The sequence below is a fragment of the Paludisphaera mucosa genome, from assembly GCF_029589435.1.
Classification (GTDB): Bacteria; Planctomycetota; Planctomycetia; order Isosphaerales; family Isosphaeraceae; genus Paludisphaera; species Paludisphaera mucosa.
This window is the reverse complement of the sequence record NZ_JARRAG010000002.1, coordinates 4198159-4253662: the sequence shown is the minus strand read 5'-3', so window position 1 is coordinate 4253662 and position 55504 is coordinate 4198159. Positions and strand designations below refer to the sequence as shown.

The window sequence follows — 55504 nt, the reverse complement described above, 5'->3', positions numbered from 1 at the left end:
TGCCGGGCTCGGTCCACTGGTCGAGGTCGATCTTCGAGACCTCGGTCCCGTTGATCGCGACGGCGATCTTGGGGCCCTTGGCGGTGACCGTCATGTGGTTCCACTCGCCGGCCGGCTTCTGGGCGTTGGACTTCGGCTTGACCAGGTCGTAGAACGCGCCCGGGTCGTGGTAGCCCTGGCCGGTGGTGTCGTCGAGCGCGATCTCGATGCCCGTGTAGACCGGGTCCTTCAGGTCGTTGACGCGGATGAAGACGCCCGAGTTGCAGCCCTTGCTGAGCTTGTAGTCGAAGTCCGCGACGAAGTCGCCGAGCTTCTTCTCGTACACGACGATGTAGCTGCCGGTGCCGTGCGGGTTGAGGCCGTCCTTCTGGACGAAGTCGCGCGGCAGGGGCTTGCCGTCGGTCAGGATCCAGCCCTTGGGCGAGGAGCCGTCGAAGATCGGCTTCGCCTGGTCGTCGCCGGCGCGGGCGAGGGGGCCGAGGGCCAGCGTCGCGAGGGCCGCGGCGGCCAGGAGCGTCGACTTGCGGGTGGTCATCATGGGGACTCGTGGTGCGGGAGGGAAGGCCGGCGAGCGGTCCGCCACCCCTTTGCGGCGGCGCCGGTTCCGGCTAACGTAACATGCGACGACCCCGGATCCATCCCGCCGGTCCCCCCGCGTCGATTTGGCCGATCCCCCCGACTTCCCCCGTTGCTGGACCCCCGGAGCCCCCCATGGATCGGATCTTGCGCCGTCGCGAAGCGCTGCGGGCCGAGCTGGCCGCCAAGGACCTCGCCGCCCTGCTCGTGGTCGACCCGACCAACGTCGCCTACCTGACGGGCTTCACCGGCGACTCCTCCTCCCTGCTGGTGGGCCGCGACCGCGACCTGATCCTCTCCGACGGCCGGTTCACGACCCAGCTCGAACAGGAGTGCCCGGGGCTCGAGGCCTACATCCGGCCCAGCGTCCAGACCATGAACCAGGCCGTCGCCCACGTCGTCGCCGGCCTGGGCCTGAGTTCTCTGGGCTTCGAGGCGGCCCACCTGAGCGTCGCCGACTGGGAGTCGCTCAAGGGCGAGCTGAAGACGACGAGCCTCGCCGCGACCGAGGGCCTCGTCGAGAAGCTCCGGAGCATCAAGGACGCCGACGAGGTCGCCCTGATCCGCGAGGCGGTCGCCATCGCCCAGGACGCGTTCTTGAAGCTGAAGGGCGAGCTGAAGGCCGGCGAGACCGAGAAGGACGCGGCCGACCGGCTCGAATCGCACATGCGGGCGCTGGGGGCGACGGGGACGAGCTTCCCGACGATCGTGGCGGTGGGGAAGCGGGCGGCCCTGCCCCATGCGCGGCCCACGGCCGGGACGCGGATCGGCGACGACGATTTCGTCCTGATCGACTGGGGGGCGTCCGGCCGATCATCTTACAAGAGCGACTTGACGCGGGTGGTGGTTACCGGTAACGTCACACCGAAATTCGAAGAGGTCTATCGCGTCGTCCTGACGGCCCAGGAACGGGCCGTCGCGGCGATCCGCCCCGGCGCCAAAGCCCAAGACGTCGACGCCGAAGCCCGCTCGTTCATCGAGCAAGCGGGGTTCGGCCGTTTTTTTGACCACGGGCTCGGGCACGGGATCGGCATGGACGTCCACGAAGGGCCTCGGCTGCGCCGGGAATCGCCGACGATCCTGGAGCCGGGCATGGTGGTGACCGTCGAACCCGGGATCTACCTCCCCGACTGGGGCGGCGTCCGGATCGAGGACGACGTTCTGGTCACGCCGGACGGCCGCGAGGTCCTGTCGAGCCTGCCGAAGGGGCTCGACTCGGTGAAGCCTTGAGCCGACGCGTGCGATGCGGAGCGAGGCGGGGCGTCCGGCCGGTCCCGTAGTCCGGTGCGAGAGCCTCGCGAAGCGCCCCCGCCGGGAGCGGAGGCCGTCGCGTCACGAGACATGCAAGTGGAGCGGAGCGAAGGCATGGGCGAACAGGGTCTCGAGGGCAAGGGCGGCGAGCCGCTGGACGTCAAGAAGGTCCACTACCTGGTCCGGCTGATGAAGCATTACGACCTCAGCGACCTGGAGGTGACCGACGGCCCGTACCGCGTCCACCTCCAGCGCCGGGGGCCGGAGGTCGCGGCGCCGTCCGGGCCGCCGGCCGCCTACCCGGCCGCGTACGCCCCGGCCCCCGCGCCGTCGGCCGCCCCGCGGCCCGAGCCCGCGGCGGCCGAGACGTCGCCGGGCCCCAAGACGATCGTCATCGAGAGCCCGATGGTCGGGACGTACTACTCGTCGGGCTCGCCCGAGGCCCCGCCGTTCGTGTCGATCGGGACCGCCGTGCAGCCTTCGACGACGCTCTGCATCATCGAGGCCATGAAGGTCTTCACCGACATCCCCGCCGGCGTGTCGGGCACGATCGCCGAGATCCTGGTCAAGAACGGCCAATCGGTCGAGTTCGGCCAGCCCATGTTCCGGGTCGTCCCCGCCTGAACCGTCCGTCTCGCCCCCGTCGTCCCCGAGCTATACGGCGGCCGCGCCCGTCGAGGTGGTGAAGTTCGATGTTCCAGAGGATACTGGTCGCCAATCGCGGCGAGATCGCCCTGCGGGTCATCCGGGCGTGCAAGGAGCTGGGGGTCGAGGTCGTCGCCGTCTACTCGCAGGCCGACCGCGACGCCCCCTACCTGGAGCTGGCCGACCGGGCCATCTGCATCGGCAAGGCGGCGTCCGCCGACAGCTACCTGAACATCCCCCGGCTGATCGCCGCCGCCGAGGTCGCCGACGTCCAGGCGATCCACCCCGGCTACGGGTTCCTCAGCGAGAACCCCCAGTTCGCCGAGATCTGCCGGAGCTGCAACTTCGAGTTCATCGGCCCGCCGCATGAGGCCATCCGCAAGATGGGCCTCAAAACGGAGGCCAAGCTGATCGCCGCCGAGGCCAAGGTCGCCAGCGTCCCCGGCTCCGACGGCGCCGTCACGTCCGAGGCCGAGGCCCTCCGCCTGGCCAAGGCGATCGGCTTCCCCGTCCTCATCAAGGCGGCGGCCGGCGGCGGCGGCAAGGGGATGCGCGTGGTCCGCGACGAGGCGACGCTCCCCGCGTCCGTCCAGTCCGCCCGCAACGAGGCCGAGGCCGCGTTCAAGAACCCGGCGATCTACCTCGAAAAGTACATCGACCGGCCGCGGCACGTCGAGGTGCAGATCCTCGCCGACCTCCACGGCAACGTCGTCCACTGCTGGGACCGCGACTGCTCCCTCCAGCGCCGGCACCAGAAGCTCGTCGAGGAGGCCGCCGCCCAGCTGCCGATCGACGTCCGCCGCAAGCTCGGCGAGGCCGCGGTCCGGCTGGCGAAGGCCGTCGGCTACACCAACGCCGGCACCTGCGAGTTCCTCGTCGACGCCGAGAACAACTTCTACTTCATCGAGGTCAACGCCCGGATCCAGGTCGAGCACCCCGTCACCGAGGAGATCACCGGCATCGACCTCGTCCAGCAGCAGATCCGCATCGCCGCCGGCGAGCCCCTGCCGTTCGGCCAGGACGACGTCCGCTCCGAGGGCCACGCGATCGAGGTCCGGATCAACTCCGAGGACCCCGACCACGACTTCCGCCCCTCCGCCGGCCGGATCACCGACCTGCGCGTCCCCGGCGGCCCCGGCGTCCGCTGGGACTCCCACGTCCGCGCCGGCTACTCCGTGCCGCCCAATTACGACTCGCTCGTCGGCAAGCTCATCGTCCACGCCCCCAGCCGCCCCCAGGCCCTCGCCCGGATGCGGCGGGCCCTCGACGAGCTGGTCATCGAGGGGATCAAGACCACCATCCCCCTGCACCGCCGCATCTTCCGCCACAAGGACTTCCTCGAAGGCAACGTCGACACCACCTGGGTCGAACGCGTGCTGATGCCGCCGAAGGCGAAGTAACGCCCAGCCCGCGTTCGGGTTCCTGCCTCGCAAATCGTTCCTGACGGGGCCAGAGCGATGACCGACGACCCGACGCCCCAGGTCGACCCGTTCGCCGCGGCCGCCGAGCGGAGACGCGTGGCCGACGCCCAGCTCTCGGAACGACCCGTCGAGGACGTCCTCGGCCTCGTGGACGCCCGCGGCGCAGTCGGGTGGTCCTCTAAGGACGGGCGATGGACGCTGTCATTCGACTTCGATCGCTGGAAGATCCCGCCGGGCCCGATGAAGACGCGAGGCCTCTCGATCAGGTTCAGGACCTCGCAAGAGGAGTTCGACACGCTGCAGCGGCGTATCGAGCCCGACTCCGTCGTCCGCATCCGCGCCAGGGTGGTCGAGGAGTCGGCGTTCGGGACCGCGGAGGCCGAACTCGTGGAACTGCTCGGGCCTGATCGCTCGGACCCCGAGCTGAATCAGGCCGCGGCCGACCTCCAGACGCCCGTGTTGCTCGAGGACCGCCGGTTCGGGACGCTGACGCTGGATCGGAGCCTCAACTGGTACACGGGCGGGGCGAAATGGAACGGCGAGGCCGTCGGGCTGAATCTGGACGCCGAAGGCGCAGGCGGCATCGACGGGGCCCTGGCGGTCGCCCGCTCGCTCTGGGAGGATCAACAGCGATGGACGCAGCGGATCGAGGACTACGCGGTGCAGGAACTCCTGCCGCTCAAGAATGAGAACTGGCTGGACGAAGGCGAGGCCGAGCTGACTGCACGGCAGTTCCAGTCCAGGATGACGCTCAAGTCGATCACCGTGAACTCGGACGGCTCGTTCGACTTCTTGCACGACGACGGCGACCTGTTCGGGGGACACTCGATCCAGGTCGGCGGCGACCTGTCCCGGGGCCCGACCTATGCGGATATCCCCGGCTAAGAGGCATCGAGTGTTACGGGAACTGGTCGTGGCGTTCGGCCCGACTCGGTAGCCTGTCGTGCTCAAGGTCGGCCTGCGGCTGCGTCTCGACGAGGTCGGGTGCAGGCTTTGGGCTGTTCCGCGGAGCGGCTACCCGCGACCCCGCGGCCAAAGTACGGGCTTTCCTGCCAAAGAAAACACTACTTCGCGTTTTCATCTGCGATTCAGGCGCATGCTATCCGTAAGCGGCGGTGCGCGCGACGGAGTCCGATGGAAGGCTTGATCTCTTGACGATCGACGGATTTAAAAGAAAAATTTGGACGAACCAAGCCAATTTCGGGACCCGATTTTCCGACGTAAACGCTTTGTGGTCAGGTCGTAAAGTCGATCGGCTTCGTTGTTGGCCCGGGGCGAACGGACCCAACCCCGGAGCGGGTCGCCGGCCGCTGGATCTAAGAGGCGGGGCGCGTTAGCTTTCGGGGGGGCCGCGTGCCTTGCGACGGGGTCGCGGGGCGTCGCCGGCTCGACCTCGTGGGAGCCGGCCATGCGAGTCGCCCTGTCGTCCTGGACTGTCGCCGCGTTGCTCGTCCTCTCGGCGACCGCCGTCCCGGCCGCCGAACCTCCCAACGACGAGCCCTGGCTGAAGCCGTACGAGGGTCCGACGCGGACGGACGTCGACGCGACGACGCTCGACGGCAAGGTGCTCTGCGGCTACCAGGGGTGGTTCAACACGCCCTGCGACGGCTCGGGGTTCGGTTTCGTCCACTGGGGCGAGCGGCTGGAGCAGCCGGGGCGCGGGCGGTTCACCATCGACCTCTGGCCCGACGTCTCCGAGTACGCGCCCGAGGACCTGTGCGACGTCCCCGGCCTGAAGATGCCCGACGGCTCGCCCGCGCGGCTCTACAGCGCCTTCCGCAAGGGGCCCGTCCTGGTCCACACGCGCTGGATGCGGGAGTACGGGATCGACGGCGTGTTCGTCAGCCGGTTCATCGGCGAGGCGGCCGACCGTCGCCGCTCGCGGCACGTCAACCGGGTGCTGGCGAACGTCCGCGAAGGCTGCCACCGCGAGGGCCGGGTCTGGGCGATGATGCTCGACCTCTCCACCGGCCCCCGGGCCACGACGAAGATGGTCATGGACGACTGGAAGTTCCTCTGCGACCAGGTCAAGGTCCGCGAGGACTCGCGCTACCTCCACCACCAGGGGAAGCCGGTCGTCCTGCTCTGGGGCCTGGGGTTCACCGACCGGCCCTGGTCGATCGAGCAGGCGAAGGAGCTGGTCGCGTTCTTCAAGGACGACCCGACGTACGGCGGCGTCTACCTCATCGGCGGCGTCGACGCCCGCTGGCGGACCCTCAAGGGGGCGTCGCGGAAGGAGCCGGAGTGGGCCGACGTCTACCGCTCGTTCGACGCCATCAGCCCCTGGGACGCCGGCCGCTACGTCGACGACGCCTCGATGGACCGCACGCGGAAGCAGGTCTGGGAGGGGGACGCGACCGAGCTGAAGGCCGCCGGAAAGGGGTACATGCCCACCGCCTTCCCCGGCTTCTCGTGGGACAACCTCCAGCGCCTGCAGCCCGGCCGCTCGCTGATCCCGCGTCGGAAGGGCGAGTTCTTCTGGCGGCAGCTCGCCACGTTCCGGGACCTCGGGATCCGGACCGTCTTCGTCGGCATGTTCGACGAGGTCGATGAGGGGACCGCCGTCTACAAGCTGGCCGACAAGACCCCCGTCGGCCCCCGCTTCGTGGTCGAGGAGGGCGTCCCCGGCGACTGGTACCTGCGGCTCACCGGCGCGGCCTCGCGGATGATCCGGGGCGAGGCGCCGCTCTCGTGGACCATCCCGGCCGACCTGCCGGCCCCGAAGGCGGGCGACTGACCCCGCGCGGTTTCCCGCCCGGCCCGCTGGCCCCGCCGGGTGGACCGTGATAGCCTCGACGGAGGACCTGGACCGCGACGACGCACGGAGATGGGTGTCGCGACCGCGTCCCGATGGGGCCAGTCATGAAAGTCGGCTTGCTGACGGGGGGCGGGGACTGTCCCGGATTGAACGCCGTGATCCGGGCCGTGACGCGTCGGGTGACGGACGCGGGGGGCGCGTGCGTCGGCGTGCAGGAAGGCTGGCGAGGCCTGGTGCGGGGGATGTTCCAGCCCCTGGAGCCGGCGACCGTCGAGGCCTCCCTCGGCCGCGGCGGCACGATCCTGGGCTCCTCGCGCACGAACCCCTACAAGAGCCCCGACGCCGACATCCCCAGGCTCCGCCGCAACTTCGCCGCGGCCGGCCTGGACGCCCTGGTCGTGGTCGGCGGCGACGACACCCTGGGGGTCGCCGCGCGGCTGATCAACGACTTCGAGCTGCCGATCGTCGGCGTCCCCAAGACGATCGACAACGACCTGATGCTCGCCGACTTCTCGTTCGGGTTCGACACGGCGGTCAACGTCGTGGTCGAGGCCGTCGAGCGGCTCCGCACCACGGCCGAGAGCCACCGCCGGATCATGGTCGTCGAGACCATGGGCCGCTCGACGGGCTGGCTCGCCTGCTTCGCCGGCATGGCCGTCGGGGCCGACTACATCCTCGTCCCCGAGATCCCGATCGACGTCCCCCACCTGGTCGCGGCCTTGAAGCGGCAGCAGGGGTCGGCCAAGAACCACGCCATCCTGGTCGTCGCCGAGGGCGCCCGGTACTCCGACGCCAGCCCCGCCGTCCTCGAATCGGAGGACTTCGGCCACCCCCGGCTGGGAGGCGTCGGCGCCCTGATCGCCAACGTGATCAACCGGCAGCTCCGGGTCGAGACCCGCACGGTCGTCCTGGGGCACCTCCAGCGCGGGGGGGCGCCCACGGCCCACGACCGCGTCCTGGCCACCCGCCTGGGCCTGGCCGCCGCGGAACTCGTCCTCCGCCGCCGATTCGGGACCGTCCTCACCCTCCGCGGCGCCCAGATCGCCGACGTGCCGCTCGACTCCTCCGCCCTGGCCAACCGCTCGCTCGACCTGGCCTTCTACCAGGACGCCGCCGCCTTCTTCTATTGAGCCGGGACCGCCAGGCCTTCCGAGCCGGCCGCCGGCCGGACGCGCGGGCCGTTGAGCAGGCGCCCGATCCACGTATAACGCACCAGGGTCTGGTAGCTCAGCAGCAGCAGGGCGGTCGAGGCCGCGACGACGAGCAGGAACTTGGCCGCGGCCGGCAGCGGCCAGTCCCTCACCACGTACTGGGCCCCGATGATCAGCGGCAGGTGCGCGAGGTAGAGCCAGTAGGCCGAGTCCGACAGGTAGCGCATCGTCGGGCTCTCGACCGGGCAGATCCTCCGGAACAGCCCCATGAGGCCGAAGGTGATCAGCCAGGGGTAGGCCGCCTGCAGGAAGACCGAGAGGAGCCGTCGCGCCGAGGGATCGAGAGCGAAGCCCGGCGGCCCGGCCCATCCCGCGTTCAGGGCCGTGCCCAGCGGGAAGACGACGAGGAGCCCGATCGCCAGCGGGAGCCACCATCGCTCGTCCACGCGGCCGGTCCGGTCGTCGACCCCGAAATCGAGGGCTCCGAATCCGAAGAAGACCGCGTAGTAGGCCAGGACGTGCGGGATCGGCAGCAGGCCCGACGAGGTGTCCGGCCCGAAGAACGGGGGGTCGCCTCCGTCTCCCATGAACCACTGGGGGATCATCGTCAGGGGGATGAGCCAGAGATAGCGGCCCGGCGATCGGGCCATCCAGGCCGGCGGTTGGATGGTCGGCAGTCGCGACCCGAGGGCGGAGACGGCCGCCAGCCCGAGCACCAACCACCAGAGGAACCACAGGAACCAGAGGTGGTTGAAGAGGGGCATCTGCATGAGGATGTCCGCGAGGCCGGACTTCCTCCCTGCGGTCGCTCCGTGGTGTCGCAAGGTCTCGGCGATCGCAGCCTTCCGGCGGCCGAGGTCGTTCTCGTCGAGGTCGAGCTGGAGCACGGATGCGAAGTAGCGCGTCGTCCCCTCGTCGAGGACCGCCGTATCGAGGGGCGTGCTGCCGTCCTTGTTCGCCACGTTGAGATCCGCGCCGTTGCGGATGAGCACATCGACCGTCCTCTCGTGACCCAGGAAGGCCGCTCCGTGCAAGGCCGTCCCGCCGTCACGTCCGGCGGCGTTCACGTCCGCGCCCCGATCGATCAGTCGCTGGACGGCCTCCGCGCGACCGGCGACCGCGGCCCACATCATGGGCGTGCCGCCGCGATCGGGGTCGAAGGCGTCCACCGCCGCACCGTTCTTCAGGTGCAGCTCCACGGCGTCCAGATCACCGGATCGCGCGGCCGTCCAGATCGTCGACGCGCCCGCCGCCGGGGCCGTGCCGCCGGCCTTCCGCGGGGCGGAGGTCATCGCGAGGGTGGAGATCCCCATCGTGAGCGGGACGATCGTGACCATCCCCGCGAGGAGGGGGAGGAACACCCGGCGGAACCGGTGTTCCACCAGCGCCGCCCGGCCCCGCCGGTGCAGCAGCATCGCGCTGAAGTAGCCGCTCATCACGAAGAAGAGCGGCATCCGGAAGCCGTGGACGGCCGAGAAGAGCAGCCCGAAAGCGGGCTCCTGGCTGCGATCCGAGACCACCCAGTACGCCGGGAAGAACGACAGGCTGGCGTGCAGGGCGATCCCCAGCAGCATGGCGCCGGCCCGAAGGGCGTCCAGGTCGGATCGTCGGTCGATCATGGTGTTATGTGTGCTCATGGAGAGCGTTCGACGGACCACGGCCGATATTTTTCCGACGATTCCCGAAGTCCGACGCGGGGCCTCCCCCTGCGGCCCGGAAATCGGTCAGCCCCTCCCCTTCTCGATCGCCTCGACCCGGGCGACGTAGCCGGCGGAGTCGAACTTCTTGCGGGTGCTCTCGTAGCTCATGAACCGGACGGTGCCGAAGATGGGGCGCTCGGGCCAGGGGCGGTCGTGCTTGCCGCCGACGGCCCAGGCGACGCCGGTGTAGCCGTTGGGGTCGCGGCCGTCCATCTCGTAGCGGTCGTTCAGGTCCAGGGCGACCGCGAAGGCCTGCTCGGCGGTCGGCGACCACTCCAGGAGCTTCTTGGCCCAGTACATCCGCAGGTAGTTGTGCATGCGTCCGGTGAGCGTCATCTCCTTCTGCGCGGCGTTCCAGAGCGGGTCGTGGGTCTCGGCCGATTCGAGCTGCGCCGGGGTGTAGAGCACCGGCCGGGGGTCGTCGGCGTGCCTGGCGAGCGTCTTCCGCGCCCAGTCGGGGCAGCCGGCGAGCGAGTCGTAGTTCGGGTTACGGGCCACGAAGTTGATCGACAGCTCGCGGCGGACGATCAGCTCCTCCAGCAGCGTGTCGACGGCCTCGCGCGGGCCGTCGCCGCGGATCGCGGCCAGGGCGATCGTCATGGGGCTGATGTGCCCGTAATGGAGGTGGGCGGAAAGCTCGGTGGTCATGTATGGCGTGGGCTCGTTGCGGTCCTCGGCGTAGCGCCCCAGCCGCTCGTCGAGGAACCGCCCCAGGCGTCGCATCGCCTCGCGAGTGCCGCCCAGGTAGCCCGGGACCTCGGCGACGCCGCCGACGCGGAGCGACTCCATCAGGCGGTCGGGATCGATCTCGGCCCCCTCCGGGAGCTTGCCGGGCCAGGCCTGTTTCGCCCGGATCTCGGGGATCGGCTTCAGGAAGTCGTCCCAGACGCGGCGGATCTTGGGCCGCAGGGTCCTCGCCGCGTACTCCTCGTTGGGGAAGAGGGACGTGGGGACGACGACGTCGGCGTCGACCAGGTGGAACGGGACCGTCAGCTCGCGGGCGACGGCCTCGCGCCAGCGGCGGCCGACGTGCACGGGGTTCTCATCCCCCACGACGAACGCCGCGCCGACCTCGCGGGCGAATCGCGGGACGACCTCGTCGGGCTTTCCCAGGCGGACGATCAGGGGGACGCCCCGTCGCGCCATGTCCTCGGCGGCGTCGACCAGGCCCTCGACGAGGAAGCGGTAATGCCGGCGCTGGGCGCCCGGGTAATCGGCCGTGAGCCCGAAGACCGCGACCACCGGCCGGGCGAGGGCGTTGCCGACGGCGATGGCCATGTTGAGCGCGGGATTGTCGACCCCGCGCTGGGCGCGCTGCATCCAGTAGACGACGCTGGAACCCTGGGGATCGGGCGCGCCGGGTCGGATCGCACGCACGCGGGGATGCGGGGCGAGCAGGCGTTCGAGGCTCGGCTCGGGCATGGGGCGACTCGGACGAGGGTCGGGGGGGTGATCGGTCGGGGCGGGGCCATTATAGCGATCGCGGGACCGGGTCGACGTCCCGAGCCGGGTTGAACGCGGGGGGGCCGGGGGCGATAATAAGGCCATGGACCGCCCCGCACGCGCCGTCGCGTCGCGCGCGGCGGTCGCCCTCCTCCCGCCCACCCCCCCACTGCCCTGCAAACGAATAAGGTGAAGCGATCATGGCGAGTCGGCGTGTTGGACTCTGGCTCGTGGGAGCCTTCGGCGGCGTCGGGACGACGATCACGGTCGGCCTCGCGGCGATGGCGAAGGGCCTGGTGGATCAGACGGGGCTGACGACCGACCTGCCGGCCTTCCGGGACCTCCCCCTGCCCGCCCCCGGCGACTTCGTCGTCGGCGGCCACGAGATCCGCGAGACGACCTTCGCGGCCTCGGCCGAGGAGTTCCGAGGCGCATCCGGCGTGTTCGACGCCGACTGGCTGAGCGCCTGCCGCGACGACCTCGCCGCGGCTTCCGCCCGCGTCCGGCCCGCCCCCCGCTACGGCCTGAGCCCCACCGTGGCGAAGCTCGGCGACTGGGACGCGGACGCGGCCCCCGGCACGGCCCGCCAGGCGATCGACCGCATCGAGGCCGACCTCGCCGCCTTCGTCGAGGCCGAGAAGGTCGACCACCTCATCGTCCTGAACGTCTCCAGCACCGAGCCCCCCTTCCGCACCGCCGCGGCCCACGAGTCGCCCGACGCCCTCGAGGCCGTCCTGGACCGGCCGGGCGACGCGGTCCTCCCCTCCAGCAGCCTGTACGCCCTGGCCGCCTTCCGGGGCGGCCACACCTACCTGAACTTCACGCCCAGCCTGGGGGGGTCGTTCCCCGCCGCGTGGGCGCTGGCCGAGAAGACCGGGGCGCTCTTCGCCGGCAAGGACGGCAAGACCGGCGAGACCCTGATGAAGACCGTGCTGGCGCCCATGTTCGCCGCGCGGAACTTCAAGGTCATGAGCTGGGTCGGCCACAACATCTTCGGCAACCGCGACGGCGTGGTGCTCGACGACCCCTCCAACAAGTCGTCGAAGGTCGAGACCAAGGACAAGGTCATCACCGAGATCCTCGGCTACAAGCCCGCCTCGGTCGTCTCGATCGAGTACGTCCCCGACATGGGCGACTGGAAGACGGCGTGGGACCACATCCACTTCAAGGGCTTCCTGGGCACGAAGATGGCCCTGCAATTCACCTGGCAGGGCTGCGACAGCCTGCTCGCCGCCCCCCTCGGCGTCGACCTCGCCCGTCTGGCCGACCTGGAGAAGCGCCGCGGCGGCAAGGGCCTCATGAGGCACCTCTCCTGCTTCTTCAAGGGCCCCGAGGGCGACCCGGAGAACGACTTCTTCAAGCAGTTCGCCCGCCTCGAGGCCTACGTCGCGGCCGTGAAGGCGGAGCCGCGCTGAGGCGGTTCGACGACATCCCCCGGACGAACTCCCGACCCCCGACGGACGCCCCTCGTGAAACTCGCCTTCAGCTCCAACGCGTACTTGAAGCACCCGTTCGACGAGACCGCCGCCCGGATCGCGGCGGTCGGGTACGACGGGCTCGAACTGCTGGCCGACGTCCCCCACGCCTGGCCGGCGGGCCTGCTCGAAGGGCCCAAGCGGGCGATCCGCGAGGCCATGGCGAAGAACCATCTGGCGTTCTCGAATATCAACGCGTTCATGATGAACGCGGTGGCCGACCATCGCCAGCCGTACTGGCACCCGTCGTTCCTGGAGCCCGACCCGAGCTACCGGCGCGTGCGGATCGACCACACGCGCCGCGCGCTCGACCTCTGCGCCGAGCTGGGCGCGCCCCACATCACCACCGAGCCGGCCGGGCCGATCCCGCCGGGGATGTCGCGCGCCCAGGCCGTCGACCTCTTCGTCGAGATCCTGAAGCCCCTCGCCGAGCACGCCGCGAAGCTGGGGATCCTGCTCCTGATCGAGCCCGAGCCCGAGCTGCTGCTGGAGCGGACCGATCAGTACGTCGAGATCCACGAGCGCGTGGACTCGCCCGCGCTGGGGCTGAACTTCGACGTCGGCCACGCCTTCTGCATGAGCGAGGACCTGCCGAAGGCCGTCGCCGCGCTCGCGCCCCTGACGCGGCATTACCACCTGGAGGACATCGCCGCGACGCGGGTCCACCACCACATGATCCCCGGCGACGGCGTCATCGACTTCGCCGAGGTCGTCTCGGCGATCAAGGCGACCGGCTACGACGGCTGGCTGACGGTCGAGCTGTATCCGTTCCAGGACGACCCGGACGTCGCGGCGAAGCGGGCCTACGACGTCCTGAAGCCCCTGATCGGATGAGGCCCGTCAAGCCGGTCCTCCAGCTCATCCGGCTGCCGAACGTCTTCACCGCCGCGGCCGACAGCCTCGCGGGTTGGCTGCTCGTCGGCGGGGCCTTCGGCGACGTCGCCGGCTGGCTGCCGCTCGCGGCGGCGTCGATGGCCCTCTACGCGGCGGGCATGGCGCTCAACGACTGGTTCGATCTCGAAGTCGACCGCGCCGAGCGTCCCGGCCGCCCGTTGCCGTCGGGCATGGTGGCGGCCGGCGTCGCCGCGGCGATCGGCTGGGGGGGCCTGACACTGGGGCTTGCCCTGGCCGCCCTCGGCGGCGGCCCGGCCACGCCGACGTTCGCCGTCGCCGCGGCGCTGGCCGCGATGATCGTCGCCTACAACGCGGGGCTCAAGCACACGTCCCTCGGCCCCTGGGCGATGGGCTCGTGCCGGGCCCTGAACATGCTGCTGGGCATGGCTTCCGCGACCGCGCTCGGCGGGCCCGCGGCGTGGCTGGCGGCGGGGGCGTTCGGGGTGTTCGTCGCCGGCGTGACGTGGATCAGCCGGTCGGAAGCCCGCGGCGGCGGAAAGCGCAACCTGGTCGTCGGGCTGGCGATCCAGGACGTCGCACTATTGGCCCTGGCCGCCGTCGCGCTCATGCCGGGACGATTCCCGCATCCCTCGACCGACCGCCCCTTCCCCGTGCCGGGCCTGCTCGCGCTGGGCCTGGTCGCGACGGCGGTCCACCTGGCGGCCGCGCGCGCCCTGCGCGAGCCCACCCCGGCGCTGATCCAGAAGGCGGTGAAGACCGGGGTGCTGTCGCTGGTCTGGCTCGACGTGGCGCTCGTCGCCTCGGCGCGGGGGCCGTTGACGGCCCTGGCGGTCGCCGTCCTCTGGATTCCGGCGTTCCTGCTGGCCCGCCGCCTCTACGCCACCTGACGCGAGGACGCCCCCGCCATGCTCCTGGGTTACAACACCAACGGCCTGGCCCATCACCGCCTGTCCGACGCCCTCAGGTTGATGGCCGATGAGGGATACAAGAGCGCGGCGATCACCCTCGACGCCGGCGCGCTCGACCCGTATGAGGATCCGGCCGCGCTCGCCCGTCAGGCCGCGACGATCCGCGACCTGCTCGACGGCCTCGGTCTGGGGCGGGTGGTGGAGACCGGCGCGCGATTCCTGATCAACCCCCGGGCGAAGCACGACCCGACGTTGATGGATCCGGACCCGGTCCGCCGCGCCCTGCGGGTCGACTTCCTACGTCGCGCGATCGACGCGGCCGTGGCGCTCGACGCCTCCGCCGTCTCGTTCTGGTCGGGCGCGCTTCGCGACGGCTCGGCCGAGGAGCCGGCGATGGACCGCCTCGCCGCCGCGCTCCGGCCGGTGGTCGAGCACGCCGAGGCGCAGGGCGTGCGGCTGGCGTTCGAGCCCGAGCCGGGCATGTTCATCGACACGTTCGAGCGGTTCGCCCGGCTCGACGAGCGCGTGGCGCACCCTCTGTTCGACCTGACGGTCGACGTCGGCCACGTCCACTGCAACGAGGCCGGGCCGATCGGGGATCACGTCCGGAAGTGGGGGCCGCGGATCGCCAACGTCCACATCGAGGACATGGTCGAAGGCGTCCACGAGCACCTGATGTTCGGCGAGGGGACGATGGACTTCCCGCCGATCCTGCAGGCCCTCCGCGACGTCGATTATCGCGGCGGCCTGCACGTCGAGCTGAGCCGGCACAGCCACATGGGGGCCGAGGCCCTGCGCCGGGCCCACGGCTTCCTCTCCCCGTTGCTCCGGCCGTAGGCGTCGCCGGGGATCCGGCCGCCGGTCACTGCACGAGCCGGTCCATCGCGCCGCCCCCGCTGCGCGGCGCGGCGGGCATCTTGGCGAGTCCCTGGACGGCCTTGATCGCCTCTTCGGCGGCCGTCCGGACGTTGGGACGGGGGTCGTTGTCGGCGAGCCGGCTCAGGGCCGATTCGGCCGGCTTGGCGTCGGGGCCGATGTGGCCGAGCGCATAAACGCCCGCCAGGCGGTCTTCGGGTTTCGCGGAGCCGAGCAGCGTCGTCAGCGCGGCGACCGTCGGCTTCAGGACCTCCAGGAGCCGGGGGTCTTCGTCGGCGTGGGTCGCCAGGCGGGCCACAGCCCCGAGGACCGCCGCACGGGCCTCCGGATCCTTCTCCCGTTCCAGCTCCTTGACGAGGGCGCCGGCGGCCTCGCTGCGGCGGGTCGGGGCGTCCCCGAGCTGCTCGACGGCCAGCCCGCGGAGGTCGGCGTCCTCCTCGGATGCGGGCTCGGCGACGAGCCGCAGGAAGGGCTCGAGGGCCGGGCCGACGGCCTCGTGGTCCGACGGCTCGCGGGAAGTCGCGGCGAGCGCGAGGATTCGGCCCAACGTCGCGTAGACGATCGTCCGTTTCGGCCCGGCCTCGACCGTCCCGGCGGCGTCGGTCAGGAGGGGGACCGCCGCTCCCAGGACGCCGCGGAGCCTGGGCAGGTCGCCGCGCAGCGCCCGCATCTCCTGGGCGGGGGAGACGGCCTGGAACCGGCCCTCCAGGGCCGCGACGAGCGCCTCCGCCGGGCCGGCCTTCAGCGCCTGGGCCACCTCCGCGGCGACGCTCGCGTTGAGGAAGAGCATGCGGGCCAGCGCGTCGGCCGCGGCGCGGCCTTCGGGCTCGGAGTCGGCGAGGTTCTTCGCGAGGGCCTTCACGACGGCGTCGTCGGCCGGCAGGCCCGGGAAGGCCGCGGCCGCCGCCGCGCACGGCCGGGGCGGCGTCGGCGAGCGCGGCGACGTGGGCCGCGAGCACCGGGGCGTCGCCCGGGGCGATCGCCGCCAGGGCCCGGAGGATCGCCGTCCGCACGTCGGGGTCGCCCTCGGCGGCGAGGCGGTCGAGCAGCGGCTTCTCGGCCGCGCCGGCGGCCTTGCCGATGCCGCCCAACGCGTCGGCGGCCGACCTCCGCACGTGGGCGTCCGGGTCGGCGACGGACTCGACCAGGGCCGGGACGGCCGAGGCCGCCCGCCAGCCGAGCCGAGCCAGGGCCTCCGCGGCCGCCGACCGATCCTCGGGCTTCTCGGCCTTCAGGCCGTCGAGGCTGGCGATCGAGGCGGCGGCCCGCGCGGCGGCCGAGCGGACCTCGGCGTCCTCGTCGGCCGCGGCCAGGCCGCGCAGCGCCGGCAAGGAACCGGCCGCGTTCGGCCCCAGCTCGTCGAGGATCGCCACGATCAGCCTGCGGACCATGGTGTCGCCGCCTTTCAACGCGGCGACGAGCTTCGGCTCGACCTCGCGCCAGGCGTCGCCGAGGCCGGGGTCGGGATTCGGTTGCTGCAGGGTGTCCCGAAGCGTCTCCAACGCCTTGATGCGGACCTCCGGGGCGGCGCTCGCCAGGCAACGGCCCATCGACGCGACCCAGCGGGGCTGCCATCCCAGGTCGTCCCGGGACCCGGCCCCCCTGACGAGGCGATACTGGATGAAGGCGCGGGCCACGTCCCACTGGGAGATGGCGTGGAGCCTCAGCTCCAGGTCCTCCTTCTCGTCCTCGGCCCTCGCCAGGACCGCGTCCAGGGCGTGTTTCGCGGCCTCCAGGAGATGGGGTTCTCCGGTCTTCTCATAGCCGCCGGCGATCCGGCACAGCACGGCGACGGCGGCGGCTCGGCCGGCGGCCTTGGGGGCCTCCAGCACCTTTCGCAGCTCCACGACGGCGGCGTCCACCCGGTCCACCTGCTGGTCGGCCGGGGTCGCGGGCTCGGCGACGTCCACGTTCAGCAGGTTCAGATTCATGCCGATCCCCTCGCGCACGCGGTCGTCGGCCCGCAGGCAGGCGCGGACGAGCGCGGGGGCGGACCGTCCGTCGGCCAGGCCGATGCGGGCGAGCTTCACCCCCGCTTCGAGCTGGACCTGGGGGTCGGGATCCTCGATCGCGGTCACGAGGGTCGCGACCGTGGCCGGATATTCGGGCCGCAGCAGGGCCACCGCCTTCTTGCGGACGGCCGGGCTGGCGTCCTTCGTCGCCGCCTCGGCCAGGGCCGAGACGGTCCGCTCGTCGCCTCCGCAATAGGAGTCCAGCGCGTCGACCGCCGCGGACCGGAGGTCCTCGGGCCGGTCGGCGGCGGTCGACGCCCTCAGGCGGTCGACGAGGGCTTCAGTCGGGATAGGGAGCGGGGCGATCGGCCGGCCCCGCCGCGCGAAATGGCCGAGGCTCCGGACGGCCTCGGCCGCCACGGCCGGGTTCGCGGCGTCGAGGGCGGCCAGCAGCGCCGGGGTCGAGGCCGGATCGACCGTGACGCCCAGGAGCGCGGCGGCGCGACGGCCCATCCCCGGGTCGGGGTCGCGACCGAGGATCTCCACGGCCTTCGCGGCGGCCGGCCGCGCCGCCGCGCCGAACGGCAGGAGGGATTCCAGGGCGTGCGATCGGACCTCCGCATCGGCGTCGTCGAGCGCGGCGGTCAGCGCCGGGATCGCCTTGTCGGGATCGGACGTGTCGCGGCCGAGTTCCTCCGCGGCCGTCCGCCGCTTCGCCGGCCAGGCGCTCGAGAGGCGGGCCACCCGGCCGTCCACCGAGTCGTCGGGCCAGAGGACGTCGCGGAGCACGTAGCCGCCGACCCCCAACGCGACGCCCAGGATCGCCAGGACGATCACACCGCGACCCGCGCTCGACCATCTCATGTTGCGATCGCTCTCGATTGCGGCCGCAGGGAGCCCCGACGGCGCGAGGGGACGCCGGGCGGGCCGAGGGCCGCTCGGGGCGCGACGCCCCGCGACCGTCCCGTCGCCCGGCATGCTGTCTTTGGTAAAGGAGAGGATATCGAAAACTATCCGCGCCCCGGGGGCGATGGCAAGGCCCTGCCGATCGCGACCCGCCCGCCGAAGCTCATCCATGCGGTCGCGGACGCGCCCGGATGGGCTTGCTTGCGAGCTTTCGGGCTCCCCAGAACGAATTCATACGTTCAATGTATGGATATCAATTTTCAGAGGACCCTTGCCGATGCACCCCTCGGGGGGATATCTTTTCAGGAGTTCGCCGGGAAGATCTGGTGAAAAGATCCGCGTGAGGCCCCCGTCTTCCTCTCCATCTGGGGCCGCCCCGAAGCGTCGTCGCGGCGGGTGTTCACGTCTGGATTTCCGGGGGCGACTCTGGTCGATCCCCTCCCACGTCGTCCTGGCGGGCCCCTCTCCTCTCCCAAAGCAAGCGACGAACGGCAACCGAATCTTCGACCACTGACCTTCGACCGACGTTCCCGTACCGCCTTGGTCTCGCGACATCTCGCCCGCTCCCCGGTCCGCAGGCCCGGCGGCGCCACGACGCATGCCGTCGCGGCCGATCGCCGCATCCTCCGACGCGGGGCGTCTCCGGCAAGCGTCCGGTGGCTGCTGGGGCGCGATCCCGGGCGGTTCGAGTCTCCCAATCATAAATCAATCGGCATGATTTATGCTCGTTTGTTATGCCATCGACGGCCATGCCAAGCCCTCCCCGACGGATGCGGGGGGCCGGGCGTCCCGGAGGGCGAGCCGGACCGCAGGTTCCGGCGCGTCGACCGGCTTCGCGATCCAGGGATGAATCTTCTTTATCTCTTCGTACGGTCCCGAATCCTCCAAGAAAGGCCTTCCTCATCATGACGACCCCCCCATGCCAGACCGGCTCGCAGCGCCGGGGCTTCACGCTGATCGAGCTGCTGGTGGTCATCGCCATCATCGCCGTCCTGATCGCCCTGCTCCTGCCGGCCGTGCAGTCGGCGCGCGAGGCCGCCCGCCGCGCCCAGTGCGTCAACAACCTCAAGCAGATCGCCCTGGCCAGCCACAACTACGAGTCGGCCCAGGGCTGCTTCCCGATGGGCAACCGCTACATGAGCACCAAGGACGACCCGGCGTGCTCCGGTTCCGCCTGGAACGGCTGGTCGGCCTTCGCGTACATCATGCCGTTCCTCGAGGGCGGCAGCCAGTTCTCCGCCATCAACTTCTCGGGCTCGTCCTCGTCGATCCGCAATACGACCGCCATGCGCGCCAAGATCTCGGGCTTCCTGTGCCCCTCCGACCTTGACTCGCCGCTGCCCCCCGACACCTTCGGCTACGCCTCGCAGTGCTCGTACGCCATGAGCCGCGGCACCCAGGAAAACGTCTACACCAACTGGGCCGTGGCGTCCCTCCCCGACCCCGCCGCCGAAAACCCCCAGAACTGCAACGCCGCCCTCGGCAACGGCATGTTCGGGGCCGACAACGTCGTCAAGGTCTCGGGCGTCACCGACGGCACCAGCAATACGACGCTGTTCGGCGAGGCCTCGCGTGCGGACGGCGACGTCGCCTCGGGCTACCACGTCTGGGGCCACGTCTCGGTCACCAACTTCACCAGCAACTACGGTTCGAAGTGGGGCAGCGCCTCGACCCCCGACTATCGCCCTCGCGGCGGCAAGTTCACCTACCCCCGCCTGAACTCCCCCTGGGACAAGACCGGCGCCGTCATCGCGTCGATCTGGGGCGTCTGCGGCTCGGGCGCCGGCATCCCGACCGACTGGCTCCAGAACTGCCCGCAGTCGCTGACGCTGGGCCAGTGGGCGTTCACCAGCAAGCACCCGGGCGGCGCCAACTTCGCGTTCGCGGACGGCTCGGTGAAGTTCCTCAAGAACTCGGTCGGCGACGCCCCGTACCAGGCCCTGGGCACGCGGGCCGGCGGCGAGGTCATCAGCTCGGATTCCTATTGATCGAACCGCTCGTCGGGAGGTCGGCGACGTGCCGGGCGTCTCGCCCGGCACGTCGCAGCCCCGTTTCGCCCCCCTGCTTGGAGACGACATGAAGACGCTCAGGATGCTGGCCTGCATCACCCTGGCGGCCTCGATGGCCTTCGAATCCGGATGCTCCGAGACCGCCCCGCCCCCCGTCGCCCCGACGACGACCGCTCCCGCCCCCGCCCCCACGAAGGTGGGAGGCAAGACGAAGAGAAACCCCAAGGTTCTCACGAACTTGCAAGGGCCTGACACGAGCATCGCCCCCTGATCACCCCTCTCCAGGAGGGTCGCGCGGGGGAGACGCCGAAGTCTCGGATTCCGACTCCCCTCTCCTTCTCAAGTCGCCGTAGCGGTCGAGAAGCGCCGGCTCTGGGAGAAGAATTCCCGCGGGTTCTCGAGGACCACCTTCCGGATCAGGCCCTCGTCGTGGCCCCGACGCCGCATCTCGAAGATGAACTCCGGCACCGCGAGCGGGTCGCTATGCCCCCAATCGCCGGCCGAATTCACCATCACCCGGTCCGCGCCGTAGGACTCCACCATGTCCGCGGCGCGGGCCGGCGTGCATTTGGAGATCGGGTAGAGGGTCATCCCCACCCAGCAGCCGGCGTCGAGCGCCGCGCGGATCGTGTGCTCCTCGACGTGGTCGATGCAGACCCGTTCGGGGCGGATCCGGCCGTCGCCCTTGATCATGTCGAGGATCATCCGCGTCCCCTGGTATTTGTCCGCCAGGTGGGGCGTGTGGACCAGGATCAGCTCGTCCGTCCGGGCGGCCAGGTCCAGGTGGTCGAGGAAGACCGTGGCCTCGTTCTTCGTGTTCTTGTTGAGCCCGATCTCGCCGATCCCCAGCACCCTGGGATGGTCCAGGAACTCGGGGATCATGGCGACGACCTGCCGCGCCAGGGCGACGTCCTCCGCCTCCTTGGCGTTGATGCAGAGCCAGCAATAGTGCTGGATCCCGTACGCCTCGGCGCGACGGGCCTCGAACTCGATGAGCTGGCGGAAGTAGTCGCGGAAGCCCTCAACCCCCGAGCGGTCGAAACCCGCCCAGAAGGCCGGCTCGCTGACCATCACGCACCCCGCCAGCGCCATCCGCTTGTAGTCGTCCGTGGTGCGGGAGACCATATGGATGTGGGGGTCGATATAGGCGGGCATTTCGATCGGGCTCCTGGATGCGTCGTGACGTCCCCCACGCGGTCGGGGACGGGGAAGCTCGGCTCACGAGGCCGGTCCGGGCTTCCGGAAGATGAGGACGTTGTTGGAGTAGAAGTCGGCGATCTGCGCCGCCTTCCACTCGGCTCGGACTTTGAGGGTGAGCTCCTCGGCGTAATGGAAGCCGCGGGCGGCGAACTTGGCGATCCAGTACGAGTTCGGTTGCTCGTTGACGTGGTCGGTCCCCCCCTGGCCCGGCGTCGCCGCCGTGATCAGCACGTGGTCGGCGGTGCGACAGAGGTACTCCACGTAGGTGTCGGCCCACGACTCGGGCAGGTGTTCCGCCACCTCCGTGGAGACGACGACGTCGGCCCGCGTCAGGGCGAGGTCTTCGAGGGGCTGTTCGAGGTCGAGGGCATGGACCGTCGCCCCTTTCTCCCTGGCCATCTCGATCGCGACTTTCGAGTATTCATAGCCGACGGCGTCGATCCCCAGCGGCTTCAGCTCGGCCAGGAGCTGCCCGGTGCCGCATCCGACGTCGACGACCTTCGCCGGCCCGAAGACGTCTCGGATCGTCGCGGCGATGTGGGGCATCGAGCGTCGGGCCAGGGGCTCGACGGTCTCGGTGTAATAGGCTCGATCGTAGACGTCGTCGTGACTCGCGTGCTTCTGGAGGAAGTACTTGATCGGGGCGACGAGGCTGTACACCTTGGAGCGGCGATCAAACGTCAGGCGCCTGACGCGCTCGGGAAGGACGGATCGGAACGCCGACTTGAGGATCGCGTAATATCCCATCGATTCGACCTTTCCTTCATGCGGGTTAGTCGCCGCTGGGGCACGCCGGGAGGTCGTCGCCGCGGGCGTCTGGGGCGTATGCCGGACTTGGTCGTCGATCCTCAGAGCCGAGGCTCGCCGGGACCGAAGCTCGAACGGGGGCGAGGTTCGTCTGAGTCGCGCGGGATGGTCGTCCCGCGTCCGGCCTTACAAGGACTCGGCCCGACCCGGGTCGCGTCGCCTGGAGCGATCGATCCCGCTCTTCGCCCGCCAGTCGAGGTCGTACGCAATCGAGAAGATCAGCTGGATCGACTCGGCTCGATCGGGGCCGGGCTCGCGGAGGGCGTCGAGGGCCTGGCGGATCCGGCCCATGCGGGGATCCGGGGGTTCGCCGTGGCGTGCGGGCGCCCGGTCGATGCGGTCGAGGCTCGCCGCGATCTCCAGGATCTTCGCGCGGACTTCCAGGAAGTCGCGGTCGAGGACTTGCAAGGCGTCTCGGGTCTGCGTCACGTCGAGCCTCCTCGCCGGAAGAGGGAAGGACGGGCGAAGCTACGCCCAATCACACCGAGGCGACCCATCATCGCATAGAGAATCGCCGGTTGCAATTTGGGCGTGAACAGGCCGCGTCCCGTCCCTCTCGGCGCACTTCAGAAGGCGACCCGGGCGAGGGCCCGGGCGTGGTCGCGGACGTCGGCGGGCCAGCTCTCGGTCTCGGCGGCGAATTTCTCGCGATCGCCGGCGAAGAGGGCGCGGTTGGCCTCCTCGAACCCGGCGAGGTTGCCGGCCATCGCGACGAGGAACCGATAGGCGGCCTCGCGAGCCTTGCGGACGCGATCCCTGTCGACGTTGGCCTTGCGAGCCTCCTCCACAAGCTTGCGCAGGGCGACCGACGCCCCGCCGGGCTGCTCGCCCAGCCATTCCCAGTGCCGGGGCAAGAGCGTCACCTCGCGGGCCACCACCCCGAGCCGGGGCCGTCCCGGCCCCCTCGGCGGGTCGGCGGGCGGGGCCTCCTCGTCCCGGCGCCTCGACTCGTCTCCGAGTCGGGCCAGGACGTCCTCCAGCGGCCCGCGGAGGTCGAAATCGACTTGCTCGCCCGTCGCGTCGTCGAAGATCAACACCAGGTCGTGCGATCCCCGATCGAGCGCGTGCTTGGCCGCCGCCGCCACGCCCGCCGCCTCGCCGTCGGCGATCCGTCGCACGCCTTCAAAGGCTGTAAATGTCCGAACACATCCTTCGACCATCGTCATCCCCCCCTCTCCCTGCGAGTCGACCGTTCAAGGGGGATTTTATCCGGGTGAAATCAAAGGGCAATATCGCCCGGGTAAAATTTCTCGGAATCGAAGCGATTGGACCTTGCACGGCGACGGATGAGAAGCCCGCCGACGGCCAGAGTCGCTCCCAGGGCCGATGCGAGCGAAGGAGGCTCGGGCAGGACGACCAAGGGCCCAGCGACGAAGAAGCTGTAGGGCGTCGAGAACTCGGCGTATTCGTCGCCGCCTCCCGGGAGGGACCGACGGGCCGTGACGTCGAACTGAGCCGATCGAGGCGTCGGCGATCTTGCCGCCCGATCGAAGGTGCCCCAGGGGCTGTCGGGGTACAGCATGAAGGATCCCAACGCGCTGCGGACGTCGCCGCCGGGCACGGCGCGAAGGTAGGCGAGGTCCAGGTCGAAACGCCGGTTCGCCTGGAAGTCGAGCGTCTCGCCGCGGGGGTTCGCGGCCAGGTCGAACGAGAAATCCACGAGCGTCCACTCGGGGGCGAGCTGGAGATCGACCCAGACGATCATCTGCGTCGCGCCCGTATCGGGGCGGCTTGTCCCCGAGTGTTGGACGTCGACCGAAAGCTCGATCGGCCCGGCCTGCGTCAGGCCGCCCAGGCCGAGGGTCATGACCAATGCGGCGGACCACAGCGCCGCGATCCGGACCGGGGTCGGGGAAGCCAGATCGGGAAGCGCCATGAGCAGACTCCAATAGTCGTGCCGCCGTCGGGCACATCGTTGCGAGCTTGATCAGCGGCGCGGAGTCTACAGGACCGAAAACTCAATCGAAATAATGTTCCCGAGAATATACGTTGCTTTCCTTATCTAGCAGCGAGTTCGTGGAATATGGCGTGCGGGGGCGAGCCCCGTGTTGACGAAAACATGCGGACGGCCGCCGGCTCGTGAAGGAAGCCGACGCATGGGGCGATCGAGCAACATCGCCTTCGTAGGCGAAATCGTGAGGGCGACTGGGGTCGTCCCGGCCGGCGGGGTTGCGGTAGGTTGAGGACGGCCCCGAGAGCCGCCTGTCGCCGAGGACGACCCTGGGGTGGCCGCCGGCGGACTCCTCGCGGCGGGTGATGAGGTCGGCCTCCGTCGCCTTGTTCATCAGCTCACGGTTCCACGCCATGGGCTGCGGAGGACGGCCCTTCGCCTCGTCGTGCTTGGACCCCGGCGTCCGGACGTCGACGACCTCGACCCGAATTCGTCGCGGCTCCGGCCAGCAGGCGTGCGGCCCGGCGGGCAGGATCGTCGCGGACCGACCCCCCGATGTCGCCAGTCGATCGTCGACCTCATCGCGGCGACGACCAAGGCGGGGTTGAAGGTCGCCTGCGAACTGGACCAAAGTAGCTATCCCTCGGAGATCAAGGTCTCGAAGAAGGGGATCGAGGAGTTCGATCTTCGGAGGGATGCCTTCCACGGGGAGTGGATTTGCACCATCTCCCCGAGGAGTCGGGAGTGGGCGAGCATCCCGTAGTCTAGAGTGAGGTGACCTATGACGATTCGGCGGATGGACAACGTTCCCATGGTCGTCGACGACCTCGAGGCCGCCAAGACGTTCTTCGTCGAACTCGGCATGGAGCTAGAAGGCGAGACGACGGTCGAGGGGAGTTGGGCGGACCGCATCGCGGGGCTCGAGGGCGTCCGGGCCGATATCGCCATGATGCGGACCCCCGACGGCCACGGCCGGGTCGAGCTGTCGAAGTTCCACACGCCGCCGGCGATCCGGGTCGAGCCGGAAAACGCCCCGGCGAACACGCTGGGCATACGCCGCATCATGTTCGCCGTCGACGACGTCGTCGCCCGCCTGCGCAGCCACGGCGCCGAACTCGTCGGCGAGATGGCGCAGTACGAGGATATCTACCGCCTCTGCTTCCTGCTGCACTTTCCGGGATTTCCAGTATTCCCTCGGCGACGTCGTTCGGGGACTTGGGTCGGCTGAGCACGGCTGGTGTGTCGACGGCGTCGGAGTCCTATCGCGAATCAGAAGAAGTCGGCCGCACCTGTCTCGATGTCGACTCTCACGATCGTGGGCCCATCGACGACCGCTCCGTCGGTCGACCGGTCGAACACGACGCTCCACTTGATGATGTTCTTCCGCTTCTTGTACCCCGGCGACAGGGCGTCGGGCCTCGCGCCGATGCATGTCCATCCGGCGCCGCCGTTCGCGGCGACGAATCCCTTGGCGAGGCGGACGGCCTCTACTTCGGCTCGCCCCTTGCTGAAACGCATCGTCGACCTCTCTGAACTGCGCCGTTCGCTCGGGGCGTAGACGATGGCGGTTACCAAGCCTGCCAGACGTCCCGAGCGGAGCCGGCCCCGATGACATCCTCTCATCCGACGCTCGTACCCTGCCAGTGGTTCGCCCGCCTCGCCGGCCCGCTCGACAGGCGGTCGGCGCCGAGGCTCACACTGCTGTTCGTCGGCGCGGTCCTGGCGCGCGGGCGACGGCGTGATCCGGGTCGTGCTCGTCGACGAGCCGCACGGCTGGCGGGCCTACTTCTGCACCGACCCGCAGGCGACCGTCGCCGACGTCCTGACCACGATCGCCGACCGCTTCAGCCTGGAGATGGCCTTCCGCGAGTGCAAGCAGGTCGTGGGGGCCGGCCAGCAGCAGGTGCGGTTCATCCGCGCGAGCGTCGGCGCGGTCCACGTCTGCCTGTGGACCTACACCTTGACCGAGGCCTGGGCCTGGAGGCGATCCGAAGCCGAGCTGGTAGACCGGACCGACTCGCCCTGGGACGAGCCGACGCGCCGCCCCAGCCACGCCGACAAGCGCCGGGCCTGGCGCCGCGAGATCCTGGCCGGGGATATCTTCGCCCTTCTGCGAGCCGGCCCCATCGACGCCGAAATTCAAGCCGCCGCCAAGTTGCTGCGGCTCGCGGCTTGGTGCTCATGCGATCCCGGGAAGGGCAGAATAAAAAACCGACCTATTTTTACTTTTTCTCTTGGCCAACGATTTTACATCCAGCTATAGTTATTCCACAAGAACATCTCCGGACGACAATATCGAACAACCTCATGTGTTGACCGGCAATTTTCAGATGATATCAACATTAATTGATCAACCGGATCGTCAGATTTGCGTTGACGGCGAATGACACGGCTTCCGACTTCCAAGGCGTATTCTCGAAAGGACAACGCCATGAGTTGTCGCTCAACAAACAATAAGGCGTTCACCCTCATCGAAGCAGTCGTAGTGATATCCATACTGGCGATCTTAGTCGCCTTGCTCATTCCTGCTGTCTCTGCAGCCAGGGAGTCGGCACGGCGGGCCCAATGTACAAACAATCTGAGGCAAACCGGGATCGCGATCAACTCTCACCTTACCCAAAAAAATTACTATCCGCGGGAGGAGAATGCCTATTCTGCGTTTGTATTTATGCTTCCATTTCTGGAACAAACCAGCCTCTTCAACTCCATCAACGTTTCCATGCCTCGTTCGCTATACACAGGACCGGGAGACGCAAACTTCACCTCCTTCTCAACACGACTTTCGTTGTTTTGTTGTCCATCCGATTACGCGTCATCGGGGATCCTGGGAGCAGTCGCGTATGCTGGCAATCTTGGCACAGGAGTAGGTAAGTTCACCCGCCCTGAGAACGGCCCCTTCGCAAGCGCTCTGATGAGCCCTGCGATCCGCGACACGCTCGTGCGAGATGGGTTGACCAACACAGCTGCCATGTCCGAATTCTGTCGCACGCAAAACGCGTTCGGTCCAAAACTCGGTCGCGCCATTTATCAGCTCGGCACATATTCCAGAGGCCAATTTTCCTCCATGGTCTCCGATTGCATTAACTTGAATGAATCCGATGCACAACTATCAAATGATAGCCGCGGCATTTGTTGGGGATATGATGGTTTCTCTAATACATCATACGATCACAACATAACACCGAACGGCCACACCTGTGCAGCTCAGGGATCTTTCCAGGGAGCTTGGACAGCTTCAAGCTACCACAACGATGGAGTCAACTGTATCCAGTTGGACGGTCATGTCAGCTTCATTCGCGACTCTATATCTGAGGCGTCATGGCGCGCTCTTGGAACCATGAATGGAGCTGAGATCTTCACAGAAAGCCAGTGACTCAAGTCATAAGCTTACTTCCCGCTTGCGTTTAAACGCTTCGCTGACTTCCCTCTGCACTTTCCGGAATTTCATATAGCCTGACGGCTAATCGGGCGTTCGCTCGAACCGACCATAGATCGGTCGACCGTCTGCGTCCTGAGCCACACGGACCGGAGCGACCCAGTCGTGCTGGCACCCAGGTTGTGGGTCCGAGATGGGCTGCCAGTCATCGGCCCCCGCCCCGAGTCCGTCGGCCGCGCCTTGCTCGGCCTCGGCCAAGTCTCGGTACCAGTGGTCGGCCTGGCATGGGCCGTCGTCTAGCGATGTGAAGAGGAAGACGAACACGCCGCGGCCGTCCTCCGGGTCGTGGATCATCACCCGGCGGTACTTGGCGTCGGGCTTGGAGGCGATCGCTATTTTGCGCACGCGAGACCTCGGCCGCTTGAGATGCACGGAGTAGACGGGGGCCGACCCGAGCGGGACGATGGCGGTTACCAAGCCTGCCAGACGTCCCGAGCGGAGCCGGCCCCGATGATATACTCGCATCCGGCGCCCGTCCCCTGCCAGTGCTTCGCCCGCCTCGCCGGGCCGCTCGACAGGCGGTCGGCGCCGAGGCTCACACTGCTGTTCGTCGGCGCGGTCCTGGCGCGCGGGCGACGGCGTGATCCGGGTCGTGCTCGTCGACGAGCCGCACGGCTGGCGGGCCTACTTCTGCACCGACCCGCAGGCGACCGTCGCCGACGTCCTGACCACGATCGCCGACCGCTTCAGCCTGGAGATGGCCTTCCGCGAGTGCAAGCAGGTCGTGGGGGCCGGGGAAGCAGCAAGTGCGGTTCATCCGCGCGAGCGTCGGCGCGTTCCACGTCTGCCTGTGGACCTACACCTTGACCGAGGCCTGGGCCTGGAGGCGATCCGAAGCCGAGCTGGTAGACCGCCGACTCGCCCTGGGACGAGCCGACGCGCCGCCCCAGCCACGCCGACAAGCGCCGGGCCCGGCGCCGCGAGATCCTGGCCGGGGAGATTCTCGCGGCCCTGCGGGCCGGCCCATCCGAGTCAGAAATTCAGGCCGCCGCGGACCGGCTGCTGCGCCTCGCGGCCTGATGCTCATACAATCTCAGAAAGTGCAGCTTCCTGCGCGGCCCTGAGGGAATCATCATCGGACTGGCCGAGCAGCTCAACTCGAACGGTTAGGCGCCGGCCACGCTACCCCGAGGGATCGTCGCCCGGAAGTGGGACGCTCGTCTTGCGCCAGTCCCCGGGGGCCCTGGAGGTCGATCCGATGCGGAACATGACGGGACGTCCGCCCGCGGGGATGACGTCAGGGGTCGTTCATGAGAAAATATGAAAATAGTATGATATGATCGAAAGGCCGTCGCGACGCTCTCGCCCTCGGTTGCAATCCCCCGCTCGGGACGCGCGTCACCGACCGCAGAGAGCGGGGCGTGCGCGCCGCGGGGCCCACCAGGCCGACGGCTCGCTTGCGAAGAGACGCCGGTGGGAGTCGAACCCACTTCTACCGGTCTGCAACCGGTCGCCTGGCCGTCCGGCCCCGGCGTCGTGCGTGCGCGCCGCGGGGCCCACCAGGCCGACGGCTCGCTTGCGAAGAGACGCCGGTGGGAGTCGAACCCACTTCTACCGGTCTGCAACCGGTCGCCTGGCCGTCCGGCCCCGGCGTCGTGTCCTGCGGAACGCCCCGCGTCGTTCGTCTCCTCATGAGACCGGACGTCCCTCGAGGATGTTCGCGCGGACGTCGTCGACTCATGGAAAAGGGGCCGGCGGGGGGGGTAGAATGCCCGACGTGGCCGGGTCGCTTCAGGACGCCGACGATGGACCGAACCGGCTCGCGGCCGTCTGGATTCGTGGTACGGATACGACGCGAGGAAGCATGACGCGACGACTCGGAGGCGGACGGGGCGCCATGACCGTCCTGGGGCTGCTGGCCTCGACGACGGGCTGGGCCGGCGAAGAACCCGTGAGGCCGGCGCTCGTCGTGCGGGCGGTGGGGCCCGATCGGCAGGCGGAGGCGGTGCTGGGACTCTTCAAGGGCTCCCGTGCGGCGCATCCGGCGGCGGCGATGGCGGCCTGGCGGCGCGCGACGCGCGATCCCAACGGGCTGGGCAAGCCGATCCAGGCCGTCGCGGCGGCCTTCAATCCCGAGATGGTCGCCGAGTGGCGGGCCTTCCGCGACGCCGAGCTGGCGCTCGGGCTCGACCCGGCCGGCGCCCTGCAATGGTTCGCCGCCATCCCGCAGGACGACGGCGTGATGACGGCCCTTGTCACGTCGCTTCGGCTCTCCGGAGGGGCCGACGAGCCGCCGATGGGCGAGCCGCCGACGGCCGTCGAGCGACTCGGGGGGCCGGGCGCGACGCTCGCGACCGTCACCCCGCGCGGGACGGCCTTCGCGAGCCGTCGCGTCGATCTGGCCGCGGCCGTCGCGCGGCTGGGCGAACCTCGCGGCGCGGAGGCGCCCGGGTCGGCGGAATCCGGTTTCCGCATCCGCTTCGATCCCGGACTCCTCGCAGTCGACGCCGGGACGAACCTGTCCGTGCTGCGTGTCGCCCTGGGTGCGAAGGCCGCGGGCCTGGAGGCGGTCGACGGGTTCCTGAGCCTGCGCGACGACCACCTCGATCTCGACCTGGCCTCGCGGTTCGGCCCGCAGCAGCCCGCGGTCCTGATGGAGACGCCGCCGCTGGACCCGGCGTGGCTGGCGTGGCTGCCGGCCGACGCGACCCAGGCGGCGGTCGCCGTCGCGGCGGGACGCGGGCCGGCGTTCTGGGACGCCCTGTTCGCCGTGATCGACCGCGTCGATCGGGCCGACCCGGCGCGGGCGCAGCTCCAGCCGCTCCGCGTGCGCCTGAACCTGCTGGCGAGCGTCCGCGGCGTCCGGCCCGAAGTCGACCTCTGGCCCCTGCTCCGCGGCCTCAGCGCGGGGACGTTCGCGGGTCCAGGGGATCCGAGAGCGAGCCTCGGCGGCGTCCTCGCCCTGCACGCCGAGCGGCCCGAAGACGCCGAGCGGATCTTGAGCCGCGTGGTGCTCCCGCTGGCGCCGCTGCTCGGCGGCGGGAAGCCCGCGTCGGGGCCGGCGGACGCAGTCGCTGCGATCGGAAAGGTCTCCGGACGCCCCGTCGAGGCGACCGTTCGGGGGACGACGGTGCTGATCGGCTGGGGCGAGGGGGCCGTCGCCACCGCCCTGAAGTCGGCCGAGGATCCGGGACGGTCGGTCGCGACGCTCGCGACCGGCGAGGGCGGGCGGCCGATCGGCCGCGTGGGGATCTTCCGGCCGGGCTCCGTGAGGCTGCCGAGGGTCGGCGAGGATCCGGCCTCGCCCCTGGCCGCGACGCTGGCCGAGGCCGCGCCGGTCGTCTGGCGAGGGGGCTGGGAGGGCGGTCGGGCCTGGGACGTGGTACGCTGGGGCGACCTCCGGCGGTCCGTCGCCCGGTTCCTGGAACGCGTCCCCCAGGCGCCGCCGGACGCCCCCTGAACGAAGCGCGATCGGCGAGACGTCCATGCGATTGATCGACCTGCGGTGCGACTGGGCCCTCCAGTACGCCGCCGAGAGCAGCCAGTACGACCCCGCCGAGTACGCCGAGATCCCCGCCCGGCTGGCCCGCCTGGACGGCTACCTGATGGGGACGTCGCTGGCCGTGCTCGGCAGCCGCCGCAAGCCGGCCGACTGGGCCCGCCAGGCGGATCCCTGGCACGCGCTCGGCGAGATGCTCGCCGGCTACGCGGCCGAGTTCTCCGGCCGCCTCCTGCACGGGCCCGAGGACGTGGCCCGCTGGCGGGCCGAGCCCCAGTGGGGCCTCTGCTGGGGCGTGCTCGCCGTCGACGGCCTCGACGCCCTGATCCGCACGCCGGCCGATCTCGACCGCCTCGCCGGCCTCTTCGGGCGCGGCGTCCGCCTCTTCGGGCCCGTCGCCGGCGAACTCGGCCCCGCGTTCCTCGAACGGCTGCTCGAACTGGCCCCGGCCGGCCCCGGCCCTCGACCGGCCCTCGACCTGGGCGGGGCCGACGCCCGGACGGTCGCGGACGTTCTGGACTGGTTCGAGGCCGACGGCGCCCGGCCTCAGCGGCTCCCGCTCGTGCATGCGGCCGGCGACGTCGACGCCCTAGGGCCGGACCTCGTCCGCCGCCTCCGCAGCCTCGGCGCGACGATCGGCGTGAGCCCCAGGACCTCGGTCGAGGCCTTCCGGGGCGTCGTCGAGGGCCTCGCCGCCCTGCCCTTCCGCGGCCGGGCCGGCTACGAAGGCATCGGGGTCGCCACCGACTTCCTGGCCTCCGACGACGTCCCGCCCGAGCTGGACGACGTCGACAAGCTCGTCGCCTGGGCCGTCGCGACCTTCCCCGTCGCCGGGGCCCCGCTCCTCCTCGCCGAGAACGCCCGCCGGCTCGTGCTCGCGACGGCCGGCGCGGCCTGAGCCGTCGCCGAGTCGGAAAACGCCGCTCCCTGCCAAAATGACATGGGGAGCCCGCCCGATGCCGCGTCCGGCAGGGCGTAGGCTCTCGGCGGGCGACATCGTTGATTTTAGAAAAGCCATTATGTGAAAGGACTTGCGTTTCGAATTGGGCGTCGGCACGACCCTTGCTTATGCAGAGGTCATGTCATGGTGTCGCGCGGGCCGCGTCGCGGGTTCGTTGGACGGACGGGTGCGGCGGGCGCGAGGTCGAGACGGGATCGAAGCGAGACGTCGAAGAGGAGCCAAGGACCGATGAATCTGAAGCCGTTGGGAGATCGCGTGGTCGTCGAGCGCGAAGAGGCCAAGGGGACCACCGCCGGCGGGATCGTGCTGCCGGAGACCGCCAAGGACAAGCCCCAGAAGGGGACGGTGCTGTCGGTGGGAGACGGCCGCGTGACCAAGGACGGCAAGCGCCGCGAGCTCCAGGTCAAGGCGGGCGACGTCGTGATCTTCACCTCGTACGCGGGCGAGGAATTCAAGCTCGACGGCGACAAGAAGGTCCTCCTCATGCGCGAGGACGACATCCTCGCGGTCGTCGGCTGAGCCGAGCCACCGCCCCCGGGCGGACCTACCTCACGAGACACATTCCTTCTGCATTGTGGAGATGAAGGCAACATGGCTGCCAAGATGATCGCGTTCGATCAGGAAGCGCGGCAGGCGATGCAGCGCGGGGTGGCGAAGCTCGCCCGCGCCGTCAAGGTGACGCTCGGCCCCCGCGGCCGCAACGTCATCATCCAGAAGTCGTTCGGCTCGCCCACGGTCACCAAGGACGGCGTCACCGTCGCCAAGGAGATCGAGCTGGAGGACAAGTACGAGGACATGGGCGCGAAGATGGTCAAGGAGGTCGCCAGCAAGACCTCCGACGTCGCCGGCGACGGCACGACCACGGCCACCGTCATGGCCGAGGCCATCTACAACGAGGGGCTCAAGGCGGTCGTCGCCGGCGTCAACCCGCTGCAGCTCAAGCGGGGCATGGACCGCGCCGTGGCCGACGTCGTCGACCAGCTCCACAAGCTGTCGACCAAGATCTCCGACAAGAAGGAGACCCAGCAGGTCGCCACCGTCGCCTCGAACTTCGACGTCGAGGTCGGCTCGATGATCGCCGAGGCCACCGAGAAGGTCGGCAAGGACGGCGTGATCACGGTCGAGGAGGGCAAGACCCTCAAGACCGAGGTCGAGTGGGTCGAGGGCATGCAGTTCGACCGCGGCTACCTCAGCCCCTACTTCGTCACCAACCCCGCCGGCATGACGGCCGTCCTCGAAGACGCCTACGTCCTGATCCACGAGAAGAAGATCTCGTCGGTCAAGGACCTGGTCCCCGTCCTCGAGAAGGTCGCCCAGACCGGCAAGCCGCTGCTGATCATCGCCGAGGACGTCGAGGGCGAGGCCCTGGCCACCCTGGTCATCAACAAGCTCCGCGGCACCTTCCGCTGCGCGGCCGTCAAGGCCCCCGGCTACGGCGACCGCCGCAAGGCCATGCTCGAGGACATCGCCGTCCTGACCGGCGGCAAGCCGATCTTCGAGGCCCTCGGCGTCGAGCTGGAGAGCGTCGGCCTTGAGGACCTCGGCCAGGCCAAGAAGGTCGAGATCGACAAGGACAACACCACGATCATCGAGGGCTCCGGCTCGGGCGACGCCATCAAGGGCCGCATCGAGGCCATCCGCCGCGAGATCGCCGACACCAAGAGCGACTACGACCGCGAGAAGCTCGAAGAGCGCCTCGCCAAGCTCGCCGGCGGCGTCGCCAAGATCAACGTCGGCGCGGCCACCGAGAGCGAGATGAAGGAGAAGAAGGCCCGCGTCGAGGACGCCCTGCACGCCACCCGCGCGGCCCTCGAAGAAGGCATCCTCCCCGGCGGCGGCGTCGCCCTGCTGCGGGCCGCCGCGACCGTCAAGCCGACCGGCCTGACCCACGACGAAGAGGTCGGCTACAACATCATCCTCCGCGCCTGCGCCGCCCCGCTCGACCAGATCGCCGAGAACGCCGGCCAGGACGGCGGCGTGGTCGTCAGCAAGGTCCGCGAGGGCAAGGGCAACTTCGGCTACGACGCCCTGAAGGACGAGTACGTCGACATGGTCAAGGCCGGCATCATCGACCCGACCAAGGTCACCCGCTCGGCCCTCCAGCACGCCGCCAGCGTCTCCACCCTGCTGCTCACCTCCGACGCCCTCATCGCCGACGCCCCCGTCGGCGACGAGAAGAAGAGCGGCGGCCACGGCGGCTACGAAGACATGTATTGATCGATCAACCCGATCGATCGATGCATCCGACGAACGCGAACGGGGGCCGGCGACGGCCCCCGTTTTTTCATGCGCCGATCCCGCCCCGCGGCAGGCTCGAGTCGGGCGTCAGACGATCGTCTCGGTCGCCGGGTCCCAGCGGACGGTCGTGCCGCGGCGGTAGGACTCGACGGCCATGCGGCAGGCGACGGCGGTGCGGAAGCCCAGCTCGAAGGGCGAGGTCGGCTCGCTGCGGCTGCGGACGCAGTCGAAGAAGTTGCGGAGGTGCTCCTCGGTCGGGTTCTTGTACGGACCCTTGGGGACCTCGGATTCGGGCTTCGAGCCGGCGGGGACGACCTGGAAGAGGTCGGCCAGCGTGTGGACGAGGGTCCCCTTGGTGCCGAAGAGCAGGTTCCGGCCCTCGCCGTAATAGCCGTTGCCGAACATCGAGGTGAACGTGAAGAGGAGCTTCTCGGGATGCTTCATCGTCACCTGGAAGGCGTCGGGCGGGCTCATGCGGGGCGACTGGTAGTTGCCGCCGGTCGAGGTGACGGACTCGGGGATCGAGAGGTCGAGCGCAGCGAACCAGAAGGCCGCGATGTGGACCATGTTCTCGAAGACGTTGCCCCCCGAGTAGTCCCAGTAGAACCGCCAGTTGAAGTAGCGGTCGGCGTCGAACGGGACCCGCCTGGCGTCGCCCTGGAAGGCGTCCCAGTCGACCTGCTTGGGATCGAAGCCCTTGGGGGCCTCGCGCATCCAGCCGCCGTACGGGGTCTGGCGGAAGTGGTGCGTCTCCAGCAGCGAGACGGCGCCCAGCTCGCCCGACTTCACCCGCTCGCGGACCTTCTGCACGCCGCCGCTCGAATTCCACTGGAGGCCGACCTGCACGACCCGGCCCGAGCCGTCGAGCGCGTTGCGCATCCGCCGCGCATGGTCGGCGTCGAAGGCCATCGTCTTCTCCTGGTACACGTCCTTGCCGGCCGCGATCGCGTCGACGAAGTGGCGCGCGTGCAGGTGCTGGGGCGTGGCGATCAGGACGGCGTCGATCGAGGGGTCTTCGAGGAGCTTGCGGTGGTCCTGGAACGTCTTCAAGCCGGGCGCGAACTTGTCGGCCTCGGCGAACCGGCCGCTGTAGACGTCGGCGACGGCGGCCGCCTCGACGTTCGGGCTCGCCAGCGCCGCCTTGAGGATCTCCTTGCCCCGCGACCCCGCGCCGATCAGGCCGAACCGGATCCGGTCGTTGGCCCCGATCACCCGCCCCGCGCCGGCGGCCGAAGCCCGGGCCGAGGCCCCGGCGAGCGTCGCGCCCGCCATCACCGTCCCCAGGAAATCGCGACGATTGGACATGGGATTCTCCCTTGGGATGGAACGATCGGTCCGGCGACGTCGAACTCCGAAGGCCCTCCATCTTACAAGCGGCGGCGACCTCCGTCCGCCCTTCGTCCGGACTTGAGGATTTTTCCCCGGATCGGCGCAGACCGGATCGGCCGTTTCGCTAGGATGTCCCGCGATGGATTCTCGCCGACGTCGTTTTACCAGGGAGGGTGAAACCATGAAGCGACCGTTCGCCTTGGGCGATTTCGTGGCCTTTCAGTTGACCAGCGGCCGCGCCTCGCGGGGCGTCGTGATCCACAAGATCATGGAGAAGCGGCAGCCGACGATCTTCCTGATCGAGTGCGAGGACCGCCGCCGGGCCTTCCGGTTCGAGACCGAGCTGACCCTCCTCGCCGCCGTCGAGTCCGACGAGGCCGCCGCCAACCTGCCGCGGTTCGAATCGCCGATGGCCTCCCCCGTGTTCGCCTCCGTGGGCGCGGACGACTGACCGGCTCGCGCGGCGGGGGCGAAGCCCCGCCGCGAACCGAACACCCCGGCCGCGGTCCGACTCAAGGCCCACGCCATCGCGAGATGAACGACGAAGGCCCCCCGGCCTTGGGAGGGGCGCGCCCCGGAGTTTAATCGGCCCCGAGCAGCTTGAGCGAATGCCTGGCGAACCGGCGGACCTCCGCCGAAGGATCATTCAGCGCGCCTAGCAGCGCAGGGACCGCCCGCCGCTCGCCGAGGTATCCGAGGGCGGAAGCGGACGAGACGCGCACTCCCTCGTCGGGGTCGTCGAGCAAGGAGAGCATCGCTTCCAGCACCCCGGGACGCCAAGGGAAGGAGCTCAGGGCGCCGGCGGCCTCCGCGCGGACGTCCGGACTCGGGTCGTTCACCGCCTCGATCAGCGGTCCGGGATCGACCGTGTCATCGAGATAGCCGAGCAGCCAGGCGGCCTGCGCCCGGAGTTCGGGGCGATCCGACCGGAGCAGGTCCAGCAGCAGCGGGGCGGCTTCGGCCTTCTCCATCTCGACCAACTCCGTGACTTCGAACGCGAGCGTGTCGTTGTCGTGCCCCTCCTCCGAGCCGCGCCGCAACGCCTCGAGGAGCAATGGGAGCGCCCGTAAGCCTTCGAGATTGATCAGCCCGCTCGCTGCGGCCTCGCGCACGAAGTCATCGGCGTCCCGGATCAGGCGCTCCAGGTCGCGGATTCGGGAACGATCCGTCAGGGCAGCCAGGATCTCTCTCGCCCTGAGGCCCGGATCGCCGCCGGATTTGAGGTCGTCGATCAGTCGTTCCCATTCCCCCTGGTTCATTCGCCACTCTTCCTCGGCGGCCAGTCACCGGGCGTCGGATCACGCGGTGAGCTTACACCCCGATCCCCGGCAGCCAGCGGCGGGCGTTTTCGCGGAAGAGCTTCCGCACCACGGCGTCGGGGAGGGCGAGCCCGCGCGTCGGGCGGCCCTCGTAGACCATCTCGGCGTCGGTGGAGTAGAAGGCCGCGTCCTGGTCGTGGCGGGCCAGGAGGGCCTTCGCGCCGGCCTCGGGGTCGGCGTCGCGCAGGCCGTAGTCGGTCGCGTACAGGATGCGGTCCTGGTACTTCGTCAGGAAGGCGACGGCCCGGTCGCGGTCGCCGCGGGCGAAATAGCGGGTGCGGGCGGCCGTGTCGACGGCGAAGTTGGGGAACTCGTCGAGGCGGCGCGCCAGGCTGACGAGGTGGTCCTCGTCGCTCCCCAGGTGGCAGCCGACCACGCGCAGCTTCGAGAACCGGGCCAAAACGCGGTCGCGGGCCGCGAGGATCGCCTCCTTGGGGGGCGTCCCCTTGCCCTGCATGTGCCACTGGGGGTTCTTCGAGTAGTAGGGGAACTCCGGGTTCTTGTCGTCGAGCGGCAGCCAGGCCCCGTCCGGCTCGGCCAGGTGGGCGACGAGGGTCTTCCCGGCCTTCTCGATGGTCTCGTAGATCGGCGTCAGGGACGGGTCGTCGGGGAGCAGGTACGCGCCCGACTTGCCGCGGATCGACATGCCGATGTTCTTCCAGATCTTCACGCCGATCGCGCCGTCGGCGAACGTCTTGCGCAGGCGGGCGGTCGCCCGCTCGGCGAAGTCGGGCGACTCGAACCCGCGGGCGTCGATGGTCGAGGCCCAGGCCACCCGGCCGCCGCTCGCCCGGGCGCCCTTGAGCGTGGCGTCGAGCCTGGCTTCGAGGTCGAAGGGCTCGTCGCCCGCGACGGGGCAGACGACCAGGTCGAGGCCGCTCCAGCCCGAGGCCTTCAGGCTGGCGAACACCGCCGGGGCGTCGCGGTGGATGTGGAAGTGGGAATCGATCCGCTCGAAGGCGGCCGCCTCGGCCGCGCGGGCGGCCCCCAGGAGGAACGGCGCCGGGGCCAGTCGGAGCAGGTCTCTGCGGGTCGGCATCCTACACCTCGATTCCGGGGATGAGGCTCGATCGGCTCGCCACCGCGATCGAGGATAACCGAGCGGAGGGATCGAGGGCGACGCCCGCGGGGCCGGGGCGTCGACGGCCGACGATCGCCCTCCCGATTCCCCCTCGCACCACGCTCGCACGATCGGGTAAGATCGCCGCATGGGCGAGACGGGCGACGACGGTCTGACGCTCCGCGGGCTGCAGCGGACCATCCTGGAGATGTACGGGACCAAGGACGCCGCGCGCGGGGCCGAGGCGACGTTCCTCTGGCTGGCCGAGGAGTTCGGCGAGCTGGCCACGGCGCTCCGGTCCGGGACGCACGAGGAGCTGGCGCTCGAGATGGCCGACGTCCTCGCCTGGCTGGCGACCCTGGCCAACATCCGGGGCGTCGACCTCGACGACGCCGTCCGCCGCAAGTACGGCCTGGGCTGCCCCGGCTGCGGCCGATCGCCCTGCGTCTGCGACCCGGCCGAGAAACCCTGAACCGTCGGCCCCCCGCCTGCGTAGCACCGTACGTGGCGTAGGATCCGACGCGCACCACCTGTCGACGCCCTCCATGATGAACATCCGCTCGGCCCTGCGTCCTCGTCCCCGGCTCGCCTGCTGGATCGCCCTGGCGGCGGTCGTCGGGGCCTGCGGCCCGGCCTCCTCCACCGCACTCGCCGCCCTGCCGGTGGAGGTCGAGAACCTCCGCGTCGGCTTCGGCGACGGCGACGTCTTCAAGATCGGAGCGTGGACGCCCGTCTGGGTGCAGCTCAAGGGGGGCGGGACCCCGTTCCGGGGCTTCCTCGACGTCGTGGTCGGCGACGACGACGGCGTCCCCACGGCGACCCGGCAGCCGGTCGACGTGCCGGCCGGCGAGACCCGGACGTACGTCGCCTACACCCGCGCCGGCGGCCGCGAGGGCCGGTTCTCGGTAGGGCTCTACAGCGAGGAAGGCCGCTGGCTGGGCGGGCGCTCCCGCGAGCAGATCGCGCGCACCGACCCGACGGCCATCGCGCCCGACGACGCCTGGATCCTCACCGCGGGCCACCCGCAAGGGGTGGAGCAGGTGAAGGAGGTCGCCGGGTTCAAGCGTCCCGACGGCCGCGCGTCCGAGCTGTTCGTGACCGCGCTGGACGCCGCGTCCGACCGCCTCCCCGGCCGCTGGCTGGGCTACGACGGCGCGCGGGCCGTGGTGCTCGACACCGCCGACAAGGCCACCCTGGACCTGCTCGCCGGCCCCAAGGGCGAGGCGCTCGTCGAGTGGGCGAAGCGGGGCGGCCACCTCGTCGTCGGCGTCGGCGAGAACTGGCAGGCCGTGCGCGACTCGGCCCTGGGGGCGGTCCTGCCCGCCGTGCTCGCCGGGCGCGAGCGGGTGCAGTCGCTGGAGGCGCTCGACACCTTCGCCAACTCGACCAAGCCGATCACGCCCCCCGGCAGCCCCGCCCACATGGCGACGAAGCTCGACGGCGTCGAGGCGCGGGGCGGCAAGGTGCTGGCCTCGATCGCCGGCCTGCCGCTGGTCGTCCGCGGCCCGCTCGGGTTCGGCCGGGTGACGCTGATCGGGGTCGACGTCGAGGAGAAGGTCTTCGCCGACTGGGCCGACCGCGGCCTCTTCTGGGTCCAGGCGCTCGACCTCAAGCGCGACCGGTTCGAGGAGGACCCGACCGCCGGCCTGGTGGGGGGCTCGACGCGGTTCTACGCCTCGGGCGTCACCGACCTGGCGAGCCAGCTTCGCGTCGCCCTGGAGCAGTTCCCGAGGGTGAAGCTGGTGTCGTTCGGGCTGGTGGCGTTCCTGATCTTCCTCTACATCCTGGCGATCGGCCCGGGGGACTACTTCTTCCTGAAGAAGGTCCTCAAGCGGATGGAGCTGACCTGGATCACGTTCCCGCTGATCGTGACGGCCGTCAGCCTGCTGGCCTACCTGGCCGCGCACCGGCTCAAGGGCGACGACCTGCTCGTCAACAAGGTCGACATGCTGGACGTCGACCAGGTCTCGGGCCTGGCCCGGGGGCGGTCGTGGGCCACCCTGTTCAGCCCCCAGAACCGCGACTACGACCTGGCGTTCCTGCCCGTCGCGATCGATTCCGGGACCACGGACCCGCTGGCCGCGTCGCCCCCCGGCGACCCCCCCCGCCCCGCCCCGGGCGTCGAGGTGGTCACGAGCTGGTTCGGCGTCCCCGAGACCCAGTTCGGCGGCATGAGCGGTTCGAACGGCCGGTTCTCGTTCGCCGGCGGCGGCTACGCCTACGGGCCGACCGGCGGCCTGGAGCGGCTCGAACACGTCCGGGTGCCGATCTGGAGCACCCGGACCGTCTCCTCGCGATGGTTCGGCCCGGCCGCGCCGGTCGTCGAGTCCGACCTGATCCCCGTCGGCTTCGACCGCGTCGGCGGCACGATCACGAACTTGCAGTCCTACCCGCTCTCCGACGCCGTACTCGCCTTCGACCGGCGGGCCTACCTGCTCGGCGAGATCGCCCCCGGCCAGACGATCCGCGTCGACCTGAAGGGCGACCGCAGCCTCTCGGGCGAGCTGAGGGACCGCGAGAAGAACTACCTCGCCGCCGCCACCCCCGACGGCGCGGCCCTACGGAACCGCGGCGACCTGCTCATGGCCGTGATGTTCCACGAGAGCGAGTCGCGCCGGACCGGCCAGGACCAGGCGCTCGGCAACGCCGTGCTGCACGACCTCGACCTCACCGGCCAACTCGTCCTCCAGCGGCCCATGCTCGTCGCCCGGCTGTCGCGGCCCGCGGCCCAGCTGGCGATCGGCAACGCCCCCAATCAGCCCAAGATCGACCAGACGACCCTGCTGCGGGTCGTCCTGCCGCTCAAGAACCCCGGCGCCAAGGTCGCGGCCGTCGCGCCGCCGCGGCCCTGAGGCGCCGTCCCCATCCCGACGCGAACATCTCCCAGCCCGGCCGACGAGGCGAGACGACACGAGGCGGACCGCGATGATCGAGACGCACGACCTGACGAAGATGTACGGCGACATGTACGCCCTGAACCGCCTCAACCTGACGCTCGACCAGGGGGACGTCTACGGCTTCATCGGCCCCAACGGCGCCGGTAAGACCACGACCATGCGGATCCTCGCCACCCTGCTCAACCCGAGCTGGGGCGAGGCGACCGTCTGCGGCTACTCGATCTACACCGGGTCGAAGGAGATCCGCCGCGTCATCGGCTACATGCCCGACTTCTTCGGCGTGTACGACGACATGAAAGTCATCGAGTACCTCGAATTCTTCGCCTCCGCCTACCGCATCAAGGGCGCGGCCCGGCGGAAGATCTGCGAGGAGGTCCTGGAGCTGGTCGACCTGACCTACAAGCGCGACGCCCTTGTCACCAGCCTCTCGCGCGGGATGACCCAGCGCCTGGGCCTGGCCCGGACGCTGCTGCACGACCCCCAGGTGCTCCTGCTGGACGAGCCCGCCTCGGGCCTCGACCCCCGCGCCCGGATCGAGATGCGGGCGCTCCTAAAGGAGCTGCGGAGCATGGGCAAGACGATCCTGGTGTCGAGCCACATCCTCCCCGAGCTGGCCGACATCTGCAACAAGATCGGCATCATCGAGCAGGGCTGCCTGCTGGTGAACGGCGAGGTCACCGAGGTCATGAAGCGGGTCCGGACCGACATCGTCCTGAACATCAACGTCGCCGACCGCCTGACCGAGGCCGCCGACTTCCTCGAGTCCCAGCCCGAGGTCGAGACCGTCGACGAGAAGGCCGGCGTCCTGATCGTCAAGCTCCGCCCGGGCATCGTCAAGTACGGCTTCCTCGCCAGCCGAATCCTCGAAAACGGCTTCGAGCTCACCCTCTTCAAGGAAGACGAGATCAACCTCGAGACCGCCTTTATGCACCTGACCAAGGGCATCACGAGCTGAGGGGGATGGGCGGCGGAACCGATCCGGGGGGCGACGACCGAGAAGGCGCTCCACCCGAAGCCCGCGTCGTCGCCGCGCGCGCCTTGATCCAGGGTGCCGTGGCGTGCCGGGGGAGCATCGAGTTCGAGTTCGAGCACGACGCCGACGGGGCCGTCGACTTCAACGACCGGTTGGTGCGCTGGCTCGGGGACCTTGGGCTCTTCGCCGCGATAGAGCCCCTGGAAGCCGCGCTCCTCGAGACGCCCGTCGGAAGCATCCCACGATCGAAAGCGATCGAGTCCACGTGGGCGTGCGAGGGAATGGCCATCCTCGCCTGGTCCCTGGGGCGAGTCGATCTCCCGTCGCACGACCAGCTCGTCGACAAGTTCGCCGTCGCCGACGCCCTGGGTTTCCTGGGCGACGACGCCAGGAGCCTGCTCGAGAGGCCGGCGCTCCGCCCTCTCGACGAACTCGCAGCGTACCGCGAATTCTGTTACGACGTCCACGTCCGGCTTCGGGGCCGACTGAAGGGCCGCAAGCCCCTCGCCCGGCCGATCGAGACGAGATCGATCGAACGACTCCCCCTGGAGAAGTTGCGGATCGTCGTGCGGGAAGACCTGGCGATCGACGGTCGACCGATCGAGGAATGCGTGGACCGACGCGTGGCCGAGGTGGAGCGCGTGACTCACCACCGACACCGGGCCTCGATCTGGCTCGTAGGGGAGCATCCCCTCTACACCGAGACGCCGGTGGACACGTGAGGTCGAATCGCAAAGCTCCCCATGCGCGGCGGAATGAGGGGTCATTATGCGGCTGATGAGGCGCGGACGGCCTCCATGTCGGGCTCGGTTCAGGCCCTGCACGGGTCCGATCAGCACTCGGAGAGGGTGCCGGCCCCTCGCTTTCGAGCGCTCCGTCCCGCCCGCTCACCCCCAGATCGACTTCAGCAGTTCGACCGTATCGGACGCGAGCGAGAGCGGGGGCAAGGTGACGGCGCCCGCCTTAAGGGTGTCGCCGGCGGGGCTGTTTCCCAGCTGCTTGTAGAGCGTCTGGGCCATCAGGTGCGAGCTGTGCTCGACCTGTCCGAGCGCGTGGACGAACTCGTGGGCGGCGATCACTTTGAGGACGCCGGGGCCGGCTTGCCGGACGCCGTCGGGCGTGTTGATGACGACCTTGACCGGCAGGCGGACCTCGGCACGCAGCAGCCGGCCCCCGTCGCCCGTCTCGGCGGTGGTCTTGCCGTGGACGGCGGTCCCCAGGATGCCGGAGTCGGTCCTGACGGTGATGGACGGCCCTTCCGCGCCGCTGGCGGAGAGGACGACCGCGACGCCCTTGCGATGGAAGAGAGCGTTGAGGTCGGCCACCGCCTTCTTGCAGGCTTTGGTCCAGTGGGGACCGATCTCGCCGAGATTCACGTGCACCGTCGCCATGTCTGACTCCCGCATCCCGGGCCGACCGAACCGGGCCCGAGGTCGACGCCTATCTCGAAGATGATCCACCGGGCGTGGCAGCCTGTTGCCCACGGATACGGGTCGTTTCATCCTGGAGTGACGGCGTTCGTCCCCAACTTCGCCTTCGGCTTCGCGAAAGACTCGCGAGCGGCTGGGAAAGTTCGCGAACTTCGCACGCGTATCCTTGTCCGGAGCATCGGCCCTGCCACGAGAGGAGCGGGATGATGGCGGAACCGGAACATGCGGTCGACCTAAGCGTCGGCGAGGATCGGAACGGTCGGCTCGCCATGCCGGCGCCGGCGAAAGCGGCGTCGGACGGCACGGTCCCAGGGGCCCTCCCGCCGCACTCCCGGCTCGATCGGGTGGAGATCGCGGCCAGCCTGCTGGCGTTCGTGGCCTGGGTGTTCCTGGTGACGGCCGGGATCACGGTCGGGACGCAGGATTACATCGACCCGATCCGCAAGCACCTGGCCTCCAGCCTGGCCGAGGTCGTCGGCTGCCTGGTCGTGATCGCGCTCTGCCACACCGTGACGAACACCGCGATGCTCTGCTGCGTCTCGGCGTTCCTCGGGGTGCTCGGGTTCCGGGCCGTCGGCGCGGTCGATCCCGCCGCGCCGGCCGCGCCGCTCGGGCGTCGCGACGCCTACATCGCCGCCGTGACCCGGGGGTTCTTCATCTTCCTGATCATCCAGTCCGGCTCGGTGATCCTCTCGGACCAGGCCTTCACCAACCTCTCGCTGGAGAAGTACATCCGCCTGGCCGGGCTCTCGTCGCTGCTGAGCTTCACGGTCGGCTACAACCCCGCCGTCTTCGGGCAGTTGATGGATCGCGTGAATCGGAATTTCACCACCGGCTCCGCGTCCCGGTGAACGGCCCTTCCCAAAGGCCGGCTCGTCGACCGGGCCGGCTCGCCGTAGAATGGGGCGAATTCGGCGGGCCCCCGAGCCCGCCCCGAGCGCGACGTCCCGACCCTCCGCACGATCGCCGGGTCGCCCCCGAGACTTCCCCATGACCGGCGCCGGCCGCCCCGAAGCCCCCCTGGGGCGGATGGACTACCTCCAGAAGATCCTCACGGCCCGCGTGTACGACGTGGCGATCGAGACGCCGCTGGAGCGCGCGCCGAAGCTCTCCGCCCGGCTCGGCAACGACGTCTGGCTGAAACGCGAGGACGAGCAGCCGGTCTTCAGCTTCAAGCTCCGGGGGGCGTACAACAAGATGGTCCACCTGACGCCCGACCAGCGCGGCCGGGGGGTCGTCTGCGCGTCGGCGGGCAACCACGCGCAGGGCGTGGCCCTGAGCGCGAAGAAGCTGGCCTGCCGGGCGACGATCGTCATGCCGGTGACGACGCCGTCGCTCAAGGTCGACGCCGTGCGGGCCCTCGGCGGCGAGGTCGTGCTGCACGGCGAGAGCTATTCCGACGCCCATTCGCACGCCCTGGAGCTGTGCGAGGTCCACGGCTACACGTTCGTCCACCCGTTCGACGACCCGGACGTGATCGCCGGCCAGGGGACGATCGCGATGGAGATCCTCCGCCAGCGCCAGGGGCCGATCCACGCGGTCTTCGCGGCGATCGGCGGCGGCGGGCTGATCTCGGGGGTCGCGGCGTACATCAAGGCCGTGCGGCCCGAGATCCGGGTGATCGGCGTGCAGTCGACCGACTCCGACGCCATGATCCGGTCGGTCCGCGCCGGCAAGCGGGTGACGCTGGCCGACGTCGGCCTGTTTTCCGACGGCACGGCCGTCAAGCTCGTCGGCGCCGAGACGTTCCGGCTGACGCGCGAGCTGGTCGACGACTTCGTCGCGGTCGACGCCGACGCCGCCTGCGCCGCGATCAAGGACGTGTTCGAGGACACCCGCAGCATCCTGGAGCCGGCCGGGGCGCTCTCGGTGGCGGGGGCCAAGCAGTACGCGGCGAAGCACGGCCTGGAGGGCGAGACCCTGGTCGCGATCGCCTGCGGGGCCAACATGAACTTCGACCGCCTCCGGTTCGTCGCCGAGCGGGCCGAGGTCGGCGAGGAGCGCGAGGCGCTGTTCGCCGTCACGATCCCCGAGCGGCCCGGCAGCCTCAAGCGGCTCTGCGAGGCGATGGGCCCGCGCAGCGTCACCGAGTTCAACTACCGGATCTCCGCCGCCCCTTCCGCCCACGTCCTCATCGGCCTGGCCGTCTCGGGCCGGGACGAGGCCGGGGCGCTGGCCTCGCGGTTCGTCGCCGAGGGCTTCCCGGTCGTCGACCTGACCGGCGACGAGCTGGCCAAGGAGCACGTCCGCCACCTCGTCGGCGGCCGCAACCCGCTCGCGAGCGAGGAGCGGCTCTACCGCTTCGAGTTCCCCGAGCGTCCCGGCGCGCTCATGCGGTTCCTGGCGAACATGCCCCCGCACTGGAACATCAGCCTGTTCCACTACCGCAATCAGGGGGCCGACTACGCCCGCGTCCTCGTCGGCCTCCAGATGCCCGACGACGAGCGGCCCGCCTTCGACGACTTCGCCGCCGTCCTCGGCTACCCCTGCATCGACGAGACGGAGAACCCCGTCTATCGGCTGTTCCTGCGCTGACGGGGGGGCGGGCTCACGACAGGTCGTCGCGCTTCTTCGAGTCGGGAAGATCGCCCGCGGTCGGATGTGGGGCCGACGCGTAAGAGTAGAGCGCCGTGAAACTCATGATGAGCAAGGCCAGGGCTTCCATCCAGGTGCCCGGCTTGAGCAGCCTGATGGCGGGCGCGACTCCGCCGCCGATGAGGAGCGTGACGAAAAATGTGGTGATGAACCAGCTCGGGATCGCGCGGCCGGTCCAGAGCCGCAACCCGAGCCAGGTCAGGACCCACGCGATCGGTGCGGTCGCGGCGGCGATCATGAAGGGCATCCGGCCGCCGGACAGCAGGGCCGTGAGGGCGACGGCCGCAACGAGCCCGAAGACGGCGGCCAAGGCGAAGAGGATGCTCGCGAGCAGCCGCGGGAGCGCCAGGCTCTCGCGTGGCATCCTCGCTGCGCCGGGCGACGTCACCATTGCGACTACCTCCGTTTGGGGATCGATACGGCAAGGCGTCGCGAGGCGACGTCTCGACTCTATCGGCGCCCACCGTCGGCGTCCACTGGGAGGGCCGCGCCGTGGATCTCCGGCTCGTCGCCGGTGCGTTCGGGGCGGATGATCGTCATGGCGTCCTCGCCCCCGGGTCAGGCCCGCTTGTTCCGCATGGCGGGGACGACCTCGACGCCCGCGAACTCGCCGCGGGCGAAGCGGGCGTACTCCTCCGTCTCGACCCCGACGATCGCGATCCGGCCGTCCTCGTCGTGGTGCACGCCCCAGCCGTACGACTTCGGCAGCGGCGAGGCCCGCATGCAGGGGTGGGGCTTCGCGAACAGCTCGGCCCGGATCGCCGCCTCCCGCTTCGCCGCCTCGGCCTCCGGGATCCCCGCGCGGCGGACGTGGACGGCGAGGATGAGGTCCTCCAACGTGAGCGTATACGGCCGCGAGGTCAGCAGCTCGTATTGCAGGAGCGCGACGGTCGGCCCGGCCCCCTTCGCGAGCGGGGCCCTCCCCCGGGAGGCCGGGCAGTCGGCCGCGACCAGCACGAACGTCTTGTGGATCGGCTTCACGGATAGGTCTCCTCGACGCCAGGGCGTCGACAAGGTTTGCGTCGCATGATGCCCGACGCGACCGCGGACCGCAATCGCGACCGTGAGCAGCCGCCGACAGGGCCACACGTCGCACCGATCGTCGGGGCGCCGATCGCGAGGATACGCGGGCGCAATCTTGAATCAATGGACGAGGGCTTATAGCCTGGGTAGGAGCGAAGCGCCTCCCGGCCCGACGAGAGGGAGGACGCGGCGCAACCCCGGTATAGAGCCCGGCGACGACGCGGGGCAGACCCGGGGCGGACTCTTTCCGAAGAGACTGCGATGCTCTACAAGGCCCCGTTCGCCGTCGTGAAGCCGCGCCGCCGCCCGTCGCGCCCGCCCGTATTCGAGGTGCTGGAGGACCGAACCGTTCTGTCCACGGTCGCCGACTTCGAGTCGGGGTTCGCGCTCGGCGGCCAGGGCGCCGTCACCATTCGGGAGGCCGCCGGCACCGACGGGCCGTGGGTCGTGGGCTCGTTCACCGGGACCATCGACTTCGATCCGGGCGAAGGCGTGTTCGCGCTGACGAGCGCGGGGGGCGAGGACGCCTTCCTCGCCTCGTACGACCGCATGGGGAGGCTGCGCTGGGCCCGGTCTTTCGGTGGACCGGGGGACGATCGGATCAACGACGTCAAGTTGGATGACCGGCATTTCGGCCTCAATCAGCAGTACATCGTCGTCGTCGGGGCCTTCTCGGGGTCGGTGGAGTTCGGACCGGGTTACGGGACGACCCTCCTGACGAGCGAGGGGGGGACCGACGCCTTCCTGGCGCAATTCGCCGTCGCCGACGGCTCGCTCCACTGGGCCCGCGGCTTCGGGGGGCCCGGCGACGACGAAGCGACGGGGCTCGCCCTGGCGTGGGACCACCTGTTCGTCGTCGGGTCGTTCCGCGGGACCGCCAACTTCGACCCCGGCCTCCGGTTGGCCGGCTCGCCGCGAACGATGACGTCGGCGGGGGGGGCGGACGTCTTCTACGTCGACCTGGCCCGGGACGGCTCATGGTGGTACTCGTCGGCCGCCCGCGCCGGCGGTCCCGGGGACGACGGGGCCGTGGCCGCGAGCGAGTCGAGGATCCTGGGCACGTTCGAGGGGACGGCCGACCTCAGCTTCGGAGACGGTATCGACCTCAGGTGGATCTCCGAAGGGCCCATGCTGCGGACCAGCGCCGGCGGTCGCGACGGCTTCGTCGTCACCTTCTGGGGGGTCGGCGATCCCCGGACCCTCCGGACCTTCGGCGGACCCGGCGACGACCGGCCCACGGACCTGGCCGAGATCGACTACCGCTACACGACGCCGCCGCGGCCCAGTTACTACTACATTTCCGGCGCATTCGAAGGCCGGGTGGATTTCGGCGGCCCCGACGGCGCGGGGATCCGCACCTCCGCGGGGGGGGCCGACGGGTTCCTCGCGCGCTATGACGAGTCGACCGACGCTCTCGACTGGGTCGCCGCCGCGGGCGGCCAGGGCGACGACGCGGTCGAGGCGATCACGGCCCACGTCTTGAGCGTCTGGGCGACGGGAGGATTCACCGGCGACGTCGACTTCGACCCCGGGGCGGGCGTCCGCACGCTCCGCGACGCCGGCCGCGGCAGTGCGTTCCTGTGGTGCCTGGAGCCCTCGGGGAAGGTCGAGCTCGCCCGGTCCATGGGAGGGGACGGGGCTTCATGGGGCGTCGGCCTGCCGACGTTGAATTTCAAGAGCTTCGTCCTCGGCCGCTTCGAGGGGGCCGTCGACGTCGACCCGAGCCCGACGGGCTCCCGTGTCCTGACCTCGATCGGCCGGTCCGCCGCCTTCGTCGCGAAGTTCGTAGATACGCCCGACATGATCCCGATCGCCGTCGACGATATGTACCGCGTCGAGGCCGGCGGCGTGCTGACCGTCTGGCCCACGCCAGGACCCAGGATCGGCCTGCTCGCCAACGACTTCGCCCGCGTCGGGAGCGGATTCGTGACGATGGGGACGGTCTCGGATCTACGGCACGGCAGCATCTCCACGGGCTACCAGGGAGAGTTCCGTTACACGCCGAGCGCGGGGTTCGTGGGGACCGACTCGTTCACCTATCAGGTCCACGACGGCGACCTCGCCTCCAATGTCGCGACCGTCTACTTCACGGTCGTCGAACCCGGAGAAGGCCCGCCTCCCGAGTCGCCGGCGCTCTACCTCGAAGGCGAGGGGCGGGGCGTGTGGACCTGGTCGGCCGCCGGCTTCCATCAGATCAACACCGACGACCCCGAGGCCATAGCCGCCTCGGCGGACGGGACGCTGTTCCTCGATTTCGGCCCGCGCGGGCTGTGGTTCTGGTCGGAGGGCGCGTACCGCAAGCTCAACGACGCCGACCCCCAGACGATCGCCGCCGGGCCCGGCGGCTCGCTCGCAGTCGACTACGGATCGTTCGGGCTCTGGATCGGGAACGGTTGGATCCGGCCGATCAACGCCGCGGATCCGGAGGGCCTGGCGTTCGGCCCGGACGGGACCCTCTTCATCGACTACGGCCCTTACGGGCTCTGGCGGTGGCGCGAGGGCTATGGCTTCCGCCAGCTCAACGCGGCGAATCCCGAGGGCCTCGCCGGGGGCCCAGGCGGAGTCCTGTACGTCGACTATGGGGTATACGGGCTCTGGGACTGGCGCGACGGCTCGGGCTTCCGCCAGCTCAACTCCGGGAATCCGCAGGCGCTTGCGGCCTCACCCGACGGTTCGCTCTATCTCGACTTCGGGCCGTACGGACTCTGGCGGCGGGATCGGGACGCCGTCCTGACCAAGCTGGATTCGGACGATCCGCGCGAGATCATGGTCGACCTCGTCGGAGCGCTCGTCGTCGACCTCGGCCCCCGGGGCCTGTTCCGATGGGCCGACGGCGGATTCGAGCCGCTGGCCGCGGTATGGGACCTCGACGCGGGTGCGTGAGGACGACCGCCGGCCGGTTGCAGACCTGAGCTCCGCAGCTATGATAGGGGTCGCCGGGGGCGGATGCGCCGTCAATCGCGGCGGTGGACTTCGGCGCATGGGCGGTCGGACCTGGGAATCGGTCAAGCGGAACCTCTACCACGAGGCCGTGCGCGCGACGCTGCTGGGGCTGGTGGTCAACCTCGCGCTGGGCGGGGCGAAGCTGTTCGGGGGGATCGTCGGCGGGTCGCTGGCGATGGTCTCGGACGCGGTCAACTCGCTGGGGGACGTCTTCACCTCGTCCGCCATCCTGCTCGCCTTCCGGGTGGCCCAGAAGCCGGCGGACGCCGAACACCCCTACGGCCACACCCGGGCCGAGGCCATCGCGGGGTCGAACGTCGCGGTCCTGGTGATCGTCTCGGCCCTGATCGTCGGCTGGAACACGCTCCGATCCTTCCCGCCCGAGCCGACCACGGAGACCCCGCCGCTCTGGACCCTCCTGATCGCCGGCGTGAACGTGCTGATCAAGGAGGCGCTCTACCAGTTCAAGATCCGCCTCGGCCGTCGGCTGGGCTCCAGCGCCCTGACCGCCAACGCCTGGGACCACCGCTCCGACGCCCTCAGCGCCCTGGCCGTGCTCATCAGCCTGGCGCTCGTGCGGATCCTCGGGCCCCGCTACGCGTTCCTCGACGGCGTGGCGGGCATGGTCGTGGTGGCGGTGATCCTCAACTCGGCGACCCGTCTTTTGCTGTCCAGCGGCCAGGAGCTGATGGACGCCCAGGCCGATTCGGAGTTCGTCGAGGCGATCCGCGACGCCGCCGTGGGCGTGCCGCAGGTCCGCAAGGTCGACAAGCTCTGGGTCCGCAAGACGGGCCTGGAGTACCTGGTCGACATCCACGTCCAGGTCTCGGCCGCGCTGACCGTGGACGAGGGGCACCGGATCAGCCACCGGGTGAAGGACCAGCTCCTCGAACGCTTCCCGATCGTCCGCGACGTCCTCGTCCATCTTGAGCCGTTCCCGCACCCCCACGAGCACGCCGACCAGGCCTGAGCCGGCGCGGCGACCCGATCCCGGGCCGTTGCACGGCGGGCCCGCCGCCCTTATAACGGCGGAAACGGCCCCCTTCCCCGAGGTCCCACCCATGACGCGCGCCTTCGCCCGCTGGATCAGCCCGGCCTGCCTGCTCCTCTCCCTGACCCTCGCGGCGCGGGCCGGCGAGGGGCCGGCGAAGGCGCCCCACGTCGTCTTCATCTCGGGCGACGAGGAGTATCGCAGCGAGGAGTCGCTGCCGATGCTGGCGAAGATCCTCGAGAAGTCGCACGGCTTCCGCGTCTCGGTCTGCTACTCGATGGACGAGAAGGGGAAGGTCGACCCCGACGCGCTGGCGAACATCGTCGGCCTGGAAGCCCTCGACGACGCCGACCTCGTGGTCATGTTCACGCGGTTCCGCAAGCTGCCCGACGACCAGCTCGGCCGGATCAAGAAGTACGCCGAGAGCGGCCGTCCGATGATGGGCCTCCGCACCGCGACCCACGCCTTCAAGTACGACGGCGGCCCCCACGCGGCCGAGATGAACGAGGCCTGGGAGCGCAAGATCTTCGGCCAGAGGTGGATCACCCACCACGGTCACTTCGGCGACGGCAAGGAGATGCTGACGGCCGTCACGCCCAACCCGTCCGAGGCCGGCCACCCGGTCCTGCGGGGGGTGACGCCCTTCGAGACCTACTCGTGGCTCTACCACGTCGAGGGCGGCGGCGACTCGCTGGAGGGGGAATGCACGAAGCTGCTGACCGGCAAGGCGCTCAAGTCGGGCCACGCGAAGGAGTTCGCCCGGTTCCCCGAGACCAACCCCGTCGCCTGGACGAAGACCTACACCGGCGCGAGCGGCAAGCCGGCGCGGGTCTTCTTCACGACCCTCGGGCACCCGTTCGACTTCAAGGCCGAGCCCATGCGGAAGCTCGCCCTCAACGGCGTCTTCTGGGCGCTCGGCCTCGAGGAGAAGATCCCCGCCGAGGGGGTGAAGGCCGGCTTCGTCGAGCCTTACGAGCCCAACAACTCGGGCGTCGGCGGGTTCAAGAAGGACCTCGCGCCGGCCTACCTGGAGGCCGGCGCGAAGCCCTGAGGCCGGGCGGGTCGGGGCGGCCCCGCTCAGGCCGTCCTGGCGCCGAGGACGTTGACGGCGTCGGGCTGGGTGACCGTGCCGTCGGGGTTCACGACGGGCGTGATCCCGTTCGTCAGGAAGCTGAACCGACTCGTCCCGATGAAGTCACCGTTGACCTGGAGCTGATTGTCGATCGCCCGGCCGATCGCGAACTGGCTGCCGGGATTGACGATGACGTCGCCCTGGATGAATCCCGAGACGGCCGGGAACTGGGTCGTCGACTGGGTGCCGACGAGGGGCACGTTCAGGGTCAGCACGTTGGAGCCGGTCCCCGTCCCCTTGGGCGGCTGGGGGACGAGGCCCAGGTCGCGGGCCACGAAGAAGTTCGCCCCGTTCTCCAGGACCAGGTCGCCGCCGACGTTCAGCAGGTTCAGGTCGCGGCCGATGGCGATGTTGTCGCCGCTGCCGCTGATCGTGACGCCCTGGAGGACGTCGAGGGTGTTGAGGTCGCCGCCGGTGGTGATCGACGCGCCCGGCTGGATCGAGCGGAAGGCGATCCGGTCGATGGCCTGGGTGCCGCTGACCACGACGGGGCCGGTCAGGTCGGCGGTGTGGAAGCCCAGGATCGAGGCGATCGCGCCGCTGTTGATCGTGATCGAGCTGACGTCCAGGACGCGGCTCTGGTCGGCCTGGCCGTAGGCGAAGCTGTGGGCGTAGCCCTTGCGGATCGACCGCGGCAGCGGATTGATCGACAGCTCGGTGTTCGAGGTCGAGCCGTCGACGATGATCCCCACCGAACCGTCGGGCCGGGGATAGACGCGGACCGTCCCCTGGGGCTGGGGCGTCTCGGTCGGCTGGGCGATCGAGAGGGCCGTCGAGCCGGATCCCTGGGCGTAGGCGCCGGCCGAGCCCTCGGCGGCCGAGGTCTGCTGGGTGTTCGAGACGTAGCCGAGCTGGATCCGGAACCGGGAGCCGTCGTTGGTGACGACGTTGACCGACTGGCCGCCGCGGATCGTCTGGATCACCGGCGCGAGGATCGTCCGCGGGTTCTCGGAGACCCCCGGGGCGTCCTTGGTGAACGCCGGGAAGCCCACGACGCGGGCGACGCGGGGCGACGGGTTCGCCAGCAGCCGCTGCGAGAGGCTGAGGTATTGATGGAGCGAAACCGGCGACGCCGACATGACGACCCGCTCTTCGAGCCGGGCGTCGGCGGTCGCCGTCGGGCGGAACGTGTGACGCGGCGAACGGGGACGGTTCGACGAGGTCGACATGCGACGATCCTCCTTGATCGCGAGAGGCGAGGCGACGGTCGGCGGGAATCCTCCCCCGGACGGACGACCCGGCCGGGGCCCGACGCCGCGACAGGGACCCGACGAACTCCGTCGCCGGATCCCGAACTGCCCTCTCTATCGGCCCCCGGAGGACCTCGTCCGCTCCCAATCGCCCGCGCCGACGCGACGGTCGAGCGTCGGGCGAGGGTTGGTTCCGGCGCGACGATTGCGACTGTCGCGCCGGCTGGGGCGGTTGCGCCGGTTCGGGTCAGAGGCTCGGCGCGTTGAAGGTGTCGCCCTGGTTGACGTCGCCGGTCTGCAGGCCCTTGGTGAACCAGCGGACCCGCTGCTCGGACGTGCCGTGGGTGAACGAGTCGGGGACGGCGTAGCCCTGGGCCTGCTTCTGGAGCGCGTCGTCGCCGATGGCCGTCGCGGCCTTGAGGCCGGACTCGATGTCGCCGGTCTCGAGGATGTGCCGCTTCTTCTCGATGTGGTGGGCCCACACGCCCGCGAAGAAGTCGGCCTGCAGCTCCAGCATGACCGAGAGCTGGTTGGCCTCGGCCTTGCCGACCTGCTGCTGCGCCCGCGAGATCTTCTCGCTGATCCCCAGCAAGTTCTGGACGTGGTGGCCGACCTCGTGGGCGATCACGTAGGCCTGGGCGAACTCGCCGGGGGCCTTGAACCGGTCCTTCAGCTCGTCGTAGAAGGTCAGGTCGATGTAGACCTTCTGATCGCCGGGGCAGTAGAACGGCCCGACGTTCGAGCTGGCCGCGCCGCAGCCCTGGGTCGAGACCTGGCCCGAGAACAGGACGAGCGTCGGCTCCTCGTACCGCCGGCCCAGCTTGGCGAACTGCTCGGTCCAGACGTCCTCGGTCATCCCCATCAGGGTGCGGACGAACTGGCCCTGCTGCTTCTCCTCGGGCGACAGCTCGCGCGCCTGCTTCTGGGCCGCGCCGCCGCCCCCGCCGCCGGGGCCGCCGCCGAAGACCTGCAGCAGCGGCCGCGGATCGATCCCGAAGAAGGCGGCCAGGAGGATCACGATCAGCGTCCCGATCCCGCCGCCGACCATGGCCGGCGACATCCCGCGACGATCCTCGACATTTTCGCTCTCACGCCCGCCTTGCCAGCGCATGGGGTCGACTCCCGGGGTTCCGCATCGAATCTCGTATGGCCGCCCTCGATCCCGCCGCGGGACGGATCCGCGCGACCGTCATGAAGAGAGGGTATTTCCGGATCCCCGGGTAGGCAAGGGCCATGCCGCGGAGCCCGCCGAGAAACCCGGGTCCGGGAACCGCCGCACTCCGCACCCCGGCGCACGGGTCGGCGGGACGTCGCGGCGGACTGTTCTGGCTCGCACCCCGGCTTGCCGGTAGTCTATTCGGGTCGGATCGTGTGGCGGTCCGGCCGCGCTCTCCGACGACGCAACGTCGGGCCTCCGCGTCGGAGGCCCTGATTCTCGACGGCCTCATTGAGGAGTTCTGCATGAAGAGCCTGATCTGCGGTGCGAGCCTGGCCGCCCTGATCGTCGCCGCCGGCCTGTCGGCCGCGCGGGTCGACGCCGCGGCCGACGAAACGGCCAGCGTCGAGGTGGTGATGAAGAAGCTGTTCGCGGGCAAGTCCTCGCCGAACAACACCTTGAAGGCCGCGTCCAAGACCGACTCGCCCGACTGGACCAAGGTCAAGACGGCTTCCGAGGCGTTCTCCAAGTACGCCCCCGACCTGGGCAAGAACGACGCCCCGAAGGGGGACAAGTCCTCGTGGGCGAAGCTCACCAAGGCCCTCGCCGACGAGTCCAAGTCGCTGAGCACGGCCGTCGACAAGAAGGACGTCGCCGGCTTCAAGACCGCCGCCAAGAACATCGGCGGCTCGTGCAAGGCCTGCCACGACGCCCACAAGCCCGAGTGATTTTCGGATCCGACCTGGACCGCCGCCGCCGCCGCCAGCCCGCCGCGGCGGCGGTCCCGACCCGAACCCGGTACGTCGAACGATGCAGCATCCGTTGATCGCCGCGAAGGCCTCGCGGTTCACCGACAGCGTCATCCGCGGCATGTCGATCGAGGCCCGGCGTCACAACGCCGTCAACCTGGCCCAGGGGATGCCCGACTTCCCCGCCCCGCAGGCCCTCAAGGACGCCGCCTGCCGCGCCATCCAGGGCGACGTCAACCAGTACGCGATCACCTGGGGCGCGCACGACCTCCGCGAGGCCGTCGCCGAGCACGCCGCCTGGCACCTGGGGCTGGCCGTCGACCCCGAGTCCGAGATCACCGTCACCTGCGGCAGCACCGAGGCCATGCTGGTGGCCCTGCTGTCGATCATCAACCCGGGCGACGAGGTGATCCTCACCCAGCCCTTCTACGAGAACTACTGGCCCGACTGCATGATCGCCGGCGCGACGCCGCGGTTCGTCCCCGTCCGCCCGCCGGACTGGAAGTTCGACCTCGACGAGCTGGCCGCGGCCTTCAACGACCGCACCAAGGCCGTCGTGCTGTGCAACCCCAACAACCCCACCGGCGCCGTCTTCACCCGCGCCGAGCTGGAGGCCGTCGCCGCCCTCTGCCGCAAGTGGGACGTGATCGCGATCACCGACGAGATCTACGAGCACATCCTCTTCGACGGCCGCGAGCACGTGGCCATGGCCGCCCTCGACGGCATGTGGGAGCGGTCGGTGACGGTCGGCGGGATGTCGAAGACCTACTCCGTCACCGGCTGGCGGGTGGGGACGATCCTGGCCCCGCCGCACCTGAC

At 70.0% G+C, this 55504-nt stretch carries 51 protein-coding genes, 2 tRNA genes and 1 pseudogene (2 of these 54 running past the window's edge); 32 read left to right on the top strand and 22 right to left on the bottom strand.

Annotation, left to right across the window (positions count from 1 at the left end; all coding sequences use genetic code 11):
• Positions 1-538, bottom strand: partial view of a 3-keto-disaccharide hydrolase gene (locus PZE19_RS26365; protein ID WP_277863587.1) — the 5' portion only. Its footprint begins 131 nt before the window's first position; 538 of the gene's 669 nt are visible here — the first part of the coding sequence; it begins with the start codon at positions 536-538; its stop codon lies off the left edge, out of view.
• A gap of 173 nt (positions 539-711) precedes the next feature.
• Here PZE19_RS26365 and PZE19_RS26360 point away from each other — a divergent pair, with 173 nt between their 5' ends.
• The 6 genes from PZE19_RS26360 to PZE19_RS26335 all read left to right on the top strand — a co-directional run bounded on the left by PZE19_RS26360 (position 712) and on the right by PZE19_RS26335 (position 7781).
• Positions 712-1806, top strand: a complete 1095-nt coding sequence (locus tag PZE19_RS26360; RefSeq protein ID WP_277863586.1) for a M24 family metallopeptidase — start codon at positions 712-714, stop codon at positions 1804-1806.
• A 135-nt stretch (positions 1807-1941) separates the two neighbouring features.
• Positions 1942-2451: an acetyl-CoA carboxylase biotin carboxyl carrier protein gene (gene accB, locus PZE19_RS26355; RefSeq protein ID WP_277863585.1), complete on the top strand. Its 510-nt coding sequence runs from the start codon at positions 1942-1944 to the stop codon at positions 2449-2451.
• Between the two features lie 68 nt (positions 2452-2519).
• On the top strand, positions 2520-3872 hold the full coding sequence (accC, locus tag PZE19_RS26350) for an acetyl-CoA carboxylase biotin carboxylase subunit (RefSeq protein WP_277863584.1): 1353 nt from the start codon (positions 2520-2522) through the stop codon (positions 3870-3872).
• A 57-nt stretch (positions 3873-3929) separates the two neighbouring features.
• Entirely contained in the window at positions 3930-4778 is an 849-nt protein-coding gene (locus PZE19_RS26345) for a DUF2262 domain-containing protein (RefSeq protein ID WP_277863583.1), read from the top strand.
• Positions 4779-5301: 523 nt separating this feature from the next.
• Entirely contained in the window at positions 5302-6630 is a 1329-nt protein-coding gene (locus PZE19_RS26340) for a glycoside hydrolase family 99 protein (RefSeq protein WP_277863582.1), read from the top strand.
• A 125-nt stretch (positions 6631-6755) separates the two neighbouring features.
• Positions 6756-7781 (top strand): 6-phosphofructokinase, encoded by a 1026-nt coding sequence (locus PZE19_RS26335; protein WP_277863581.1) that lies wholly within the window; start codon positions 6756-6758, stop codon positions 7779-7781.
• Here the strand turns inward: PZE19_RS26335 and PZE19_RS26330 are convergent.
• On the bottom strand, positions 7775-9439 hold the full coding sequence (locus PZE19_RS26330) for an acyltransferase family protein (RefSeq protein WP_277863580.1): 1665 nt from the start codon (positions 9437-9439) through the stop codon (positions 7775-7777). The genes PZE19_RS26335 and PZE19_RS26330 overlap by 7 nt on opposite strands.
• Before the next feature lie 87 nt (positions 9440-9526).
• Positions 9527-10924 carry a deoxyribodipyrimidine photo-lyase gene (locus PZE19_RS26325; RefSeq protein ID WP_277863579.1) on the bottom strand — a complete coding sequence of 466 codons (1398 nt, stop codon included), beginning with the start codon at positions 10922-10924 and terminating at the stop codon, positions 9527-9529.
• Between the two features lie 221 nt (positions 10925-11145).
• Here PZE19_RS26325 and PZE19_RS26320 point away from each other — a divergent pair, with 221 nt between their 5' ends.
• Genes PZE19_RS26320 through PZE19_RS26305 form a run of 4 tightly spaced genes read left to right on the top strand, consistent with a single transcriptional unit; the run spans position 11146 to position 15020 of the window.
• Positions 11146-12360: an inositol-3-phosphate synthase gene (locus PZE19_RS26320; protein ID WP_277863578.1), complete on the top strand. Its 1215-nt coding sequence runs from the start codon at positions 11146-11148 to the stop codon at positions 12358-12360.
• 54 nt (positions 12361-12414) lie between these two features.
• On the top strand, positions 12415-13254 hold the full coding sequence (locus tag PZE19_RS26315) for a sugar phosphate isomerase/epimerase family protein (protein WP_277863577.1): 840 nt from the start codon (positions 12415-12417) through the stop codon (positions 13252-13254).
• On the top strand, positions 13251-14162 hold the full coding sequence (locus PZE19_RS26310) for a UbiA family prenyltransferase (protein ID WP_277863576.1): 912 nt from the start codon (positions 13251-13253) through the stop codon (positions 14160-14162). The genes PZE19_RS26315 and PZE19_RS26310 overlap by 4 nt, the downstream gene beginning before the upstream one ends.
• 18 nt (positions 14163-14180) lie before the next feature.
• The gene (locus tag PZE19_RS26305) at positions 14181-15020 is read left to right on the top strand and encodes a sugar phosphate isomerase/epimerase family protein (RefSeq protein WP_277863575.1); all 840 of its coding nucleotides are present in this window, start codon (positions 14181-14183) and stop codon (positions 15018-15020) included.
• A 25-nt stretch (positions 15021-15045) separates the two neighbouring features.
• Here the strand turns inward: PZE19_RS26305 and PZE19_RS26300 are convergent, their stop codons facing one another.
• Complete coding sequence (locus PZE19_RS26300; protein ID WP_277863574.1) at positions 15046-15921, bottom strand: HEAT repeat domain-containing protein; 876 nt, start codon at positions 15919-15921, stop codon at positions 15046-15048.
• 181 nt (positions 15922-16102) lie between these two features.
• A pseudogene (locus PZE19_RS33190) lies at positions 16103-17875 on the bottom strand (HEAT repeat domain-containing protein); the annotation flags it as partial.
• A gap of 947 nt (positions 17876-18822) precedes the next feature.
• On the opposite strand from PZE19_RS33190, the gene PZE19_RS26290 reads away from it, so the two are divergent.
• Together PZE19_RS26290 and PZE19_RS26285 are read left to right on the top strand one after the other, a co-directional pair.
• Positions 18823-19905 carry a DUF1559 family PulG-like putative transporter gene (locus PZE19_RS26290; protein WP_277863572.1) on the top strand — a complete coding sequence of 361 codons (1083 nt, stop codon included), beginning with the start codon at positions 18823-18825 and terminating at the stop codon, positions 19903-19905.
• 88 nt (positions 19906-19993) lie between these two features.
• Positions 19994-20197 (top strand): hypothetical protein, encoded by a 204-nt coding sequence (locus tag PZE19_RS26285; protein WP_277863571.1) that lies wholly within the window; start codon positions 19994-19996, stop codon positions 20195-20197.
• Positions 20198-20265: 68 nt separating this feature from the next.
• Here PZE19_RS26285 and PZE19_RS26280 read toward each other — a convergent pair whose 3' ends face one another.
• The 5 genes from PZE19_RS26280 to PZE19_RS26260 form a co-directional block, all read right to left on the bottom strand.
• On the bottom strand, positions 20266-21081 hold the full coding sequence (locus PZE19_RS26280) for a TatD family hydrolase (RefSeq protein ID WP_277863570.1): 816 nt from the start codon (positions 21079-21081) through the stop codon (positions 20266-20268).
• A 63-nt stretch (positions 21082-21144) separates the two neighbouring features.
• Positions 21145-21873 carry a class I SAM-dependent methyltransferase gene (locus PZE19_RS26275; protein ID WP_277863569.1) on the bottom strand — a complete coding sequence of 243 codons (729 nt, stop codon included), beginning with the start codon at positions 21871-21873 and terminating at the stop codon, positions 21145-21147.
• 186 nt (positions 21874-22059) lie between these two features.
• Entirely contained in the window at positions 22060-22362 is a 303-nt protein-coding gene (locus PZE19_RS26270) for a hypothetical protein (protein ID WP_277863568.1), read from the bottom strand.
• A 137-nt stretch (positions 22363-22499) separates the two neighbouring features.
• The gene (locus PZE19_RS26265) at positions 22500-23093 is read right to left on the bottom strand and encodes a DUF2239 family protein (RefSeq protein ID WP_438269999.1); all 594 of its coding nucleotides are present in this window, start codon (positions 23091-23093) and stop codon (positions 22500-22502) included.
• A 59-nt stretch (positions 23094-23152) separates the two neighbouring features.
• Positions 23153-23809: a hypothetical protein gene (locus PZE19_RS26260; RefSeq protein WP_277863566.1), complete on the bottom strand. Its 657-nt coding sequence runs from the start codon at positions 23807-23809 to the stop codon at positions 23153-23155.
• Positions 23810-24158: 349 nt separating this feature from the next.
• On the opposite strand from PZE19_RS26260, the gene PZE19_RS33185 reads away from it, so the two are divergent.
• Both PZE19_RS33185 and PZE19_RS26255 read left to right on the top strand, forming a co-directional pair.
• Positions 24159-24587 carry an ISAzo13-like element transposase-related protein gene (locus PZE19_RS33185; RefSeq protein ID WP_368411339.1) on the top strand — a complete coding sequence of 143 codons (429 nt, stop codon included), beginning with the start codon at positions 24159-24161 and terminating at the stop codon, positions 24585-24587.
• An 18-nt stretch (positions 24588-24605) separates the two neighbouring features.
• Positions 24606-25052 (top strand): VOC family protein, encoded by a 447-nt coding sequence (locus tag PZE19_RS26255; protein ID WP_368411338.1) that lies wholly within the window; start codon positions 24606-24608, stop codon positions 25050-25052.
• 41 nt (positions 25053-25093) lie between these two features.
• Here PZE19_RS26255 and PZE19_RS26250 read toward each other — a convergent pair whose 3' ends face one another.
• Positions 25094-25342, bottom strand: coding sequence for a hypothetical protein (locus PZE19_RS26250; protein ID WP_277863564.1), 249 nt, complete (start codon positions 25340-25342; stop codon positions 25094-25096).
• 220 nt (positions 25343-25562) lie between these two features.
• Here PZE19_RS26250 and PZE19_RS26245 point away from each other — a divergent pair, with 220 nt between their 5' ends.
• Positions 25563-26087, top strand: coding sequence for a hypothetical protein (locus PZE19_RS26245; RefSeq protein WP_277863563.1), 525 nt, complete (start codon positions 25563-25565; stop codon positions 26085-26087).
• A gap of 168 nt (positions 26088-26255) precedes the next feature.
• Positions 26256-27197 carry a DUF1559 family PulG-like putative transporter gene (locus tag PZE19_RS26240; RefSeq protein ID WP_277863562.1) on the top strand — a complete coding sequence of 314 codons (942 nt, stop codon included), beginning with the start codon at positions 26256-26258 and terminating at the stop codon, positions 27195-27197.
• An 87-nt stretch (positions 27198-27284) separates the two neighbouring features.
• Here the strand turns inward: PZE19_RS26240 and PZE19_RS26235 are convergent, their stop codons facing one another.
• The 3 genes from PZE19_RS26235 to PZE19_RS26225 all read right to left on the bottom strand — a co-directional run bounded on the left by PZE19_RS26235 (position 27285) and on the right by PZE19_RS26225 (position 28855).
• The gene (locus PZE19_RS26235; RefSeq protein ID WP_277863561.1) at positions 27285-27605 is read right to left on the bottom strand and encodes a hypothetical protein; all 321 of its coding nucleotides are present in this window, start codon (positions 27603-27605) and stop codon (positions 27285-27287) included.
• Between the two features lie 1060 nt (positions 27606-28665).
• Positions 28666-28736, bottom strand: a tRNA-Cys gene (locus PZE19_RS26230).
• Between the two features lie 48 nt (positions 28737-28784).
• Positions 28785-28855, bottom strand: a tRNA-Cys gene (locus PZE19_RS26225).
• 209 nt (positions 28856-29064) lie between these two features.
• On the opposite strand from PZE19_RS26225, the gene PZE19_RS26220 reads away from it, so the two are divergent.
• From PZE19_RS26220 to groL, 4 genes are all read left to right on the top strand, one after another.
• Complete coding sequence (locus PZE19_RS26220; RefSeq protein ID WP_277863560.1) at positions 29065-30660, top strand: hypothetical protein; 1596 nt, start codon at positions 29065-29067, stop codon at positions 30658-30660.
• 25 nt (positions 30661-30685) lie between these two features.
• Entirely contained in the window at positions 30686-31597 is a 912-nt protein-coding gene (locus tag PZE19_RS26215; RefSeq protein ID WP_277863559.1) for a Zn-dependent dipeptidase, microsomal dipeptidase, read from the top strand.
• A gap of 291 nt (positions 31598-31888) precedes the next feature.
• The gene (locus tag PZE19_RS26210; RefSeq protein WP_277863558.1) at positions 31889-32179 is read left to right on the top strand and encodes a co-chaperone GroES; all 291 of its coding nucleotides are present in this window, start codon (positions 31889-31891) and stop codon (positions 32177-32179) included.
• A gap of 72 nt (positions 32180-32251) precedes the next feature.
• Positions 32252-33877, top strand: coding sequence for a chaperonin GroEL (groL, locus tag PZE19_RS26205; protein ID WP_277863557.1), 1626 nt, complete (start codon positions 32252-32254; stop codon positions 33875-33877).
• A 108-nt stretch (positions 33878-33985) separates the two neighbouring features.
• On the opposite strand, the gene PZE19_RS26200 is transcribed toward groL, so the two are convergent.
• Entirely contained in the window at positions 33986-35203 is a 1218-nt protein-coding gene (locus PZE19_RS26200) for a Gfo/Idh/MocA family protein (protein WP_277863556.1), read from the bottom strand.
• A 205-nt stretch (positions 35204-35408) separates the two neighbouring features.
• Here PZE19_RS26200 and PZE19_RS26195 point away from each other — a divergent pair, with 205 nt between their 5' ends.
• On the top strand, positions 35409-35678 hold the full coding sequence (locus PZE19_RS26195; protein WP_277863555.1) for a hypothetical protein: 270 nt from the start codon (positions 35409-35411) through the stop codon (positions 35676-35678).
• A 130-nt stretch (positions 35679-35808) separates the two neighbouring features.
• Here the strand turns inward: PZE19_RS26195 and PZE19_RS26190 are convergent, their stop codons facing one another.
• Together PZE19_RS26190 and PZE19_RS26185 are read right to left on the bottom strand one after the other, a co-directional pair.
• Positions 35809-36486: a HEAT repeat domain-containing protein gene (locus tag PZE19_RS26190; protein WP_277863554.1), complete on the bottom strand. Its 678-nt coding sequence runs from the start codon at positions 36484-36486 to the stop codon at positions 35809-35811.
• A gap of 52 nt (positions 36487-36538) precedes the next feature.
• A complete protein-coding gene (locus PZE19_RS26185; RefSeq protein WP_277863553.1) occupies positions 36539-37585 on the bottom strand; it encodes an amidohydrolase family protein in 1047 nt (348 codons plus the stop codon).
• A gap of 169 nt (positions 37586-37754) precedes the next feature.
• Here PZE19_RS26185 and PZE19_RS26180 point away from each other — a divergent pair, with 169 nt between their 5' ends.
• The 4 genes from PZE19_RS26180 to PZE19_RS26165 all read left to right on the top strand — a co-directional run bounded on the left by PZE19_RS26180 (position 37755) and on the right by PZE19_RS26165 (position 42198).
• Entirely contained in the window at positions 37755-38078 is a 324-nt protein-coding gene (locus PZE19_RS26180) for a MazG nucleotide pyrophosphohydrolase domain-containing protein (protein ID WP_277863552.1), read from the top strand.
• Between the two features lie 73 nt (positions 38079-38151).
• Positions 38152-40458 carry a DUF8726 domain-containing protein gene (locus PZE19_RS26175; RefSeq protein ID WP_277863551.1) on the top strand — a complete coding sequence of 769 codons (2307 nt, stop codon included), beginning with the start codon at positions 38152-38154 and terminating at the stop codon, positions 40456-40458.
• A 73-nt stretch (positions 40459-40531) separates the two neighbouring features.
• Positions 40532-41458 (top strand): ABC transporter ATP-binding protein, encoded by a 927-nt coding sequence (locus tag PZE19_RS26170; RefSeq protein ID WP_277863550.1) that lies wholly within the window; start codon positions 40532-40534, stop codon positions 41456-41458.
• 5 nt (positions 41459-41463) lie between these two features.
• A complete protein-coding gene (locus tag PZE19_RS26165; protein ID WP_277863549.1) occupies positions 41464-42198 on the top strand; it encodes a DUF4272 domain-containing protein in 735 nt (244 codons plus the stop codon).
• Positions 42199-42363: 165 nt separating this feature from the next.
• Here PZE19_RS26165 and PZE19_RS26160 read toward each other — a convergent pair whose 3' ends face one another.
• Entirely contained in the window at positions 42364-42867 is a 504-nt protein-coding gene (locus PZE19_RS26160; protein ID WP_277863548.1) for a hypothetical protein, read from the bottom strand.
• Positions 42868-43112: 245 nt separating this feature from the next.
• Between PZE19_RS26160 and PZE19_RS26155 the strand changes: the two genes are divergently transcribed.
• Positions 43113-43757: a hypothetical protein gene (locus PZE19_RS26155; protein WP_277863547.1), complete on the top strand. Its 645-nt coding sequence runs from the start codon at positions 43113-43115 to the stop codon at positions 43755-43757.
• Between the two features lie 139 nt (positions 43758-43896).
• Positions 43897-45441, top strand: a complete 1545-nt coding sequence (gene ilvA / locus PZE19_RS26150; protein WP_277863546.1) for a threonine ammonia-lyase, biosynthetic — start codon at positions 43897-43899, stop codon at positions 45439-45441.
• 13 nt (positions 45442-45454) lie between these two features.
• Here ilvA and PZE19_RS26145 read toward each other — a convergent pair whose 3' ends face one another.
• Together PZE19_RS26145 and PZE19_RS26140 are read right to left on the bottom strand one after the other, a co-directional pair.
• Entirely contained in the window at positions 45455-45865 is a 411-nt protein-coding gene (locus PZE19_RS26145) for a hypothetical protein (protein WP_277863545.1), read from the bottom strand.
• A 194-nt stretch (positions 45866-46059) separates the two neighbouring features.
• Complete coding sequence (locus tag PZE19_RS26140) at positions 46060-46482, bottom strand: DUF6157 family protein (protein ID WP_277863544.1); 423 nt, start codon at positions 46480-46482, stop codon at positions 46060-46062.
• A gap of 303 nt (positions 46483-46785) precedes the next feature.
• Between PZE19_RS26140 and PZE19_RS26135 the strand changes: the two genes are divergently transcribed.
• From PZE19_RS26135 to PZE19_RS26125, 3 genes are all read left to right on the top strand, one after another.
• Positions 46786-49407, top strand: a complete 2622-nt coding sequence (locus PZE19_RS26135) for an Ig-like domain-containing protein (RefSeq protein WP_277863543.1) — start codon at positions 46786-46788, stop codon at positions 49405-49407.
• Between the two features lie 97 nt (positions 49408-49504).
• Complete coding sequence (locus PZE19_RS26130; protein ID WP_277863542.1) at positions 49505-50437, top strand: cation diffusion facilitator family transporter; 933 nt, start codon at positions 49505-49507, stop codon at positions 50435-50437.
• Positions 50438-50528: 91 nt separating this feature from the next.
• A complete protein-coding gene (locus PZE19_RS26125) occupies positions 50529-51509 on the top strand; it encodes a ThuA domain-containing protein (protein ID WP_277863541.1) in 981 nt (326 codons plus the stop codon).
• 26 nt (positions 51510-51535) lie between these two features.
• On the opposite strand, the gene PZE19_RS26120 is transcribed toward PZE19_RS26125, so the two are convergent.
• Together PZE19_RS26120 and ypfJ are read right to left on the bottom strand one after the other, a co-directional pair.
• The gene (locus PZE19_RS26120) at positions 51536-52759 is read right to left on the bottom strand and encodes a hypothetical protein (protein ID WP_277863540.1); all 1224 of its coding nucleotides are present in this window, start codon (positions 52757-52759) and stop codon (positions 51536-51538) included.
• A 268-nt stretch (positions 52760-53027) separates the two neighbouring features.
• The gene (ypfJ, locus tag PZE19_RS26115) at positions 53028-53891 is read right to left on the bottom strand and encodes a KPN_02809 family neutral zinc metallopeptidase (protein WP_277863539.1); all 864 of its coding nucleotides are present in this window, start codon (positions 53889-53891) and stop codon (positions 53028-53030) included.
• Positions 53892-54241: 350 nt separating this feature from the next.
• On the opposite strand from ypfJ, the gene PZE19_RS26110 reads away from it, so the two are divergent.
• Positions 54242-54664, top strand: a complete 423-nt coding sequence (locus tag PZE19_RS26110) for a cytochrome c (RefSeq protein ID WP_277863538.1) — start codon at positions 54242-54244, stop codon at positions 54662-54664.
• Between the two features lie 82 nt (positions 54665-54746).
• Positions 54747-55504, top strand: partial view of a pyridoxal phosphate-dependent aminotransferase gene (locus PZE19_RS26105; RefSeq protein WP_277863537.1) — the 5' portion only. 412 nt of this gene lie beyond the right edge of the window; only the first 758 of its 1170 coding nucleotides appear in the window; the start codon lies at positions 54747-54749; its stop codon lies off the right edge, out of view.

Excerpts from the sequence above, each read along its gene's own strand:
- PZE19_RS26260 (WP_277863566.1), bottom strand. The coding sequence starts at position 23,809 with ATGGCGCTTCCCGATCTGGCTTCCCCGACCCCGGTCCGGATCGCGGCG.
- PZE19_RS26265 (WP_438269999.1), bottom strand. The coding sequence starts at position 23,093 with ATGGTCGAAGGATGTGTTCGGACATTTACAGCCTTTGAAGGCGTGCGA.
- PZE19_RS26330 (WP_277863580.1), bottom strand. The coding sequence starts at position 9,439 with ATGAGCACACATAACACCATGATCGACCGACGATCCGACCTGGACGCC.
- PZE19_RS26110 (WP_277863538.1), top strand. The coding sequence starts at position 54,242 with ATGAAGAGCCTGATCTGCGGTGCGAGCCTGGCCGCCCTGATCGTCGCC.
- groL (WP_277863557.1), top strand. The coding sequence starts at position 32,252 with ATGGCTGCCAAGATGATCGCGTTCGATCAGGAAGCGCGGCAGGCGATG.
- PZE19_RS26325 (WP_277863579.1), bottom strand. The coding sequence starts at position 10,924 with ATGCCCGAGCCGAGCCTCGAACGCCTGCTCGCCCCGCATCCCCGCGTG.
- PZE19_RS26190 (WP_277863554.1), bottom strand. The coding sequence starts at position 36,486 with ATGAACCAGGGGGAATGGGAACGACTGATCGACGACCTCAAATCCGGC.
- ilvA (WP_277863546.1), top strand. The coding sequence starts at position 43,897 with ATGACCGGCGCCGGCCGCCCCGAAGCCCCCCTGGGGCGGATGGACTAC.
- PZE19_RS26175 (WP_277863551.1), top strand. The coding sequence starts at position 38,152 with ATGATGAACATCCGCTCGGCCCTGCGTCCTCGTCCCCGGCTCGCCTGC.
- PZE19_RS26165 (WP_277863549.1), top strand. The coding sequence starts at position 41,464 with ATGGGCGGCGGAACCGATCCGGGGGGCGACGACCGAGAAGGCGCTCCA.
- PZE19_RS26345 (WP_277863583.1), top strand. The coding sequence starts at position 3,930 with ATGACCGACGACCCGACGCCCCAGGTCGACCCGTTCGCCGCGGCCGCC.
- PZE19_RS26200 (WP_277863556.1), bottom strand. The coding sequence starts at position 35,203 with ATGTCCAATCGTCGCGATTTCCTGGGGACGGTGATGGCGGGCGCGACG.
- PZE19_RS26360 (WP_277863586.1), top strand. The coding sequence starts at position 712 with ATGGATCGGATCTTGCGCCGTCGCGAAGCGCTGCGGGCCGAGCTGGCC.
- PZE19_RS26340 (WP_277863582.1), top strand. The coding sequence starts at position 5,302 with ATGCGAGTCGCCCTGTCGTCCTGGACTGTCGCCGCGTTGCTCGTCCTC.
- PZE19_RS26125 (WP_277863541.1), top strand. The coding sequence starts at position 50,529 with ATGACGCGCGCCTTCGCCCGCTGGATCAGCCCGGCCTGCCTGCTCCTC.
- PZE19_RS26130 (WP_277863542.1), top strand. The coding sequence starts at position 49,505 with ATGGGCGGTCGGACCTGGGAATCGGTCAAGCGGAACCTCTACCACGAG.
- PZE19_RS26250 (WP_277863564.1), bottom strand. The coding sequence starts at position 25,342 with ATGCGTTTCAGCAAGGGGCGAGCCGAAGTAGAGGCCGTCCGCCTCGCC.
- PZE19_RS26135 (WP_277863543.1), top strand. The coding sequence starts at position 46,786 with ATGCTCTACAAGGCCCCGTTCGCCGTCGTGAAGCCGCGCCGCCGCCCG.
- accB (WP_277863585.1), top strand. The coding sequence starts at position 1,942 with ATGGGCGAACAGGGTCTCGAGGGCAAGGGCGGCGAGCCGCTGGACGTC.
- PZE19_RS26180 (WP_277863552.1), top strand. The coding sequence starts at position 37,755 with ATGGGCGAGACGGGCGACGACGGTCTGACGCTCCGCGGGCTGCAGCGG.
- PZE19_RS26240 (WP_277863562.1), top strand. The coding sequence starts at position 26,256 with ATGAGTTGTCGCTCAACAAACAATAAGGCGTTCACCCTCATCGAAGCA.
- PZE19_RS26145 (WP_277863545.1), bottom strand. The coding sequence starts at position 45,865 with ATGCCACGCGAGAGCCTGGCGCTCCCGCGGCTGCTCGCGAGCATCCTC.
- PZE19_RS26185 (WP_277863553.1), bottom strand. The coding sequence starts at position 37,585 with ATGCCGACCCGCAGAGACCTGCTCCGACTGGCCCCGGCGCCGTTCCTC.
- PZE19_RS26280 (WP_277863570.1), bottom strand. The coding sequence starts at position 21,081 with ATGCCCGCCTATATCGACCCCCACATCCATATGGTCTCCCGCACCACG.
- PZE19_RS26255 (WP_368411338.1), top strand. The coding sequence starts at position 24,606 with ATGACGATTCGGCGGATGGACAACGTTCCCATGGTCGTCGACGACCTC.
- PZE19_RS26220 (WP_277863560.1), top strand. The coding sequence starts at position 29,065 with ATGACGCGACGACTCGGAGGCGGACGGGGCGCCATGACCGTCCTGGGG.
- PZE19_RS26305 (WP_277863575.1), top strand. The coding sequence starts at position 14,181 with ATGCTCCTGGGTTACAACACCAACGGCCTGGCCCATCACCGCCTGTCC.
- PZE19_RS26160 (WP_277863548.1), bottom strand. The coding sequence starts at position 42,867 with ATGGCGACGGTGCACGTGAATCTCGGCGAGATCGGTCCCCACTGGACC.
- PZE19_RS26320 (WP_277863578.1), top strand. The coding sequence starts at position 11,146 with ATGGCGAGTCGGCGTGTTGGACTCTGGCTCGTGGGAGCCTTCGGCGGC.
- PZE19_RS26290 (WP_277863572.1), top strand. The coding sequence starts at position 18,823 with ATGACGACCCCCCCATGCCAGACCGGCTCGCAGCGCCGGGGCTTCACG.
- PZE19_RS26155 (WP_277863547.1), top strand. The coding sequence starts at position 43,113 with ATGGCGGAACCGGAACATGCGGTCGACCTAAGCGTCGGCGAGGATCGG.
- PZE19_RS26335 (WP_277863581.1), top strand. The coding sequence starts at position 6,756 with ATGAAAGTCGGCTTGCTGACGGGGGGCGGGGACTGTCCCGGATTGAAC.
- PZE19_RS26120 (WP_277863540.1), bottom strand. The coding sequence starts at position 52,759 with ATGTCGACCTCGTCGAACCGTCCCCGTTCGCCGCGTCACACGTTCCGC.
- PZE19_RS26210 (WP_277863558.1), top strand. The coding sequence starts at position 31,889 with ATGAATCTGAAGCCGTTGGGAGATCGCGTGGTCGTCGAGCGCGAAGAG.
- ypfJ (WP_277863539.1), bottom strand. The coding sequence starts at position 53,891 with ATGCGCTGGCAAGGCGGGCGTGAGAGCGAAAATGTCGAGGATCGTCGC.
- PZE19_RS26215 (WP_277863559.1), top strand. The coding sequence starts at position 30,686 with ATGCGATTGATCGACCTGCGGTGCGACTGGGCCCTCCAGTACGCCGCC.
- PZE19_RS26285 (WP_277863571.1), top strand. The coding sequence starts at position 19,994 with ATGAAGACGCTCAGGATGCTGGCCTGCATCACCCTGGCGGCCTCGATG.
- PZE19_RS26170 (WP_277863550.1), top strand. The coding sequence starts at position 40,532 with ATGATCGAGACGCACGACCTGACGAAGATGTACGGCGACATGTACGCC.
- PZE19_RS26275 (WP_277863569.1), bottom strand. The coding sequence starts at position 21,873 with ATGGGATATTACGCGATCCTCAAGTCGGCGTTCCGATCCGTCCTTCCC.
- PZE19_RS26195 (WP_277863555.1), top strand. The coding sequence starts at position 35,409 with ATGAAGCGACCGTTCGCCTTGGGCGATTTCGTGGCCTTTCAGTTGACC.
- accC (WP_277863584.1), top strand. The coding sequence starts at position 2,520 with ATGTTCCAGAGGATACTGGTCGCCAATCGCGGCGAGATCGCCCTGCGG.
- PZE19_RS26310 (WP_277863576.1), top strand. The coding sequence starts at position 13,251 with ATGAGGCCCGTCAAGCCGGTCCTCCAGCTCATCCGGCTGCCGAACGTC.